General features: G+C 30.4%; 62 protein-coding genes, 3 pseudogenes and 2 riboswitches. Of the genes and pseudogenes, 54 read left to right on the forward strand and 11 right to left on the reverse strand.

All coding sequences use genetic code 11. The features are described from left to right. The 5 genes from BM077_RS10275 to BM077_RS10295 form a co-directional block, all read left to right on the forward strand. On the forward strand, positions 1-635 hold a 635-nt coding region (locus tag BM077_RS10275), incomplete at its 5' end, for a formate--tetrahydrofolate ligase (protein WP_143079001.1). A gap of 310 nt (positions 636-945) precedes the next feature. Then, positions 946-1,761, forward strand: a complete 816-nt coding sequence (locus tag BM077_RS10280; protein ID WP_089750026.1) for a sigma-70 family RNA polymerase sigma factor — start codon at positions 946-948, stop codon at positions 1,759-1,761. Further along, on the forward strand, positions 1,761-2,156 hold the full coding sequence (locus tag BM077_RS10285; RefSeq protein WP_089750028.1) for a DUF2721 domain-containing protein: 396 nt from the start codon (positions 1,761-1,763) through the stop codon (positions 2,154-2,156). Before BM077_RS10280 ends, BM077_RS10285 begins: the two co-directional genes overlap by 1 nt. Positions 2,157-2,166: 10 nt before the next feature. After that, positions 2,167-2,610 carry a DUF2721 domain-containing protein gene (locus BM077_RS10290; protein ID WP_089750143.1) on the forward strand — a complete coding sequence of 148 codons (444 nt, stop codon included), beginning with the start codon at positions 2,167-2,169 and terminating at the stop codon, positions 2,608-2,610. A 29-nt stretch (positions 2,611-2,639) separates the two neighbouring features. Continuing rightward, positions 2,640-3,437 (forward strand): hypothetical protein, encoded by a 798-nt coding sequence (locus tag BM077_RS10295; protein ID WP_089750031.1) that lies wholly within the window; start codon positions 2,640-2,642, stop codon positions 3,435-3,437. 78 nt (positions 3,438-3,515) lie between these two features. Here BM077_RS10295 and BM077_RS10300 read toward each other — a convergent pair whose 3' ends face one another. Then, positions 3,516-4,532, reverse strand: coding sequence for an HD domain-containing phosphohydrolase (locus BM077_RS10300; RefSeq protein WP_218124682.1), 1,017 nt, complete (start codon positions 4,530-4,532; stop codon positions 3,516-3,518). Positions 4,533-4,804: 272 nt separating this feature from the next. Between BM077_RS10300 and BM077_RS10305 the strand changes: the two genes are divergently transcribed. The 10 genes from BM077_RS10305 to BM077_RS10355 all read left to right on the forward strand — a co-directional run bounded on the left by BM077_RS10305 (position 4,805) and on the right by BM077_RS10355 (position 15,277). Next, a complete protein-coding gene (locus BM077_RS10305; RefSeq protein ID WP_176941699.1) occupies positions 4,805-6,022 on the forward strand; it encodes a CdaR family transcriptional regulator in 1,218 nt (405 codons plus the stop codon). A 179-nt stretch (positions 6,023-6,201) separates the two neighbouring features. Continuing rightward, on the forward strand, positions 6,202-7,335 hold the full coding sequence (locus tag BM077_RS10310) for a glycerate kinase family protein (RefSeq protein ID WP_089750035.1): 1,134 nt from the start codon (positions 6,202-6,204) through the stop codon (positions 7,333-7,335). Between the two features lie 73 nt (positions 7,336-7,408). Further along, entirely contained in the window at positions 7,409-8,743 is a 1,335-nt protein-coding gene (locus BM077_RS10315; RefSeq protein ID WP_089750037.1) for a GntP family permease, read from the forward strand. Positions 8,744-8,906: 163 nt separating this feature from the next. Further along, entirely contained in the window at positions 8,907-9,647 is a 741-nt protein-coding gene (locus BM077_RS10320; RefSeq protein WP_255361620.1) for an HAD family hydrolase, read from the forward strand. Between the two features lie 242 nt (positions 9,648-9,889). After that, complete coding sequence (locus BM077_RS10325; protein ID WP_089750039.1) at positions 9,890-11,473, forward strand: DEAD/DEAH box helicase; 1,584 nt, start codon at positions 9,890-9,892, stop codon at positions 11,471-11,473. Positions 11,474-11,652: 179 nt separating this feature from the next. Next, positions 11,653-11,856 carry a cold-shock protein gene (locus BM077_RS10330; RefSeq protein ID WP_089750041.1) on the forward strand — a complete coding sequence of 68 codons (204 nt, stop codon included), beginning with the start codon at positions 11,653-11,655 and terminating at the stop codon, positions 11,854-11,856. A gap of 443 nt (positions 11,857-12,299) precedes the next feature. Further along, a complete protein-coding gene (locus BM077_RS10340) occupies positions 12,300-13,019 on the forward strand; it encodes a DeoD-type purine-nucleoside phosphorylase (protein ID WP_089750045.1) in 720 nt (239 codons plus the stop codon). A gap of 21 nt (positions 13,020-13,040) precedes the next feature. Continuing rightward, positions 13,041-13,196, forward strand: coding sequence for a XapX domain-containing protein (locus BM077_RS10345; RefSeq protein ID WP_089750048.1), 156 nt, complete (start codon positions 13,041-13,043; stop codon positions 13,194-13,196). 266 nt (positions 13,197-13,462) lie between these two features. Continuing rightward, positions 13,463-13,909, forward strand: a complete 447-nt coding sequence (locus BM077_RS10350; RefSeq protein WP_089750050.1) for a MarR family winged helix-turn-helix transcriptional regulator — start codon at positions 13,463-13,465, stop codon at positions 13,907-13,909. 3 nt (positions 13,910-13,912) lie between these two features. Then, positions 13,913-15,277: an MATE family efflux transporter gene (locus BM077_RS10355; RefSeq protein ID WP_089750052.1), complete on the forward strand. Its 1,365-nt coding sequence runs from the start codon at positions 13,913-13,915 to the stop codon at positions 15,275-15,277. Positions 15,278-15,279: 2 nt separating this feature from the next. Here BM077_RS10355 and BM077_RS10360 read toward each other — a convergent pair whose 3' ends face one another. Genes BM077_RS10360 through BM077_RS10370 form a run of 3 tightly spaced genes read right to left on the reverse strand, consistent with a single transcriptional unit; the run spans position 15,280 to position 19,043 of the window. After that, on the reverse strand, positions 15,280-16,377 hold the full coding sequence (locus BM077_RS10360) for a Ger(x)C family spore germination protein (RefSeq protein WP_089750054.1): 1,098 nt from the start codon (positions 16,375-16,377) through the stop codon (positions 15,280-15,282). Position 16,378: 1 nt separating this feature from the next. Next, entirely contained in the window at positions 16,379-17,473 is a 1,095-nt protein-coding gene (locus tag BM077_RS10365; protein WP_089750057.1) for a GerAB/ArcD/ProY family transporter, read from the reverse strand. Beyond that, the gene (locus tag BM077_RS10370; RefSeq protein ID WP_089750060.1) at positions 17,463-19,043 is read right to left on the reverse strand and encodes a spore germination protein; all 1,581 of its coding nucleotides are present in this window, start codon (positions 19,041-19,043) and stop codon (positions 17,463-17,465) included. Before BM077_RS10370 ends, BM077_RS10365 begins: the two co-directional genes overlap by 11 nt. Positions 19,044-19,303: 260 nt before the next feature. On the opposite strand from BM077_RS10370, the gene BM077_RS10375 reads away from it, so the two are divergent. The 13 genes from BM077_RS10375 (at position 19,304) to BM077_RS10430 (ending at position 30,651) form a co-directional block, all read left to right on the forward strand. Continuing rightward, the gene (locus BM077_RS10375) at positions 19,304-20,227 is read left to right on the forward strand and encodes a tyrosine-type recombinase/integrase (RefSeq protein ID WP_089750062.1); all 924 of its coding nucleotides are present in this window, start codon (positions 19,304-19,306) and stop codon (positions 20,225-20,227) included. Between the two features lie 250 nt (positions 20,228-20,477). Continuing rightward, positions 20,478-20,562, forward strand: a riboswitch (cyclic di-GMP riboswitch). A 118-nt stretch (positions 20,563-20,680) separates the two neighbouring features. Then, positions 20,681-20,839: an aspartyl-phosphate phosphatase Spo0E family protein gene (locus tag BM077_RS10380; RefSeq protein ID WP_089750063.1), complete on the forward strand. Its 159-nt coding sequence runs from the start codon at positions 20,681-20,683 to the stop codon at positions 20,837-20,839. 163 nt (positions 20,840-21,002) lie between these two features. Next, a complete protein-coding gene (locus BM077_RS10385) occupies positions 21,003-23,063 on the forward strand; it encodes a SpoIIE family protein phosphatase (protein ID WP_089750065.1) in 2,061 nt (686 codons plus the stop codon). Between the two features lie 12 nt (positions 23,064-23,075). Beyond that, a complete protein-coding gene (locus BM077_RS10390) occupies positions 23,076-24,311 on the forward strand; it encodes an ATP-binding protein (RefSeq protein ID WP_089750067.1) in 1,236 nt (411 codons plus the stop codon). A 17-nt stretch (positions 24,312-24,328) separates the two neighbouring features. Continuing rightward, the gene (locus BM077_RS10395; RefSeq protein ID WP_089750069.1) at positions 24,329-26,359 is read left to right on the forward strand and encodes a FapA family protein; all 2,031 of its coding nucleotides are present in this window, start codon (positions 24,329-24,331) and stop codon (positions 26,357-26,359) included. A gap of 16 nt (positions 26,360-26,375) precedes the next feature. Next, on the forward strand, positions 26,376-26,714 hold the full coding sequence (locus tag BM077_RS10400) for an STAS domain-containing protein (protein ID WP_176941700.1): 339 nt from the start codon (positions 26,376-26,378) through the stop codon (positions 26,712-26,714). A 234-nt stretch (positions 26,715-26,948) separates the two neighbouring features. Then, a complete protein-coding gene (locus BM077_RS10405; RefSeq protein WP_176941701.1) occupies positions 26,949-27,515 on the forward strand; it encodes an HD-GYP domain-containing protein in 567 nt (188 codons plus the stop codon). Positions 27,516-27,578: 63 nt separating this feature from the next. Further along, positions 27,579-27,752, forward strand: a complete 174-nt coding sequence (locus tag BM077_RS13765) for a hypothetical protein (RefSeq protein WP_176941702.1) — start codon at positions 27,579-27,581, stop codon at positions 27,750-27,752. A gap of 124 nt (positions 27,753-27,876) precedes the next feature. Then, positions 27,877-28,473: an accessory gene regulator ArgB-like protein gene (locus BM077_RS10410; RefSeq protein WP_090095246.1), complete on the forward strand. Its 597-nt coding sequence runs from the start codon at positions 27,877-27,879 to the stop codon at positions 28,471-28,473. Between the two features lie 19 nt (positions 28,474-28,492). Continuing rightward, positions 28,493-28,609, forward strand: a complete 117-nt coding sequence (locus BM077_RS10415; RefSeq protein ID WP_089750076.1) for a cyclic lactone autoinducer peptide — start codon at positions 28,493-28,495, stop codon at positions 28,607-28,609. A 218-nt stretch (positions 28,610-28,827) separates the two neighbouring features. Continuing rightward, on the forward strand, positions 28,828-29,298 hold the full coding sequence (locus BM077_RS10420; protein WP_089750078.1) for a hypothetical protein: 471 nt from the start codon (positions 28,828-28,830) through the stop codon (positions 29,296-29,298). Further along, positions 29,276-30,151 carry a sensor histidine kinase gene (locus BM077_RS10425; RefSeq protein ID WP_089750080.1) on the forward strand — a complete coding sequence of 292 codons (876 nt, stop codon included), beginning with the start codon at positions 29,276-29,278 and terminating at the stop codon, positions 30,149-30,151. Before BM077_RS10420 ends, BM077_RS10425 begins: the two co-directional genes overlap by 23 nt. Next, positions 30,151-30,651 carry a hypothetical protein gene (locus BM077_RS10430; RefSeq protein ID WP_089750082.1) on the forward strand — a complete coding sequence of 167 codons (501 nt, stop codon included), beginning with the start codon at positions 30,151-30,153 and terminating at the stop codon, positions 30,649-30,651. The genes BM077_RS10425 and BM077_RS10430 overlap by 1 nt, the downstream gene beginning before the upstream one ends. A 25-nt stretch (positions 30,652-30,676) precedes the next feature. Here BM077_RS10430 and BM077_RS10435 read toward each other — a convergent pair whose 3' ends face one another. After that, on the reverse strand, positions 30,677-30,985 hold the full coding sequence (locus BM077_RS10435) for an HD-GYP domain-containing protein (protein ID WP_089750084.1): 309 nt from the start codon (positions 30,983-30,985) through the stop codon (positions 30,677-30,679). Between the two features lie 199 nt (positions 30,986-31,184). On the opposite strand from BM077_RS10435, the gene BM077_RS10440 reads away from it, so the two are divergent. Further along, positions 31,185-31,784 carry a CBO0543 family protein gene (locus BM077_RS10440; protein WP_089750086.1) on the forward strand — a complete coding sequence of 200 codons (600 nt, stop codon included), beginning with the start codon at positions 31,185-31,187 and terminating at the stop codon, positions 31,782-31,784. A gap of 116 nt (positions 31,785-31,900) precedes the next feature. Further along, positions 31,901-32,068 (forward strand): aspartyl-phosphate phosphatase Spo0E family protein, encoded by a 168-nt coding sequence (locus BM077_RS10445; protein ID WP_089750088.1) that lies wholly within the window; start codon positions 31,901-31,903, stop codon positions 32,066-32,068. A 123-nt stretch (positions 32,069-32,191) separates the two neighbouring features. On the opposite strand, the gene BM077_RS10450 is transcribed toward BM077_RS10445, so the two are convergent. Continuing rightward, positions 32,192-32,638: a ferritin-like domain-containing protein gene (locus BM077_RS10450; RefSeq protein ID WP_089750090.1), complete on the reverse strand. Its 447-nt coding sequence runs from the start codon at positions 32,636-32,638 to the stop codon at positions 32,192-32,194. Between the two features lie 279 nt (positions 32,639-32,917). Further along, entirely contained in the window at positions 32,918-33,049 is a 132-nt protein-coding gene (locus BM077_RS14045; protein WP_255361623.1) for a hypothetical protein, read from the reverse strand. A gap of 289 nt (positions 33,050-33,338) precedes the next feature. Here BM077_RS14045 and BM077_RS10455 point away from each other — a divergent pair, with 289 nt between their 5' ends. The 9 genes and pseudogenes from BM077_RS10455 (at position 33,339) to BM077_RS10490 (ending at position 42,281) form a co-directional block, all read left to right on the forward strand. Beyond that, positions 33,339-33,806 carry a hypothetical protein gene (locus BM077_RS10455; protein WP_089750092.1) on the forward strand — a complete coding sequence of 156 codons (468 nt, stop codon included), beginning with the start codon at positions 33,339-33,341 and terminating at the stop codon, positions 33,804-33,806. A 47-nt stretch (positions 33,807-33,853) separates the two neighbouring features. Continuing rightward, positions 33,854-34,555, forward strand: coding sequence for a DNA alkylation repair protein (locus BM077_RS10460; RefSeq protein WP_089750094.1), 702 nt, complete (start codon positions 33,854-33,856; stop codon positions 34,553-34,555). A 467-nt stretch (positions 34,556-35,022) separates the two neighbouring features. Continuing rightward, positions 35,023-35,862, forward strand: coding sequence for a DUF6544 family protein (locus BM077_RS10465; RefSeq protein ID WP_089750096.1), 840 nt, complete (start codon positions 35,023-35,025; stop codon positions 35,860-35,862). Positions 35,863-36,006: 144 nt separating this feature from the next. Next, a pseudogene (locus tag BM077_RS14050) lies at positions 36,007-36,231 on the forward strand (AIM24 family protein); the annotation flags it as partial. Then, positions 36,211-36,573, forward strand: a complete 363-nt coding sequence (locus tag BM077_RS14055; RefSeq protein ID WP_255361624.1) for a protease complex subunit PrcB family protein — start codon at positions 36,211-36,213, stop codon at positions 36,571-36,573. The pseudogene BM077_RS14050 and the gene BM077_RS14055, both read left to right, overlap by 21 nt. Before the next feature lie 101 nt (positions 36,574-36,674). Continuing rightward, the gene (locus BM077_RS10475; protein WP_089750098.1) at positions 36,675-37,121 is read left to right on the forward strand and encodes a LysM peptidoglycan-binding domain-containing protein; all 447 of its coding nucleotides are present in this window, start codon (positions 36,675-36,677) and stop codon (positions 37,119-37,121) included. Between the two features lie 461 nt (positions 37,122-37,582). After that, complete coding sequence (locus BM077_RS10480) at positions 37,583-38,062, forward strand: chemotaxis protein CheW (protein ID WP_089750100.1); 480 nt, start codon at positions 37,583-37,585, stop codon at positions 38,060-38,062. Between the two features lie 40 nt (positions 38,063-38,102). After that, positions 38,103-39,941 (forward strand): methyl-accepting chemotaxis protein, encoded by a 1,839-nt coding sequence (locus BM077_RS10485; RefSeq protein WP_089750102.1) that lies wholly within the window; start codon positions 38,103-38,105, stop codon positions 39,939-39,941. Between the two features lie 390 nt (positions 39,942-40,331). Continuing rightward, on the forward strand, positions 40,332-42,281 hold the full coding sequence (locus tag BM077_RS10490) for a methyl-accepting chemotaxis protein (RefSeq protein WP_089750104.1): 1,950 nt from the start codon (positions 40,332-40,334) through the stop codon (positions 42,279-42,281). Between the two features lie 325 nt (positions 42,282-42,606). Here BM077_RS10490 and BM077_RS10495 read toward each other — a convergent pair whose 3' ends face one another. Continuing rightward, complete coding sequence (locus BM077_RS10495; RefSeq protein WP_089750106.1) at positions 42,607-42,987, reverse strand: helix-turn-helix domain-containing protein; 381 nt, start codon at positions 42,985-42,987, stop codon at positions 42,607-42,609. A 272-nt stretch (positions 42,988-43,259) separates the two neighbouring features. After that, positions 43,260-43,342, forward strand: a riboswitch (cyclic di-GMP riboswitch). A 105-nt stretch (positions 43,343-43,447) separates the two neighbouring features. On the opposite strand from BM077_RS10495, the gene BM077_RS10500 reads away from it, so the two are divergent. Further along, positions 43,448-43,612 carry an aspartyl-phosphate phosphatase Spo0E family protein gene (locus tag BM077_RS10500; RefSeq protein WP_176941703.1) on the forward strand — a complete coding sequence of 55 codons (165 nt, stop codon included), beginning with the start codon at positions 43,448-43,450 and terminating at the stop codon, positions 43,610-43,612. Positions 43,613-43,902: 290 nt separating this feature from the next. After that, the gene (locus BM077_RS10505; RefSeq protein ID WP_089750110.1) at positions 43,903-44,472 is read left to right on the forward strand and encodes an HD-GYP domain-containing protein; all 570 of its coding nucleotides are present in this window, start codon (positions 43,903-43,905) and stop codon (positions 44,470-44,472) included. 94 nt (positions 44,473-44,566) lie between these two features. On the opposite strand, the pseudogene BM077_RS10510 reads toward BM077_RS10505, so the two are convergent. Together BM077_RS10510 and BM077_RS10515 are read right to left on the reverse strand one after the other, a co-directional pair. Beyond that, positions 44,567-45,031 (reverse strand): annotated as a pseudogene (locus BM077_RS10510) (transposase); the annotation flags it as partial. Positions 45,032-45,075: 44 nt separating this feature from the next. Next, positions 45,076-45,345 carry a transposase gene (locus BM077_RS10515; protein WP_089750114.1) on the reverse strand — a complete coding sequence of 90 codons (270 nt, stop codon included), beginning with the start codon at positions 45,343-45,345 and terminating at the stop codon, positions 45,076-45,078. Between the two features lie 291 nt (positions 45,346-45,636). Between BM077_RS10515 and BM077_RS10520 the strand changes: the two genes are divergently transcribed. The 11 genes and pseudogenes from BM077_RS10520 to BM077_RS10565 all read left to right on the forward strand — a co-directional run bounded on the left by BM077_RS10520 (position 45,637) and on the right by BM077_RS10565 (position 51,411). After that, entirely contained in the window at positions 45,637-46,155 is a 519-nt protein-coding gene (locus BM077_RS10520; RefSeq protein WP_089750115.1) for a nitroreductase family protein, read from the forward strand. A 242-nt stretch (positions 46,156-46,397) separates the two neighbouring features. Further along, the gene (locus tag BM077_RS10525; RefSeq protein ID WP_089750117.1) at positions 46,398-46,880 is read left to right on the forward strand and encodes a glycine/sarcosine/betaine reductase selenoprotein B family protein; all 483 of its coding nucleotides are present in this window, start codon (positions 46,398-46,400) and stop codon (positions 46,878-46,880) included. 24 nt (positions 46,881-46,904) lie between these two features. Then, complete coding sequence (locus BM077_RS10530; protein WP_090003527.1) at positions 46,905-47,162, forward strand: hypothetical protein; 258 nt, start codon at positions 46,905-46,907, stop codon at positions 47,160-47,162. Positions 47,163-47,300: 138 nt separating this feature from the next. Next, positions 47,301-47,609 (forward strand): pyridoxamine 5'-phosphate oxidase family protein, encoded by a 309-nt coding sequence (locus BM077_RS10535; protein WP_089750121.1) that lies wholly within the window; start codon positions 47,301-47,303, stop codon positions 47,607-47,609. A gap of 199 nt (positions 47,610-47,808) precedes the next feature. After that, a complete protein-coding gene (locus tag BM077_RS10540; RefSeq protein ID WP_089750123.1) occupies positions 47,809-48,006 on the forward strand; it encodes a hypothetical protein in 198 nt (65 codons plus the stop codon). A gap of 21 nt (positions 48,007-48,027) precedes the next feature. Then, positions 48,028-48,276 (forward strand): annotated as a pseudogene (locus tag BM077_RS10545) (OsmC family protein); the annotation flags it as partial. Between the two features lie 110 nt (positions 48,277-48,386). After that, positions 48,387-48,941, forward strand: a complete 555-nt coding sequence (locus tag BM077_RS10550; protein ID WP_089750130.1) for a DsbA family oxidoreductase — start codon at positions 48,387-48,389, stop codon at positions 48,939-48,941. A 93-nt stretch (positions 48,942-49,034) separates the two neighbouring features. Then, positions 49,035-49,415 carry a VOC family protein gene (locus tag BM077_RS10555; protein WP_089750132.1) on the forward strand — a complete coding sequence of 127 codons (381 nt, stop codon included), beginning with the start codon at positions 49,035-49,037 and terminating at the stop codon, positions 49,413-49,415. 122 nt (positions 49,416-49,537) lie between these two features. Continuing rightward, positions 49,538-49,825, forward strand: coding sequence for an EamA family transporter (locus BM077_RS14220; protein ID WP_218124683.1), 288 nt, complete (start codon positions 49,538-49,540; stop codon positions 49,823-49,825). 38 nt (positions 49,826-49,863) lie between these two features. Then, positions 49,864-50,469 (forward strand): EamA family transporter RarD, encoded by a 606-nt coding sequence (gene rarD, locus BM077_RS10560; protein ID WP_445082266.1) that lies wholly within the window; start codon positions 49,864-49,866, stop codon positions 50,467-50,469. A 351-nt stretch (positions 50,470-50,820) separates the two neighbouring features. Continuing rightward, entirely contained in the window at positions 50,821-51,411 is a 591-nt protein-coding gene (locus BM077_RS10565; protein ID WP_089750134.1) for an omptin family outer membrane protease, read from the forward strand. Between the two features lie 211 nt (positions 51,412-51,622). Here the strand turns inward: BM077_RS10565 and BM077_RS10570 are convergent, their stop codons facing one another. Beyond that, entirely contained in the window at positions 51,623-52,774 is a 1,152-nt protein-coding gene (locus tag BM077_RS10570; protein ID WP_090003573.1) for a tyrosine-type recombinase/integrase, read from the reverse strand. Positions 52,775-53,177: 403 nt separating this feature from the next. Between BM077_RS10570 and BM077_RS10575 the strand changes: the two genes are divergently transcribed. Further along, positions 53,178-53,729 (forward strand): CBO0543 family protein, encoded by a 552-nt coding sequence (locus tag BM077_RS10575; RefSeq protein WP_089750139.1) that lies wholly within the window; start codon positions 53,178-53,180, stop codon positions 53,727-53,729. A gap of 821 nt (positions 53,730-54,550) precedes the next feature. Continuing rightward, positions 54,551-55,657, forward strand: a 1,107-nt coding sequence (gene ltrA / locus BM077_RS10580; RefSeq protein ID WP_090095251.1) for a group II intron reverse transcriptase/maturase, incomplete at its 3' end; no start/stop codon positions are given.

Below are 55,657 nucleotides of genomic sequence, written 5' to 3' on the forward strand. Positions count from 1 at the left end.
AAGAGAATGTAGAAGCAATAGAAGCAGGGTTTGAAAACTTAGCAAAGCATATCGAAAACATTACTGAGAACTTCAACTTACCTGCAGTAGTAGCTATTAATAGATTCCCTACTGATACAGAAGCAGAGCTTGACAAGATTAGAGAGCTTTGCGAAGCAAAAGGTGTTAACGTAGCATTATCTGAAATCTGGGCAAAAGGTGGCGAAGGTGGTCAAGAATTAGCTGAGAAAGTACTAGCAGCTATGGAAGAAGGAAACGATGACTTCGATCAGTTATATCCACTAGATATGCCTATCGATGAAAAGATCGAAACTATCGCTACAAAGATCTATGGTGCTGACGGCGTAGTATTCACTGACGAAGCTAAGAAGGATATCGAGAAGTTAACTGCACAAGGCTTCGATAATATGCCAATTTGTATGGCTAAGACTCAGTCTTCTATCTCTGACGATCCAACTAAGAAAGGTCGACCAACTGACTTTGAAGTTACAGTTAGAGAGATTAATGTTTCAGCGGGAGCAGGTTTCTTAGTAGCATTAACAGGTGCAGTAATGACAATGCCTGGTTTACCTAAGGTTCCATCAGCTGAAGAGATCGATGTTGATGCAGATGGTAATATCAGCGGCTTATTCTAAATTATAAGCTAAAGTAAAAAACTTAGTTTAATTATAAAGCACCTAGAGTTTAGATATATAAGCTCTAGGTGCTTTTTTTATCTAAAACACATCAAGAAAACTCCATCTGAATTGAGGTGTTTTTGTTCTTTGTCTCTTTGATATGAGCATAATTACATAAATTTACAAAAGGACTTTGGGTTAAAATCTAGAATTAAGTAATGTTAGACAACAGAAAGAATATAGTAATATTCTTGACGATTGAATTTTAGGTAGGCTTCAGAAGGAATTAATGACTTAATAATTTATGGATGATAAAGGAGGCCTAATGATGGGAATTAAGCAGTATTACCAAGAGATAGGACATGATATTCTTTCAAGAGAAGAAGAGGTTAAGCTGGCTCGAAGAGCTCAAAATGGAGATGAAGAGGCAAAGACACAACTTATCGAGCATAACTTACGATTAGTAGTTGATATAGCTAAGAAGTATCGAGGTAAAGGGATGGAATTACAGGATTTGATTCAAGAAGGTAATTTAGGACTTATGAAAGCAATTGATAAGTTCGATCCTGAGAAAGGTTATAAGTTTAGCACTTATGCCACTTGGTGGATAAGGCAGCGGATCACTAGGTCCTTACCAGAAGCGAAGACTATTAGAGTACCGGTGCATATTTGGGAGAAGACAACTAAAGTCTTTAAGGTAAAAGAACGGCTTTATAATGAATTAAATAGAGAACCTACTATTGAAGAGATTGCAGAAGAATTAAGAATTGATGCAGAAAAAGTTGAAGAGATTATTAAGATATCATCAGAACAGAATTTGGCTTCACTAAATAATTTAGTAGGAGAAGACAAGAATACGGAATTAGGTGAGTTAATAGTTGATGATAATGTTGAAGATCCAGTAAAAGGAGTTAGTAACCAGTTTTTAAAAGAAGATTTAGAGGAAGTTTTGGCTGAATTAACAGAAAGAGAAGCAGAAATAATTAGATTACGGTTCGGATTAAAAGATAACTGGTCAAGAACATTACAAGAAGTTGCGGATAGATTTAAATTAAGTAGAGAACGAATTAGACAGATTCAGCAGAAAGCATTAAAGAGATTACAACATCCTTCTCGTAGTAAAGTATTAAGAGGATATATATAATGCATATTGTTTCCAAAATAACAACTCCTGCGTTTCTTTTTTCTACTATTTCACTATTAATGTCTGCTTATGGTGCAAGATTTACAAAGATTTGTCAAGTAGCTAGGAATTTATCTTCAGAAATAAGAGATACTGATCTTCCTAAAAAGAAAAACTTTAAAAAGCAACTATTAATTTTTACCAAAAGACTAGGATATATTAGATATTTACAGTTGTTTGCAGTTGTTTCATTATTCTTTTCAACATTATCAATGTTTTTCTTATTATTTGGCAAAATTGATTTTGGTAATATTACTTTTATATTGGCAGTTCTTTTTTTCTTAGTTTCACTTGTAACATCATTAATTGAAATTTACTATTCTATGAAAGCTCTAGATATAAACTTGGAGATATGAGGTGATTCTAATGGAGTTAAATCTTACTACCCCCGCTCTTATTTTTTCTACCATTTCATTATTACTATTAGCATATACTAATAGATTTTTAGGCTTGGCTGACCTGATAAGGACTCTTCATGATAAAGCAAAAGAAAAAGGAGAGAAGGATAGTATTATATCTCCACAGTTAGCTTCATTGAAAAAAAGAGTCAAGCTTATTAGAAATATGCAGTTTCTAGCTATTTTAGCATTGTTCTTTTGTGTTTTTTCGATGTTTCTGTTATTCTTTAATAAAAGTACAGCAGGAGAAGTTGTTTTTGCTATCGGGCTTGGACTTTTAATGCTTTCGTTAATTCTTTCAGCTATTGAAATAAATATATCGGTTCATGCCTTAAATATTCAGCTTAGTGAAAGTGTTGATGGTGAGCCTTTAATTGATGATAATATAAAAGAAAAAGAAGTAGTAAGTTAATCTTTATTAAATTTAGAAGGGAGACGATTATGGGCTTGTTTGATTTTGTAAAGGGTTTAATTAAGAAACAAGAAGGGAATAGCTATAACGATGAAAGCAAAGATAATAAATATGAAGGATTAAATATAAAAGAATTATATTTAAAAGGGAAAGGCCATTGGCTAGATGGTGAATTTGAAGAGGCTTTAGAGTATTTTAAATGGGGAATTAATGAGCAAGACCAACAGGACCCTTATAGTTATGCTTGTTTAGCTATGTATTATTATCAAATAGCTTCTGCAGGTAGTGAACGTGGAGAAGCAGAGGAGTATAATAAAGTAGTTAGTTGGGCTGGATCTCATGTTAGAGAGAGTTCAAAATCTGATATGTTAGCATTATACTGTTTAGGAGATGTAGCGGCCAAACTCGGTACAGCAGAAGAGTCAATTTCAGAAATTAATCCTCTTTATAAATCCTTGTATCGGTATTTAGGTTTACTACTTTATAATTATATTAGTAGTTCTCAAAAAGAATTAACTGAAAAGATAGATGAATTTGAAGAGGTACCTATCTTTGAAAAGCAAATGTCTTTAATGAATAGTGAACAGCGTATGGCTAAAAGTTTATCAGAATCGCAAAAAGAAGAGCTTATTCAGATTAAAAAAGGCAACTTAACAGAGGGTGGTTTAATCGAACATCTTGTATTAGATATTCATAATTATCCTAAGAGTGAATTTAAACAATTACAAAAGAGTATTATGAATCAAAATAATGTTTTACTACCGATGGTTCTCTTCTGTAGTCTAGTTTCAGAGGCTAGATTAAAAGGAAGCAAAGGTCTGCAGTAAACAGCTAATATAAATTTGATTTATAAGAACCCAGAGTGTTTTTACTCTGGGTTTTAACTATTGGTAGTGATAAAAATATTAATTTATAACTCCTTTGTCATGAAGCATCAAAAATATTTCTCCTAATTCCGGGTCAAACTGAGTTCCTAAATTAGAATTAATCTCTTTAAGTGCAGTCCTAGGAGTTAATGCGTTACGATAAGGACGGTCAGTAGTCATAGCATCATAACTGTCAGCAATGGCTAATATTCTAGCTCCTATAGGAATTTCATCTTCTTTTAGACCATCCGGATAACCTCGTCCATCGTACCTTTCGTGATGATGTCTTATTACTTTCTTCATAGGTTTAGGTTTTATAGATTTAGGTTTTAAGATAGGTGCTAATATATCTTCTCCTAGAATAGGGTGTTCTTTTATGTAATTAAACTCTTCTTCGTTTAACTTACCTGGTTTATTAAGAATAGATTCAGGAATGCCAACCTTTCCAATATCGTGAAATTGACTTGCTAATTCAATAGTATCTATTTGAGGTGATACATCACAACTGTATTGAGCAATCTTTCGACTGATATCTGCTACTCGGGTAGAATGGCCTTCGGTATATTTATCTTTTGCTTCTAGAGTCTTGATTAGACTATCTAATGAAGAAAAGAATAATTCTTGTAATTCAGCTCTTAATCGGTCAGCCTCTTCTTCAAAATGTTTTAAGTGTGATAATCTTTTTTCTTCAAGCTTCCTCTGTTCTGTAATATCTTTCGAGATTAGCATGGAACCTAAATAGGAGTCATTATTATTTTTGATAGGAATATAATTAGTTTCGTAGTATTTGTCATTTCGTTTATCGATTGTCATTCGGTTAGAATTCTTTGGGTCTTCTTCTCTTAAGGCTTTTAAAGAACGGGCTACGACTTCTTTAATTTTTTGAGGATGACAGGAAAGCACATTATTACCTTGAATTATTTGAGCTGATCTTCCTCTAATCCCTTCTGCCATCTGATTCATAAATATGATTTCATTTCTTTGATTAAGTATAATTATTCCATAGGGCATCTGTTGATAAGCTAATTTTAGCATCCTAGTATCTTCATTTGGCATGGATTTAACACCTCAAGTTTTGATTTTCTATAAAAATCATACTGTACCAATTATACGTTATGATTCAATAAAATGATATGATAGATATCATATTTAAAAGGCGGAGTTATTGATGAGAATTAATTAATATATTAATGGGAAATTATTATTAGTGGTTAGTAGACAATTACTTAGTGAACACTTTATAATATTTATAGAGAAAGGTAAGGTTGAGGTCAAGGCTAAGGCTAAGTGAAGTACTTATTAATAATTTTACATAGGAGATGATCATAATGAAAATTAAAGATAATTCTACAGAGATTAATTTAACGCCACATCTTGCTCAGACTATTGTGGATAGAACTATGCAAATTCTAGAGAGAAATATAAACATTATGGATGAGGAAGGGGTTATTATTGGTAGTGGTAATGAAGATAGAATTAATACTCTCCATGAGGGTGCTAGACAAGTAATAGTCGAAGGGCAGAAGTTAAATATTTCTAAACTGGAAGCAGAGGAGTTGAAAGGGGTTAAGCCAGGTATTAATCTACCTATTCATTTTAATGGTAATGTCATAGGAGTAGTGGGTATTACAGGGGTTCCGGCTGAGGTAGAGAAGTATGGTGGGTTAGTTAAGATGACAGCTGAATTAATGTTACAACAAGCTTTTTACTTACAAAGGTTACAATTAGCGGAACAAGCTGAAGAGCATTTTATTAAGGAACTTCTGAATAGAGATTTAGATTCTAAAGATAACGTAATGTATTCTAGAGCAGAGGCATTAGGATATAATATTAATCAACAATTTTGGGTTTCGATTTTAGAAGTAACTAATCTATGGGATGAATTATTAAGAAGGTCTAATGGAAAAAATGAAACCGAGTTACACCAGTATATAAAGAGGATCAAGGAAGAGATTGAAACTTTCTTCATTGCTAAGTTAACTAAAAGAGTCTTTCACTTAAGTGGAGAAAGATTTGTGATTATCAATTATGAGCAAGAGCAAATGGAGAGAGGGATAGAAGAGATATTAAAAAACAAAGTAGAATTGGTAGCTAGATTAAAGAATAAATTTAATTTTAATTGTAAGATTGGTGTTGGTGGGGTAAGAAAAGGATTGATTGGAATTAAAGAATCATTTGCAGAAGGTGTAGAAGCAGTGAATTTGGGTAAAAGATTCTATCCTTCTAAAGATATCTACCATATTGAAGATTTAAAGTTAGAAAGAATGGTTAAAGAGTTACCTAACCAGATAAGAGAATATTTTGCTAATATCCTGCCATTAGATAATCAGTTTCGAGATAGTTTAGAAGCTTATTTTTCTAATAATCTCAATATAAGTGAGACTGCTAGAACTCTTCATTTGCATCGCAATTCAGTAATATATAGATTAGAGAAAATAAAAGAAAGTACTGGTTTAGATCCTAAAAAATTTGATGACGCTGTTTCCCTTAAATTGATGCTGTTATGTCAAATATTTAGAGGAAAAAAGAAAGATGAGTTTAATTAATGACTGTTTACACAAAATTTGTGCAAAGTGTTCAAATTATAATAAAGATATAACTAAAAAGCTGTATAGTTTGCTAATTGAACTTGTTGATAATAAGAGTTACAATAATATTAAGAAAATAAAAACTATTGATAAGAAATAAATAATAGAAGATACTTATTCTAGAGGAGATGAAAAGGATGAGGCTATTAATTGCACCAGATTCTTTTAAGGGAAGTTTAACAGCTTTAGAAGTGGCTGAAAGCTTAGGAAGAGGCTTACAACGGGCCGACACGGAGTTTGAAATAGAGAAATTACCAATGGCTGATGGCGGTGAAGGGACAGTTAGGTCTTTGGTAGATGCCACTGATGGGGAGTTGATTAGTAAGGAAGTAACCGGACCATTAGGAGATGGAGTTGAAGCTTTCTTTGGCATATTAGGAGATGGCAATACTGCAGTAATTGAGATGGCAGCAGCTTCTGGTCTACCTTTGGTGCCAGAGGGGAAGAGAAACCCAGCTAAAACTACTACCTATGGGACAGGCGAGTTGATTAAGGCTGCTTTAGATGAAGGGTGTACGAAGCTAATTATTGGAATTGGTGGTAGTGCTACTAACGATTGCGGGGTAGGCATGGCCCAAGCTTTGGGCGGCAAGTTTTTAGATAAGAATGGTAAAGATGTTGGTTTTGGCGGTGGTGAGCTAGAGGCTATTCAAAAGATTGATTTGAATGGACTAGATTCTCGGATTGAAGAAGTAGAGATTCAGGTGGCTTGTGATGTAGATAACCCTCTTTATGGTAAAAACGGTGCCGCCTATATTTATGGTCCTCAAAAAGGAGCGACACCTGAAGTAGTAAAAGAGTTGGATGAAGGTCTAAGAAGTATTGCTCAAGTAATTAAAGATGATTTAAGTAAAGATGTAAATAGTATACCTGGGGCTGGTGCTGCCGGAGGATTAGGAGCAGGCTTAACTGCTTTTTTAGGAGCAGATTTGAAACCTGGGATTGATATTGTGATTGAGACTAGTAAGATTGAAGATAAGATTCGAGAAGTTGATATTGTTATTACTGGCGAAGGCATGATAGACTCGCAAACTATATTTGGCAAGACACCAATAGGTGTTGCTCGCGTGGCTAAGAAGTATGATTTACCAGTAATCGGAGTGGCTGGTAGTCTAGGAGATGGTGCTAATAAAGTTTATGAAGAGGGAATAGATACTTTATTCTCTATAGTTGATAAACCAATGGATTTAGAAGTAGCTATGGAACAAGCACAAAGGTTGTTAGAAAGACTAGGTGAAAATTTAGGGAGATTTTTGAATTTGTCCTATTAATCAAGGAGGTGACTTAGCGAAAGAAAATGGGGTTTAATTAATTGAAAGATAATAAAAAAAGGAGGAGTTAATTATGGTACAAGGACCATTATTATTAGTAATTTTGGCTGCAGCAATTGCATTTATAGTTCTTATGACTGCTAGGGTAAAGATGCATGCATTCTTAGTATTACTTTTATCAGCTTTTGGTGTAGGAATATTATCAGGAATGGATTCTTTAAAAGTAATTAAGACAGTGACCGATGGTTTTGGAGGAATATTAAGTTATATAGGAATAGTAATTATTGCTGGAACTATTATAGGAACTTTATTGGAAAAATCACGTGGGACTTTAACTATGGCTAATACTGTTTTGAAAATAGTAGGTAAGACAAAATCTGCTTTAGCTATGTCGATAACTGGAGCTATTGTCTCTATTCCGGTCTTTTGTGATAGTGGATTTGTAATTCTATCATCTTTGAATAAATCATTAGCTAAGAAGACTAAAGTTTCGATGGCGACTATGGCTGTGGCTTTATCGGCTGGTTTATATGCAACTCATACTTTAATTCCACCAACGCCTGGTCCAATTGCAGCTGCTGGGACTTTAGGTGCTGACTTAGGATATGTAATCTTATTTGGATTAATTGTTGCTATACCAACAATTGGAGCTGGCTACTTATGGGCTACAAAGTTTGCTTCTAACTACTATATAGAAGCAGATATTGAGGTAGAAGAAGCTGGAGATGAAGGTGATTTACCAAGTACATTCGATGCATTTGCTCCAATTATGGTGCCTATTATTTTAATTACTTTGAAATCGATTGCTGACTTCCCGACTCATCCTTTTGGAACAGGTGGAGTTAAGACATTCTTCGATTTCTTTGGTGATCCAACAGTTGCCTTAATACTTGGTATCTTCTTAGGATTCCGATTATTACCTAATTTAAGTGAAGAATACATTAATGGTTGGGTTGGCGAAGGATTAAAGAATGCAGCTTCTATCATTATGATTACAGGAGCTGGAGGAGCTTTTGGTGCAATCTTAAAGGCTACTCCAATCGGTGACTATTTAGGGACGACTCTATCTGGATATCATTTAGGAATCTTCTTGCCGTTTATTATTGCAGCAGCTTTAAAGACAGCGCAAGGTTCTTCTACTGTAGCTTTAATTACTACTGCTTCTTTAGTAAGTCCTATCTTGGCACAGTTAGGATTGGATAGTGAGTTAGCTAAAGCATTAGTAGTATTAGCAACAGGGGCTGGAGCAATGACTATCTCTCACGCTAATGATAGTTATTTCTGGGTGGTAAGTCAGTTCTCTGATCTTGACACCTCTACTGCCTATAAGACTCATTCGATGGGAACTCTTGTCCAAGGAATAACTGCGATTGTTACTGTATTTGTTCTGTCACTCATATTTATTTAAAGTTGAATAGAGGAGTAAGGGCCCAGGAAATCTGGGTCCTTTTTATTTAAGCTTGGATGGAGGAAATTTTAATTTTATGTAGAACGGAGTTAAGTAAGGCTAAAATAGATTAGTAAACATAAAATTATTTAACAAGCAAAATTAAGAGAGGAAGGTGTAAAGATTGGGTTTGCACGATAAAAAAACTATTCTATTTGACTTAGATGGGACTTTGTTACCGGTCGATTTTGATAAGCTTTTAGAAGACTACTTTAAGGCTTTAACAAAGGAGTTTATTGATTTGGCTACTCCGAATAGATTTATTGATATATTGATGAAAGCTACTGATGACATGATTAATAATGATGGTAAACAGACGAATCAAAAAATATTTATGGACTCTTTTTTTTCATTAATGGAAATAGAAGGTGAAAAAAGGGAAGAAATAATGAAGAGGTTTGATCTGTTCTATGAAGAGAAATTTCCTCTTCTAAGTAGGGGTTTATGTATAGATAAGACTTCGATTCGAATAGTTAAGTTACTAAAAGACGCAGAATATCAGTTAGTTATAGCTACTAATCCTCTGTTTCCTCGCGCTGCTATCTTAGAAAGGATGGAGTGGGCAGGATTAGATCCTAATAATTTTGATCTAATAACTAGTTATGAGAATATGCATTACTGTAAACCTAACGTGAAATATTATCAAGAGATACTAGATAAGTTAGACATTACTCCTGATGACTGTATAATGCTCGGTAATAATATGCAAGAAGATATGGTAGCTAGTGAATTAGGAATAGAAACTTTTTTAATAGAGGACTTTTTAATTGATGAAGAGAATAACAAGAGATTTGAGCCTAACTGGCGGGGAAGTCTAAATGAATTTGTCCTATATTTAGAAGAGAAATTAAAAAATATCTCTTAATTTAAAGTATGGATTAGTAAGAATAAGATATATTTTTAATCATTATTAAAGACCTGTGTAGAAGCAGGTCTTTAAAATTATGTAGCTTGATTTAAGTTTAATTTAATATTAATATACATATTATAAATATAAGCAATTCACACTAAGTTATATAGTAAAGATATGAATTTATATTGGTAATTTTAAGCAAACTATGTTATAGTAAAGAAGGTTATTAATTAAAAAGGAAGTGGAAATTATATATGCAAAAGAAGAAATTTGAAGATTTAAATCTATCTAAAGAAATTAATAAAGCAGTCGAAGATATGGGATTTGAAGAAGCAACTCCCATTCAAGCACAAGCAATTCCTCACATATTAAAAGGGGAAGATGTAATAGGACAAGCACAGACCGGGACAGGAAAAACAGCTGCTTTTGGAATTCCAATTTTAGAGAAGGTAGATAGTGATAATAAAAGCGTACAGGCTTTAGTTTTATGTCCTACTAGAGAATTGGCTATTCAAGTATCTGAAGAGATAGGAAGGTTGGCAAAATATAAGAGAAAGATTAAAACTTTACCAGTCTATGGTGGCCAATCAATTAGGCGTCAAATTAAGGCATTAAAAAAGGGAGTTCAGATTGTAATTGGGACTCCAGGCCGAACAATGGATCATATGAGGAGAGGAACTTTAAAGATTGATAATTTAAAGATGGCTATTTTGGATGAAGCCGATGAAATGTTAAATATGGGTTTTAGAGATGATATAGAGACAATTTTAAGAGGAATTAAAGGCAAGAGACAGACTATTTTCTTCTCTGCTACTATGCCGCAGTCTATTTTAAAATTAAGAAAGAAGTATCAGAATAATCCAGAGATAGTTAAGGTAGTACATAAAAAACTGACAGTACCAAATATTGAACAGGCATACTTTGAGGTTAAAAGAAGAAACAAATTAGAAGTTCTATCGAGACTAATTGATATCTATAACCCTAAATTATCAATTATCTTTTGTAATACAAGAAAACAAGTAGATGAACTTACTATTCAACTGCAAGCAAGAGGTTACTTCGTAGATGGGATTCACGGTGGATTGAATCAGTCGCAGCGGGATAGAGTTATGAACAAATTTAAGAATGGTACTATTGAGACTCTAGTAGCAACTGATGTAGCAGCCAGAGGGATCGATGTTGATGATGTAGAAGCTGTCTTTAATTATGATATTCCTCAGGATTTAGAGTATTATGTACATAGAATTGGAAGAACAGGTCGTGTCGGAAGACAAGGCTATGCTTTTACTTTCGTAGTAGGCAAAGAGATCTATCAATTAAAGAAGATAGAAAAGTATGCTAAGACTAAAATAAAACGACGACAGGTACCTTCAGCTAGTGATGTAGAAGAGAGTAAGATGGAACTACTTTTAGATGAAGTGTCTGAAATTATAGAAAGTGATAATTTATCTAAGGAGAATAAGTTAATTGAAGGACTGATAGAAGAGGATTATGTCTCTGTTGATATTGCTGCAGCATTATTGAAATTAGTAATGGAAAGAGAGAATAGAGAAGGTTCGGAAGAAATAGAGAACTTTGGAGATACAGGAGCAGAACCAGGAATGGTTAGATTATTTATAAATATAGGAAAGAAACAGAAAATCAGTCCAGGAGATGTTGTAGGAGCAATTGCTGGAGAAACTAGTATTCCTGGTGACCTAGTTGGTCTTATTGATATTTATAATAAATTTACTTTTGTAGAAGTTCCTCGAGAGTATGCTAAAGAAGTACTACAGATTATGAAGGATAATAGAATTAAAGGGAAAAATATTGATATTGAATTAGCTAATCCCAAATAGATAGGAGACAATACTACCTGTTTAGAGTTTAATATTAAGTAAAATTCAAGTAAAAAAGCAAATAATTTAGATAAAAAGGATAAAACCATTGACAAATATAAGTTTATGTGTTATTCTTTAGAAGGCTGATAAAAAATTAGTTGTCAGTTGATTTTTAAATTATTAGGAGGAATTATTTAATGAAAAAACAAGGTAATGTTAAGTGGTTTGACGGACAAAAAGGCTATGGATTTATTGAGCAAGCAGAAGGAGACGACGTATTTGTACACTTCTCTGCAATTCAAGAAGAAGGATTTAAGAATTTAGAAGAGGGTGAAGCGGTAGAATTTGAAGTTGTTGAAGGAGACCGTGGACCTCAAGCTGAAAATGTCGTTAAACTATAATTAACATAGATTTCGATATTTTAGCCTCGGATTTTTCCGAGGCTTTTTATTTTTTTATTGTAAAAAAGATTGATATTACTAAAGATGAAACCTTTGTAGTTTATTGTAAAACTGTGGGCGTGCTTCTTTTTTGAGGGCATGCTCATTTGTTTTTTGGTATTAAAATGTTTAAAAAAAGGTAATAGATTAAAAAATAATAATAACATTATAGATAGAATGGAGATAAAGTTTACAAATGCAGTTGTTGAAGGTAATGGGGCTAGAGTAGGCATTCTTCAAAATGCATTTAAAATTATTAGTGGTGCACTATTTGACAATAATAAAGAAATATATTAAAATTAAGTTAAATGTCAGACGACTAACGAATTATGTAGATTAATATGATGTTTTATAATATTATTCAAAAAATTAGGAAGGATAAAAAGTAAAAGGAGGAATTGATAATGCCGATTCATATTGAAGCAGAAGCAGATCAAGTAGCAGATATTGTATTGTTACCTGGAAATCCAGAAAGAGCTACATATATGGCTGAAAAGTTTTTAGATGAGCCTAAGGTATATACAGATTATCGAAAGATGTATGGCTATACAGGAACTTTTAATGGAGTAGAAGTATCAATTCAGACTACTGGTATGGGGGTTCCATCCACGGCGATTATTTTAGAGGAATTACACATGTTAGGGGCTAAAACATTAATCCGAGTAGGAACTTGTGGTGCTTTAAATGAAGGTTTAGAAGCAGCAGATCTATTAATTGGTCAATCAGCTGCTAGTGTGGGTACTACAATTAATAACTTAGCTGATGATATTACTTTATCGCCACCAGCTGATTTTGAATTAATTAATAACTTATACCAAAGTGCGGTTGAATTAGAGATGCCGGTCCATGTAGGCCAGATTGTAACTTCTGATTATTTTTATGGTAAGGATGATACCTATACGGAAGGATTAAAGAAATTAGCTGAATATGGTGTCTTAGGAGTGGAGATGGAGACAGCAGCTTTATATAATATTGCTGCTAAATATGGCTTGAGAGCTGCAACAGTACTCACTGTTTCGGATCATGTTTTTAGTCAAGTACGAGCTGATAAAGATAAGATTAAGCAAGGTGTAGACAGAATGACTGAGATGGTATTAGATACAGTAACTAAGTTATATAGTTAGAATACAAAGGAGGCTTGAATAGTGCGTTTAGTACTCTTATCAGGATTATCAGGATTTATTTTGGGAAGTATCTTTTCTTTTCTTAATTTGCCAATCCCAGCCCCACCAAATTTAGCGGGGATTATAGGGATTGTAGGTATTTATTTAGGTTATCTAGCTGTTAATAGTTTTATGTAAGTTATATGTGCTATGAATAAAGAATCCTCATGGAGCGTCAATATACTATTGAGATTTAAATTAATGATGAAAAATATATGTATCCTTAATAGGAGACCAGAGAGTTCATAGCTCTGGTCTTTTTTGTATTGATATAAGAGTTTGTTAGTATAGACTAATTCATTAAAATAATAGTTGATATATCAACTATTTTATATTATAATTATAATCGACTTCAAACTAAAGGAAGTTGTATTAGTTAAAATTCAAATTAAAGGAGTTAATTTATGGATGGATTAGATACTATAGCAAAATATTTATCTATTGCTTATAGAGCACAGGCATCATTACTAAATAAAAAGTTAGCCGATTATGATATTGGCAGAGGTCAATATCCTTTCTTAATTGCTCTTTATCATCAAGATGGTATTTGTCAGCAAGATTTGTGTAAAATTTATGATATTGACAAGGCTGCTGCTGGTAGAGCGGTGAAGAAACTAGAAGAGAAGGGATTTATTAAACGTGAAAGAGACCCCAAGGATAAGCGGTGTTATCTTTTGTATTTAACAGAGAAAAGCAGGAACTTCAAACCGGTATTTTTAAATATCTTACAGTCAATTGAAGAAGAAATTAAGAGTGATTTAACGCAAGAGGAAGTTGAAATTTTTATGAAGATAATCAAAAAAATATGTAAAAATCTAGGTTTTAAATCTGGTCTTGATGGGGAGGAGTAAGATATGGCATTAACTAAAAAATCTGATAGATTAGGGACTGAACCTATCATTCCATTATTAATTAAGCTTTCAGTTCCTGGAATTATAGGGATGCTTATTCAGTCTTTTTATAACATAATTGATAGTATTTATATTGGACGACTTAGTAAGGAAGCATTATCAGCGGTTTCACTATCATTTCCTATTCAATTACTCTTAATTGCATTGGCAGTAGGTACTGGGGTAGGGACAACTTCTTTAATCTCTAGGTTATTAGGTAAAGGAGAAAATCATCGAGCTAATAACGCAGCAGAACATGCATTTGTTATTGGAATTTTTTATGCAATATTAGTAGCTATAAGTGGTATTTACTTTACAGAAGATTTAATTAGTTTATTTACGGATAATCTGTTATTAATTAAGTTAGCAACTCGATATACTAAGATTATTTTAGTAGGTTCTATTGCGCTATTTATTCCGATGATTGCCAATAATGTTTTGCGTGGTGAAGGGAATACTTTTGTTCCAATGTTGACGATGCTGATTGGTGCTGTTTTAAATATTATTTTGGACCCGTTTATGATATTTGGTCTTTGGGTTTTTCCTGAATTAGGTATTGAAGGGGCAGCTTATGCAACTATTATTTCTAGATTTATCAGCGGAATATTTATTGCATTTGTGTTATTTAGTGATAAGAATCAGCTTAAATTAAATTTAAAAGACTTTAAATTCGAACCTCAGATTATAATTGACATATATAAGGTAGGATTACCAGCCATGGCTTTACAACTGTCTGCTAGTGCTATGGTTGCTGGAGTTAATAAGATTGTAGAGCCATATAGTCCTTTAGCTATTGCTGTATTTGGAATCTATTTTAGATTACAGTCCTTTATTTTTCTTCCGATCATTGGTTTAAGTCAGGGTTACATGCCGATAGTTGGGTATAATTATGGGCATGGTAAACCGGATAGAATGAAGAAGACTATTAAAGCAGGTTTAATCTTTAGTAGTATTGTTACTATTATAGGATTTGTTATCTTTCAAGTCTTTCCTAGAGAATTAATTATTCTGTTTAATGATGATCCTAAATTAATTAAAATAGGAGTAACAGCTTTAAAAAGAATTACCCTTGCTTATCCTATAATGGGAGCGGCTCTTATAGCATCAACTACTTTTCAAGCAATTGGAAAAGGAATACCAAGCTTAATACATTCTACATTTAGGCAGGTAGTACTACTATTTCCAATCATGTATTTAATAGGAGAATATTATGGGTTAGCAACTTTATGGTTTGCAATTCCTATTGCGGAGCTGTTAGCAGCTATTATAGTAATAACATGGTTAGTATTAGAGTTGCGTAGAGTTTTCAATAGAATGAAGGAAAAGTAAGTTCACACTGCAATTCCCAATCGTACAATATTTACTTTAACCTTAATTTTGGTACTAGCTTTTCTAAAATCCTGGTTCCATTCATTTGGATTAAATAAGTTAGGGTGTTTTGCTTTAACTATTCTACCAATACCGATTATGTCGCTTCTAGATTTTTGTAATTTATTCATTAAGATTCTAATCTCTTTTTCTATGGCAGTTGCTAAGTGGCGTTGCATATTTTTTAAGGTTGTCTTATTGCCAATAATTCGTTTAGGTGAAGTATTTTCAATGACATCTACAGTTAAATTTATACTAATATCGAATAGAAATTCGCCATCTTTATAGATTGGTTTGATATTTGATCTTACTTGTCTTACAAAATAAGACACAATATAATTATCGACTTTAAAAGAAATCTTGCCTTGGGTGAACTTTTCTCTAAGTAATAATAGAGCTCTTAATTCTTCTTTTTCAATCTTACCTATCATTTTATCTTCATTAAAGATTGCAGCTCCTATAATCTTTATATCATTAGCACCATATTTAATTATGGGAAGAAAAGGTTCGACGCCTTTAGTTTTTAAGTTTACAAAAAAATTATTTAAGCTTTTTATAGGTAAGAGTGCGTTATTAGAAGTTGTTTGAAATAAAGAATCTAAATATTGCCCAGAAATTTCAGTTGATGATATATCGATATTGTAAAGTTTGTTTGCTTTGCTAGAAGTAATAGCCAAAGTGATTGAACCAGCAACAAGGGGGTTTCGCCATAAAGCATCAATATGAGGGCTAAGTCCACTTTTAGCTATTTTTTCATTAAATACTACTGTTCTTAGCATACCTAATGATATGGTCCCGCGTGTACGTGAATTTAATTCATTTATGGCGTTTTCTAGTGAATAAGCTACAGTCGAAAGATTATTCGTTTTTTTAGGAGCATTAGGATCTAAAATAGGAAATTGCAATGAATAAATAAAGGTCGAAGAATCTGATGACTTTTGATTTGGATCAATAGTAATACTTATAGGAAATTGAGTTTTGTCAATTTCACTAACGTCCCAGCAGCCCTGTAGTAGAGTCATGGTTAGAATTAAAATAGTAATTAGTATATACTTTTTCAATTTATCTCTCTCCTTTAATTCCTCTTAATTTAGCAATAATTAGTAATAATAGGGGAGTGGTGAAGAAAAGTAATACCCCTATAGTAGCAATTAAACTTGTATAATCAAAGACTTGTAAAATATTTTTGGGAATTATGGCTACCTCAGCAATAAATGGTAGTAGGATGAAAGCAGCATACCTTTGGTCTTCCCAATGCAATAGCTGGGTCAATCCATAACTACTCATAAAAAAATAACTAGAAATGGTTGTAAAAGCGATAGCAATCCAGATAAACATAAACACAAATTCTAATCGACCAAAAAATGGAATTCTTACTGCTTTAAGAAGATTTATTGTAGGCCAGGATATAAATTGTAAGGTTTCAACTCCATAAAAACCAATAGAAGCAGTTACGATAAAGAGATAAGTTAAAGTTACAACTCCTAAACCAAGAGTAGATGATTTTAAAGCTTTGTTCTTTTCCTTAATAAAAGGAAAGATTAATAGTATAATTTCAGGGCCTATATAACTAAACATAGTAATATAACTACCTTCAATAATATTCATAAAACCTGTTCCTAAAAAGGGTTGAAAGTTAAGTAGCTCAGCACGAGTAAAGATTGGTAATATAAGGAGAAAGGCAGGGCTTAATATAAAGAAAAGGAATTCATAGAGACGAGCTAATGTCTTTAAACCATGGCTAACTAAATTATAGGATGTTAAAAGAAGTATAGCTGTTGTTATCCAGATAGGAGTCTTAGGTAGAACAAAGGTAGTCAATACTGTAATGAAAAGCCTTGTAATGATAGCAGTTGTTAAAACGCCATATATTATAAATATTAAACTAAGAATTTTTCCTAAATAAGAGCCTAAGATTTTATCATTATATTGGATTATAGTATCGTTAGGAAAACGTTTAGCTAATTTGTACATAATAAAGATCGCAATCATCCATAGAAAGCCACCTATAATAATGGATAACCAGCTATCTTGTCTACTTACTTTAGAAATAGTTCGAGGTAAAGATAGAATTCCAGTACCTACACAGATATTAATAATGATGAAGAATAGTTGTCTATTAGAAATTTGATACTTTTTGATTTCATCAATTCTCATTTGGATCTTCCCCTCTATCTTGGCGGTCTTCTTGTTGATTAAGAATTGAAGTAGGTCGTTTTCCCATCAGTCGAAGTGGAATTCTTATAAAGCTATCTTTTAAATCTGTTACTTTTATTGGTGCAAAAGGTGCAAAATAAGGTTGACCAAAGCTTTCTAGACTACAAAGATGAATTAAGATTAACAGCCAGCCAACCATCAGACCATAAACACTAAACATAGAGGCTAAAAGCATCATAGGGAATCTAAGTAATCTTAAAGGGATTGCAGCTTCAAAACTAGGAATTATAAAAGAAGAAATCGCTGTTAAAGAGACTACAATTACCATTGGTGGACTTACTAAACCAGCATCAACAGCTGCTTGTCCGAGAATTAGCCCTCCAACAATACCTACCGTCTGTCCAATTGCTCCTGGCAGCCTAATACCTGATTCTCTTAGTAACTCTAAGCTTATTTCCATGATAAGAGCTTCTAGATAAGAAGGAAAAGGAACACCTTGTCTAGTTTTGCTAATCGTAGCTGCTAGTTCCCAGGGTATAAGTTCATGATGAAAAGAGACTAATGAAATATAAATACTTGGAAGACTAATAGTAAGGAAAGCTGCAACCAAACGTAACGTTCTTAGAGCCGAGCCAATATAAAATTGGTCATAATAATCTTCAGGTGCTTGGAAAAATTGAATAAATGTTATTGGTGCGATACCTACGAAGGGAGTACCATCTAAAACTAATACAGCTTTTCCTTCTAATAAGTTAGCTACTGTTCTATCTGGTCTTTCTGTAGTGCGTAATTGAGGAAAAGGGGATAACCAGTTATCTGCTAACAATTGATTAATATATCCGATATCGAATACACCATCAATTTCTATTTTGTTTAACCTTTGTTTAATTCTTTTTATAACTTCCTTATCTGCTATATCGTTAATATAAATTAAGGATAAATCTGTATTAGTTCGTTCACCAATCTTTAGTGTTTCTACTTTTAAATTATTATCTTTTAGTCTTCTTCTAATCATAGTAATAGTAGTCTGCATAGATTCGTTAAAGGCAACTTGAGGGCCACGAGTTGACGCTTCGTTACTTGGTCTTTCGACTGAACGACCACTCCAAGCTGTAATATTTAAGATAAAAGCTTGAGGAAGTTTGTCAATTAACAAAATAGCATTACCATCTAGAATACCTTCAATACATTTTTCTGGTTTTTTTGTAGGTTGGATTTTTCCTAGTGGAATCGATAGGTTAATTAATTTATTATTTATTTGTTCTTTAATATCTGTATTTTCATCATTGAGTTCTATATCAAACATTAAGGGTTCTAATATTTTACTTTGCAAAACATCAGTTTTAATCATACCGTTAAAATAGACAACTTCAGCTTTGAATTCTTTATGGCCTCCAATATAAAATTTTCTGAAATTAAGATCAGAACTTTGTGCAAGGTTGGTTCTTAAGAAATTGATATTATTTTCAATATTGCTTTCAATTTTATCATCTTGTTTTTGACTGATATTAAATCTTTCCACAGTTTTTTTCTTCTTATTTCTAAAGAATTGTTTAATTTTATCCCACATTATTTTGCCTCCAAGTATGTAGTGTATATACTCAATAGTATGAGAATAAAAACTGTTTTTTAATCATTTAGGTTATATAGATATATTATTAAGAATGTTATATGAGAATAATTCTAATTATTTTCATAAACTGATTAAAAAATAAAAGAGTTATACTATGTAATAGCAAATGAGTTTCAAAATAAAGGTTGAATTACAATTAATGAAGAAATTAAGCAAAAATCATAATAATATATAATATTAAAGAGGGAGGATTTAAAATGAAAGTTATAAATTTAATGGAAGAGTATTTACAGTGGATTAAAGCAGAAAAGGGTTATGCACAAACAACAGTTAAAGCTTATGAATATGATATACTATTATTTTTAAAATGGTATAAGGAGCAAATTGATCAGTCAACAAATGAATTAGAACTACAAGAGGTTAAATTAGGGAAAATACAATTAGATGATTTAAGAGGATTTGTAGTTTATTTATCTCAAGAACGTAAAAATTCTAATTCAACAAGGTGCCGTAAAATTGCTTGTTTAAAATCATTTTGGAATTACTTATCAAAAGTAAGAAAGTTGACTAAAAATATAGCCTCTGATTTATCTTTACCTAAAAAAGAACAGACAACTCAAATCTATTTAAAGCAAAGAGAAATCAATAAATTATTTAAAACCATTGAGCTAGACTCAAGAAACATTATTAGGGATAAGTGTATTTTAGCTACTTTATTATATACAGGAATAAGAGTTAGTGAATGTGTTGGGCTAGACTTATCAGATGTTGATTTGGAGAATAAAACATTAAGAATTATGAATGGAAAAGGGGGAAATGCACGTATGATCGGGATGAATGAAGAGTTAGTACCTTTTCTAACCTCTTATTTAAAGAATAGAACGAAAAATTCAATTAATAATAATCCATTATTTATAAGTGAAAGAAAAAAGAGGATTAGTAAAAGAACATTGCAGTATCATTTTAAACAGTGGGTTGAATCAGCAGGATTGTCTGATGAAGTAACAATCCATAAATGCAGGCATACTTTTTTAAGCCACTTATGTCAAAATGGTGCTTCTTTATCTGAAATAAAACAAATTTCAGGACATAAACATTTAGCTAGTTTACAAAGATATTTACATAATGATCAAAAACGATTAAACGAAATAGTAAATAAAGTTTCTTATAATGGAAAATAATATAACATTGCGTAGAAATTAAATTTAACGTTAATAAAATCAATTTTTGTTAGAATAAATTAATTATTAATCATATAATTTACATAAATGTAATAAAAAATAGTAACTTTAGTATAATTATTTAGATACTAAAACATAAATTCCTCTTTTTTTATATAAAAAATTACAATTTAGCAGAAAATCAACAAATAAATATCACTAAATTTAATTTTCATGCAATGTTTTTAAAATATAATATTTTTGAGATTTCTCTTGATAAAGGCACTCTTTCTGAAAAGTAAGTTCGCAAAGCTTTGAGTCTAAGGTATTATACTAAGGTTGTCAAAGCTGCCAAAGGGAACATGTAAGGTTATTTTATGATAAAGCCTTATTCCTTTTTGGTTTGATATAAATAGGAATAAGGCTTTATTAATTGTTATCAACTTTAATATATTATAAATTGGAGATGTTAGTATGTTAAAAGAAAAGGATCTAAATAAAAAAATTGAAAGGTTAAAACGAGAACTTTTAATGATTGCTAGCACAGAAAATAAAAGAACTAATGAGAATGTTATTAAAAAAAGTAAACAACTAGATAATTTAATAGTTAATTTTATGAAGTCAAAAGAATGAATTTGCTTTATAACTTTAGAAAAACAGAGTTAAATTATTATTTTATATTATGTGGGTCGTGGCAAGCATCACAAGTGATTATATATTTTAAAAATAATTTTTAAAGCTCTGTTTTTCTTATTTTAATTTTATAGATATTTTGTTTAGCTGAAGGGGTGAGCGAATGCTAACATTTTTAAAAGATAAAACGTTTGAGGACTTAGAAGAATTTAAAGAATATATTTTTACAAAAGCAGAACAATTTCGATTGATTTTAGAAAGTATAAAAGCAGGAATAGTTGTTATAGATGAAAATGAAGAATATGTTTACTTTAACAATGAAGCTAAGAAACAAATGAGAATAGATGGTTTTATGGAAGGGAAATACTTAGAAAGCTGTCATTCTTCATCAAAATATCAAAAAGCCAAAAAAATAATTAATAGTTTTAAAAATGGAAGACGAACTAGTTTTACAAGAGAAGCCAATTTTTTTGGTAAGAAATATGCAATATATGTTAATCCCTTAATAAATGGAATAGGAGACTATTTAGGAGCAGTACGTTTGAGTGTAGATATTTCTAAAAGAAAAGAATTTGAAGAAAAATTATTAAATGCAAAACAGAAATATGAACAGTTATTTGAAAACTCAGGAGAAGCTATTTTAGTAGTTAATACAGACTCAAAAAGAATAGTAGATCTTAATCAAAGAGCCATAGAGTTATATAAATATAATTTAAAAGTAGAATTATTAGGAAAAGATGTTAGAGAATTGGTTGCTAGAGACTTAAAAGAAGTTGATGATGATATGGGGAAAGTAATAGACAATAAAGTTTATACTTTTGCAAGTAAACACAAATGCAAAACAGGAGATATCTTAGATGTAGAATTAAATGCTCGATTAATAGATTACGATGGGGAAGAATGTTTTTTATATAATATTAGAGATATAACAGAAAAAGTTAAGATTCAAAGACAAAAATATAAGGCACAAAGATTAAAACATAGGAACCAATTATTTAAAAAAATTAATAACCTATATAAGCAATTTACAAAAATAGAAGATAAGGTTCAGTTTAATAAATTTTTAGAAAGAGTGTTAAATGAATTAATAAAGTTCTCTCATTCTAAAGAAGGAATTATTTTAGTAAAAGATATTTTTCAAGGAGAAGGATACTTAGTAAAGTCAACTATAAACACAGCTAATCAACATATTGTATCTTTATTTAATGATATTAAAAACAATTATACAATTGATGAAATAGATACAAGAATTTTGATTAAAAATGAAATTAATGAAAATAACATTTTAAATGAAAAACTGAGTACAAATTCTTTCCGGAGTTTGATCAGCAAATTAATAACATATGATGAAGAATTAGTCGGTGGAATAGCTTTACTCAATAAAGAAAAAGATTATATAGATGGAGATAAAGAAGTTATTAGGACATTTGTTAGTTATTTAAAAAATGGGATAGAAAAGATAGAAAATTTACAAAGACAAATTAAGGAAGAAAAAATAAAAAAAGAAATTGATATAGCTGCACAAATCCAAGCTTCATTTTTGCCTGAGAAGAATCCACAACGAGAAGAGTTAGAATTAGCAACTTACTCTAAAGCAGCGCAAGAAGTCGGTGGGGATTACTTTGGGTTTAATGAAAATGAGAACCAAATAGGAATATTAATATCAGATGTAATGGGGAAGGGGATTCCATCAGCGATTATGGTTGCTACTATACATAGTGCTTTTAATATTCTAAGTAAGTTTAATCAAAAGCCTTCTGAAATATTAACTAATTTAAATAATAATTTATATAATGATTTGAAAGATTCACCAATCTTTGTTTCAGCATTTTATGGGGCTTTTAACTTTGAAACTAAAATATTGAAATACAGCAATGCTGGACATAACCCCCCCATTGTATGGTCAGCTAAGGAACGTAAAATCCAATTGTTAAGGAACACAGGAATTTTATGTGGTATTGAACCACATTACAGTTATTCATGCAATAAAATCAAGTTGAATAAAGGAGATATCATTATTTTTTATACTGATGGTTTAACAGATGTACGTAATTGTGATAAAAAAAGATTTAAACTTGATGGTATTAAAAATTTACTTATAAAGAATAATCATTTACCAGCTCATAGATTAAAAATAAAATTAGTTAAAAAGATTAAAGAGTTTTCATTAAAACAAACACAGCCAGATGATATTAGTTTTATAATTTGTAAATTCAAAGGTTAGGGGGGGGAGACAATGGATTGTATAGAATGTAGAAAAGCAAAAATAAAAAAAGACTGTATTGAATGTAAACAATTAATTGATGGAAACTATTTGGCAGAGAAGCCTAGAAAAAAGCTTGAGATTAGATTAGAAGAAATTAATGGAGAAGATTTTTTTAAAGGCCAAATAGAATTAATAAGTCCAATTGGTTTAGCTTTAAAAAGTAATGTTGACCCTGGAGAATATAAAGTGAAGTTATTGGATGATTTAGAATTAGTAATTTCATTGGTTAAATCAAATGGTAAACCCCCATACCAAGGCTTTGATATAATTTCAGTTTTTAGAGGCGGAAAAGAAAGTAATAGACTAAATAAAGAAGATTTTGAGATATTAAGTCAATCATCAGAAGATATAATAGATCAGTTAACCGAAGATTTGCCATCAACAACTAAAAATATTATTCGAGAAAGACTAAAAGAAGAGGTGGAAAAGTCTAAATTACTTGACGCATTTGAAGTAGGTGATGTTTTAAAATATGAAAGAGGAAGGTTAAAAAGTTTATCAAAAAATGAGATATCGTTGCCTGAAGAATATTTAGTAGAGTTTATGGATAATGCATTTAGAGATAATCAATATAAAAGAGATACTATTGTAGATGAAAAAGGGGAAAAAGCATATGATTTACATGCTTTGCCTTTGGGCTATAAATCAGGTGGAATGATTGCTGTAGATGTGACTGATGTTATTAAAGCTGAAAAAGAAAACCGAGAACGAGAGTTACAAATATATCGAGATGTTATTGAGGCAGTTACTGGTGGAAAGTTAATCTTAATTAATGAAAAAGAATTAGAGGAAGAGTTAGAAAGAGAAGGTAATATAATCAGAAGAACTGTGGAAGAACCTAAAGACATAGGAAAATTTAGAGAAGTAATTAGAGCTGTATTAAAGAAGTTAAATTTTAATAACCAAGAAGAGAGTCATATTGTTCTCTGTGTTTCTGAAGCTATAACTAATGCTTTAAAACATGCTGGAGGGGGAGAAGTTTTAATTAAAATAGTAGAAAATGAATTAAACATAATAGTTAAAGATTATGGTAATGGGATTGATTTTAGTGATTTGCCCAAAGCCACTTTAATGAAAGATTATTCAGGTTCTTCTTCTTTTTCACTGGGAAATGGTTTTACATTAATGTTACGTTTTATTGATCGCTTACTATTGAAGACAGACCATAAAGGGACTACTTTAATTTTAGAAAAAGAAATTAGTTAGGAAAGGGGTGAAGAACTTTGGGGCAAACACAAGAAGTTATTATTAAAGATGTTAATATAGAATCAGCAATTAATGAAGGGTTACAAATATTAGATGTCAATAGAGATCAAGTTAGTATAGAGGTTATAGAGAAGAGTAAGAAAGGCTTTTTAGGATTTGGCAAAAAACTAGCTAAAGTGAAATTAACTGTAGCGGAAGATAAAGATACTCCTGATCAAAACCAAACTAACGACCAACCATTATTAAATAACAATTATAAAGATGAGAATTTAAATTCTAAAGAAAGATTTGAGGAATTAGTTTTTATTGAAGAAGATAAAATTAGATTAAAAAAGACAAATGAAAATAGTTATCCTGTAATTCAAAGTGGTACGAATATTAACTTATATGTAAATAATAATTTAGTTAAAGATTCTATTCTAGTATCAGGAAATGACGATATAAGAGTTGAAACTGAAGATAAAGAACCTAATAATGAGATAAATATTGATAATACTCAAGATAAAATGATGGCCTTTTTAAAAATTACACAACAAAAAGGAATAAAATATAAAGCTGAAATTATTCAAAATACAGATAATGATGAAATACTAATTATTGCAAAAGAAATTAGAGAAATTGAGCCACCAAAAGTTGACCTTGAAGAAGTATATAAAAAACTTAAAGAATTAAATATTACTTATGGGATTAAAGAAGGCTTTATTAAAAAAGCAATAGAAAGTCCAGGAGAAGAGTTTTTAATAGCTGAAGGAAGACCAGCGACTGGAAGTGTTGATGAAAAAATAGAGTATTTATTTAATAAAGAAGATTCTAATAAGAATATTTCACAGCAACCTGCTCAAAAAATAGATTATTTTTCAATAAATAGCATTAACTCTGTAAAAAAAGGAGAAGTCCTTGCTATTAAATATGCTTCAAAGTATGGAAAAGTAGGATACAATATATTTGGTGAAAAGCTTGGTGTGAAACCACCACAGAATATTGATTGGCAAATAGGAGATGGTGTTGAAATAATAGGTGATAAAGCAGTGGCTACTAAAGATGGAAGGCCGGCAATTCAAAATGGTGAATTAACTATTTTTGAAATTTATGTTGTTAAAGGTGACGTGAACTTATCAGAGGGAAATATTGATTTTAACGGGGATGTTATTGTTATGGGTGATGTATGTGAGAACTTTCAAGTAAAGGCTACTGGAATGATAAAAGTTAACGGGAATGTAGCTCAAGCCTTCTTAGAGGCTGGTGGTGATATTTTAGTAAAGAATAATATTATAGGTAGTGAAGTAGTTGCTGGAGGATTAGCAACTTACTATCAAAAATGTTATTTTTATTTAAATAAATTAGTTGAATTGTTTGAAGAATTAGAAAAGGCAATTCTTCAATTAAAGTCTCATAAGTCATTTAAAACAAAGGATTTAGAAAAAAATGGTGAGAAGCAAATTATACAACTGTTATTGGATACAAAATATACTGAAATTAGCAAAATATTAAAGGAGTTTTATACATTAATAGATGATTTAGAACAAAAAACAATAATGAAAGATTTAAATTACGTAGTAAAAAATTTAAAGGGTAAAATTAGTGAAAATGGTTTTTGTAAAATACAAGAATTAACTGAGTTAATCATTTTAAGACGCCGTATTAATGATGTCTGTCAAGTTTTAAAGAAATTTGATTTTAATGTATCTAAGGTTCAAGCGGGATATCTTCAAAATAGTTATGTAAATGCTAGTGGTGATATTATAATAAATAGAAATGGAGCATATAATTCGAATTTAAATGCAGGAGGAAAAATTGAATTTAAAGGAATAAAAGGGGTATTTAGGGGAGGTAATATAAATTCACAAGGAGATATAATGATCAAAGAATTAGGGAGTCCAGGAGGTAGTAAAGTTCAAGTACAAGTTCCAGAAGGAAAAAAGGTATATGCTAAAAAAGCATATATTAATGTGGTAGTTAAAATTGGAAATCAGACCTATAAATTTGATTATGAACAGAATAATATAACAGTTACACTTGATGATGATGGTTATATTAGAGTTGTTTAATGAAAGGGTGATTACATTGGAAATAAAATGTAAATATAAAAATGAGATTGCGATTTTAAGATTAACTGGAGAATTGGATATGGCAACAGTAGATTCTTTAGTGGAGAAGGTTTTAGATATAAAAGAAAATTATTTAAAAATCATATTTGATTTTAGTGGAATTAAATTTGTTGATTCAACTGGAGTAGGAAAGATGATTAAGCTTTTTCAAGACCATGATGAAATAAATTATGTGATAAGCAACTTGCAACCAGATGTTAAAGATATATTTGATATTTTAAATTTAAAAGAGATTTTAGGAGAAAGTATGTTTAAAGAATGTAACGAAGACGCTTTAAGCTATTTATTAAGCTAAAATTATAGGAATCAAATTCTTAATAATTGAAAGTTATACTATTAAAGAGAGTTTTCAGTTTTTAAAATCATGACAAGACCTGATGAAGTGAAGGTTATGGAAACAAGTGGTCTGCTAAGACAGAATATTAGATGCGTAATGATTAAATAATATTTATAAAATAAATTCGCTTTTCCTTTTTATAAATTTTATTAATGATAGATTAATTATTGTAATTTAAAAGGAGGGGACGAAGTGGATAACAGACTGGCTAAAGCATTTGTAGGAATTATTGAATTGAGAGATGAATATACTTCTACCCATAGTAAAAATGTTGCTAAATACTCATTACAATTAGGTAAAAAGCTTTATTTAAATGAGACAACTTTAAACAATTTGAGGTTTGCTGCTTTATTACATGATATTGGAAAAGTTGCTGTTCCTGATGCAATATTACATAAAAAAACAAATTTAACAGAAGATGAATTTATAAAGATAAAGAATCATTCAATAATTGGTGCTAACATTGTAAAAGAAGCAAATTTTAATAGAACAATAATAGTAGGTATTCGTCATCATCATGAGTTTTTTAATGGAGAGGGTTATCCTGATGGCCTAAGAGGGAAATGTATTCCTTTGATTTCCAGAATAATTGCTGCGGCAGATGCTTTTGATGCTATGATCTCAAAAAGACCTTATAGAGAGGCTTTTTCATCTAAAAGAGCCATTAAAGAATTAAAAAACTGTGCAGGGAGTCAGTTTGATCCTAAAATTATAGATGCCTTCATTAAGTTATTTAAAGATAATAAATTAGAAATATGAAGATAATTAAAAAATGAGATATTAATAATAGGGAATAAAATACATATTAAAAGGGTGTTTAAAATGACTGGTAAAGAATATAACGTTATTTTTGCAAAGGCAATAAGTGTTGAAGCTGATAGTGAACAGGAGGCTAAGATAAAAGCACTTTCTGAACTAATGGATCAAGGGAATATTGGTATTAGTGATATAATAAGAATTGATAAAAATTTCAAGTGTGATAATCAAGATAATTGATATTGAAGAACACATTATAACGGAATTGTTTATTTTAGTCATTGACTTACTTAGCGTAAAAAGGTTGTTATGCAATTTAGTGAAGCGGCCTTAAAATTATAGGGGGAGGAGGGGTTGAAGAAATATGCAAGGGATTAAATCAGTAAGTGATAAAATAATCGAATATTTATTTGAAAGCCATTCTCAAGAAGAGAAAGAAACATTTAAATATGGATTAACTATTTTATTATCTACTTTAGGTGGCTATTTATTAATAATGATTTTTTATTCACTATTTAATGTTACTTGGTTAGCATTAACAGCCGCAGTTAGTGCTTCTTTAATTAGAATTTTTTCAGGAGGAGTTCATGCATCTTGTTTTAGAAATTGTGCATTGACATGGACAGCTGTTTTTACAATGCTAGCTTTGATTGCTCATAATTTTGCTAATCAAATAGAATATATGTATATATTAATTTGGACAATTTTGTTAATTGGTTGTGTAATTATTTATTTTTATTCCCCAGCGGATATTGAGGAGAAACCAATTACTTCTATAGAAAAACGTTTTAAGTTAAAAAAATTGTCTTTTATTATCTTTTTCATATTAATTTTGTTTTATTATATTTTAAACTTAATAGGAAGTAGGAAACAATTCATCTTAGCAGGTTCATTAGGAATGTTATGGCAGTTGTTTACAATTACACCTTTGGCTTACAAGTTGTTCAATAGAAAATATTAGAAAGGAGGTGTCAATAAGAATGAAAAAATTAATTGTTAGGGCCTTAAAGAAAGTAGCTAAAAGTAATGTATCATCTGCAAGTGGTGCACTTGGTTGTCAACCAAAAGTTCCAAAGGTTTTAAAGAAAAATCAATAAAGTATGTTCTATTAGCTGACCGGGCAAATTAATTTTTGTCCGGTTAGTTTTATTTGAAACATTATATATAAGTAATAATTTGTCCTTAATAGTAATTTTAAATAATAATTTACATAAATGGTAAAGGGAAAATGGAACAAGTATCTAAATATAACTATATAGGATATAATCATTAAAGATAGAATTAATTAGAATAATAAATGTAGGAGGAGTTAATATTGTCACTATCAATTTTGCAGGTTTTTCTAGGGACTTTTCCAGAAAGTATTTTAATGACTTATGTAGGTTTAGGTATTCTTGGTATTAAAAGCACATTAAAGAACTATTTGAAAATTGGTATTTGCTATAATATTATTTTAGTACTTGCTAGAAATCTATATGGGTTGCATTCGATAATATTATGTATGGTTTTGAGTATACTGATTAAAATTATTATTAATATAGATTGGAAACTATCTATAATGTCAGCTATAATAGGTTTTATTATAATGTTTATGGGTGAAGCCTTAGTTTTGCCAGTAGCTTTTCAGTATCTTAATGTTAATATTCAAGAAGTACATAAAAGTCTAAGTTTATATTTTGGATTATTTTATTTAAGTAAGGTTCCCTTATTAATTAGTGCTTTAAGTATTTATTTTTTAGAATTTAATATAAAGGGAATGTTAAATGATGAAGAGATCAACATCTAAATTAAAATATGTGGTATTTCTTTTACTTATTCAATCATTTTGGTTGTTAATGACTGGTGTATGGAGAGGTTTAGATATAATAAATTTAGGTCCTAAGTTTTTATTAGATATTATTTTATTTATAGCTGTTGGGTTATCTGTTTTTTCAATTATTATGATTAAGGAGATATTTAAAGTAATTAACAAAGAAATGCAGTTTAAAATACAAAAAATTGAGTTAAAAGAGAAAGAGAAATTGAATAAGAATTTAAGAATTCAAAAACATGACTTTGCAAATCATTTGCAAACAATTTATGGAATGATTCAACTTGAAAAAGAGGATGAGGTTAAAGCATATATTCAAGATTTAAATCATGAATTAGCTAATACTAAGTTATATCAAAATGAATTATCAAATTCAGTATTAGATTCTATCTTAATCCCTAAGAAATTAAAGGCTATGCAAGCAGGAATTCAATTTAATTGTCAAATTGAAGATGAAATCACAGGAGTTCAAATGTCATTAAAAAAGATTTTCCGAATTGTTTCTAATTTAATAGATAATGCTATTGATGCAACAAAAGATTTTAATAGTAAAGATAAGCTTATAAAGGTTTTAGGTAAATATAAAGGGAATGAATATGTGCTATCTGTATATAATAGTGGGCCTATTATTGAGAAAAATTTATTAACTGAAATTTTAAAACCAGGTTTTTCAACTAAGGGGGAAGATAGAGGTTTTGGATTATATATTATTAAGTCATTAATTGAAGAGAATGATGGAAGATTAGAAATAAAAAGTGAAAAAAGGTATGGAACAGAATTCATCTGTTATTTGCCTAGGGAAAGAAAGTCAGAAAGGAAGGCAAATTAATGCAAATATCTATTATGAAAAGTTTATTTTTTATTTATGTTAAAGATTTATTATTAGTTTATGTAGGGCTAGGAATCAATAGTATCAAGTTATCAAAAATGAACTATTTCAAAATTTTATTATATTTTACTGCTGGTGAAATTATTGTAACCATTCTGTTGGGGAAGTATATTACAAATATTCATGTTTTAAAGAGTTATATTTTATGTTTATTATTAATTTTATTGTATAAAAGATTTGCTAATATAGACTGGTTATCAGCTGTTATTTCATCATTATCAGGGTATGTCATATATCTTTTAGGGGGATTTATAAATTTACAAATATTAAGTTATTTTTTCAGTCTCAAAACTGATGTTATTTTAAAAAGTGATTATATATATAGTATCATTTTTTACTTATTTAACTTCCCTTTATTAATTAGTGCTTGGTTAATTTACCGTTTCAATTTTATTCTCTTTGATTTAGATGATGAAGAATTTAAGTTTGGTCATAAGTAAATAAAATAAAGTGCATAATTTAAATTTAATCTATAATTCCATTATTACAAAGCTTTAAAAATATTTCTTCTAATTCTGGATCAAATTGAGATCCTAAATTAGAATTAATATCTTTAAGCGCAGTCCTAGGAGTTAATGCATTACGATAAGGACGGTCAGTGGTCATAGCGTCATAGCTGTCTGCAATTGCTATTATTCTAGCTTCTAGAGGAATTTGATTTGCTTTTAGACCATCTGGATAACCTTTTCCATCATATCTTTCATTAAGAATAATTATTCCGTAGGGCATCTGTTGGCAGGTAGATTTAAAAATGATGTTATTTGTATTTGACATAAATCAACACCTCGAATTATAATTTGCTATAAAAAATTATGTTATTCCAATTATAAGATATAATTCAATAAAATAATATGATACATATCATATTTATTGATTATTCACCAATTTCTTCTATAATAATAAGATTTATTATCTTTAGTTGATTATAAGAAACATAAATTAAGGAAAAGTTATAATATAGAAGGTGATAATCATGAACTTAAACTTTAATATTGAAACGTACGTATCAGTTGCAGGAATAATTATAACAGCATTAGGTTCCATTTATGTCATTTGGCTTAATAAGAAGACATATGGTTCATTATTTTTAATAAGCGCAATAGTAGGAGAAATATTATGTTATATTTTTATTAGTATTGGTTTTTATTCATTTCCTTATAGACTATTTCCAAGTATTTCATCGATGCCTTTCTTTATTATTTTAACTGTTTTTCCATTTTTAGTTTTATTAGGTGTAAGATATAGCCCGACTTCATGGGCATATAAGATTCCTTTTTATTGGGTGATAGTTCATTTAGGAATGTTTGCTGAAACTTGGGCGCAGACTAATACTAAACTTATTGAATACGAATTATTTTGGGATGTATGGGACTCATATACCTGGTGGTGGATATATCTATTAATATTTGAATGGGTTGGAGGGTTAATTGTGTCAAAAAAGGATAGAAACCCAGTTGATGAAAAACTATTAGAATATGGTAAAATAGGATGGTTCATTATTCATTTTATTCTAATAACTACAATATTCTTAGCAGGTTTTTATATGGGGAAAATAATAAGTTTATATAATTGAACTATTAAATCAATTGTTAAATTAATGTAAACTTATTCATTTTAACTTGAAATGAATTGTATAATTCTGTATAATTAGTGATGTTATGAAATTGGAAGAAGGGCAGGTATTTTCATATGTGTAGTATTATACATTTAGAAGATAGAATAATTAAATTAAAATTAGAGTTGATAAAATTAGCTGAAGAAAAAAATAAAATTAATAATGCAAAAGTGCTCAAAAAAAGTCAAGAATTAGATGAACTAATCGTCTTATATATGGAGAAGAAAAAGTTAATAGGTTGATAATATAAAGACTGTTTTTGAGTACTTAAGTGGTTATATTATTAATTTAATTAATATTTCTTGTAAATTAGTATTTAAAGTATTTTAGTTATTAGTCTTCAAGAATCAGTTTGCTAATTAGTTTCAATTCTTTTTTAAGTCATCAATTTTACTATAAAACCATGCTTTATGTAAATCTTCATCTATTAAATTAGACCATAAAAGTTCAGATAAATCTTCATTCTTTTCTACACTCGAGATAAATTGTTTATAATCTTGCATAGCTTTTTCTTCTAGCTTTATATTTAATTTTAACAAGTTAGTCATATCTGTTTTGCCAGTAAGTTTACCAGTTATTCTTCCACTTAATGATCCAATTACATTTCCTAACAATGTAGGTGTTCCACCAAGTTCTTTTATTTTGTCAGCAATCATATTGACATGTTTTTGTTCAATAAGAGATATTCTAGCAAAAGTTTTTTTGATATATAAATTATCGGTATTTTTACTTTGGGTTGTATAAAGGTCGACTTGGTTATGCTCTAAAGAATAGAACCAATTTAATCTTTTGATAATTTCTTCTTTTTGCACTTTAATTCCCTCCAGATGATTATTATTAAATTTACAATAACTCATGAAATAACTTCCATTTCCTAACATCTATCTTCAAATATTGATTTGAAATGTTCAATGATTAGAATACATCTAATATAGTTTATGGATAGGCCAAAGAAATATACGTTTTGTATCATTATATATTTTTGAAATTTAAGTATTATAATAAAAAGAAAGAGTATATAATACTAGATTTCTGTAGCTCATTTTAGAAAAATTATTAATAACTTAATCCCTAAAGTGCAAAATGGAGGTTCATATAAGTGGCTTTTGAATGAGGATAAATACAGTTTTAGTCTTGCGCTTACGTTTACCAGTAGCAGGATTACGTCCAAGTTCAATTACTATTTTATACTTTTTTTGTCCAAGTTTCCTTAAATGAGCCATAAATGTTACCTCCTCTTCACAATAATAAATTAAATAGTGACAAATTAGCACATATGTTCGATAAGAGGCTAAAAAAATACTAAAACATACTTACTATACATGATTATTTCTAGATAAATTGTTAATAATCCTTTTAAAGTTTATATTTTTGTTCTTTGAAAGGGAATTAATGGATCGTTGGTGAATTAATATTATAGTAATGATTGTGGAGTTTATCAGGATAAGAATTATATATGAACTATACAAGAGAAAAAATATGATTAGAGGAGTAAAGAGGAGTTGAATTTTAATGAAAACAAATAAGCTTAAGAATCAAATCAGTTATTACCAAAGGAAGGCTAATTTTGAACTCAATCAGTCAAAAGAATCCAAAGCTAATTTTAATGTTGAAGAGAAACATGAAGACAATAGAATAGCTGATCCATCTGTTTGGGAAGATTTGTCTCAGGAATATGATATTACAAATGCTACTTATGATGAACTTCAAAATATTTCGAAAAAATTATATGATGCGAAGCAAATATCTTTACTTGAACATGGAATTTTAACTTTTAATCCAACTAAATCACCTCAATGGGACACAATAACTAAAGGTTTTTCTAATCCAAAATGGTTTTTAACTGATTCAGATAGTTCAGGTAAACGCAATTGGATTGAAGAGTATGGCGCAAGAATAAAAAGAGATAAGAAGATTGGTAATTTTGTAGGATTAAAACACAAACAGAAAGTTTTAAAGGTTTTAAAACGTCTTGCTTAACAATGCATATAAAGCAGTAATTAGAGTATATTTAAGAGGTGAGGATTATGCATGAAAAAAATAGTATAGATGAATATATAGAAAATATAACTAAAATTTATCTAGAAGAAGCTAATTCGGAGTATGCGCCAAAGATGGAGCAGTATATGAGAAATAAGTTTGAATTTTTCGGTATTAAGGCTCAGCCAAGAAGAAAGGCTACTCGTAAATTCATGAGAAAAAATAATCGACCAAGTTATGACGAAGTTGATATTGTTATAAAGAAATTATGGAATTTATCTGAAAGAGAGTACCAATACTTTGCTATGGAACTACTGGAGAGGTATAGAAACGAATTTACTAAAGATATTATTAAACTATTTGAATATATGATAACAGATAAATCTTGGTGGGATACAATAGATAGAATTTCTAAGAAACTTGTAGGCGAATATTTTAAGTTTTTTCCCGGTGAAAGGGATTATTACATAGAAAGTTGGGTAGACTCAGGGAACATATGGCTTCAAAGAACAACATTATTATTTCAATTAGCTTATAAAGAAGATACAGATGTTCAGTTATTATTTAATTTGATAAAGCGATTAAAAGATATAGATGAATTCTTTATCCAGAAGGCTATCGGTTGGTCATTAAGAGAATATTCTAAGATAGATCCAGAGATAGTTAAAAGATTTATTAATGAACATGAGTTATCTTCATTGAGTAGAAGAGAAGGGCTGAAAGTGATTAAAGGGACAAATAAGATATGAGGAAGATTAGACGATATAAATATTGAGTGTTTATTGATACAAATGATATAATAACTATTTTAATTTTACTTGAGCCTTCTTTCTCTAGTTTTGATTAATTTAAACTCTATTTTAACCTTTTATCAATCCCTCTAATCATAACTACTAATAATAAAAGCAAAGGAATACCAGCTTCCAAAAACAAATAATAAGGAGGCAGAACTTCAAAGAGTATTTCACCTAATTCAGCTTCATTGCTAAAAAGCATTATGGAATGTAAGAAGCAACTTGAAGGAAAGTAATATTGAACACTTTAAAGATAGATTGTGAATTTAAGAACGTTCTCTTTTATTGTTTTGAAGGGAGAAAGAAATGATTATTAATTTAGAAGAAAATAAATAGGACCTTAGTAAAGAAATTGTAGATTAATTGACTAAAAACTTTAAGTGAATAGTAATTAAATAATAAAAAAATTGAGGGTGGTTAAAATGAACAGAATTATAGTATTAACTTTTTTAGTTTTAATTGTAATGAATCTGTCGGTTGAAGCTGGAACCATAAAGCAGACTTTTATCTCAGAAGTAGAAAGCGAACTTGAAAATTATGAATATAATGAGGAAGTCTTTACAGAAGAGGAGATAGCAAAACTTCCTAAACCTGTTCAAAGATATTTTAGATATGCTGGTTATATAGGTAAGAAAAAGATGTTAAATGCTAAAATTGTATTTGAGAATGCCGAGTTTAAAAGGGGAATCGATGAAAAACCTTTAAATTTATATAGTGAACAGTATAATTTTGTTACAAAACCAACAAGGATAGTATATCTCAGGGCAAATGTTTTAGGAGTAATACCTTTCGAAGGTAGAGATAAATATCAAAATGGTAAGGGTGTTATGACTGGAAAATTACTAAAGTTTATTCCACTTTTTAATGTTGAAGGACCTGAAATGGATCAGTCTGCATTGGTGACTTTTCTTGCTGAAGTCTTAATTATGCCTAATGCTGCTTTGCAAGACTACATTAAATGGGAAGAGATTGATAAGAAGCGGGCTAAAGCAATTATTGAGTACGGAGGCATTAAAGTAGATGGGGTCTTCACCTTTAATGAAAAAGGTAAATGGGTTAAGTTTGAAACAAGAGATCGTTATATGGATAAGGGCGATGGAGTATTTGAGAAAGAGAAATGGACAATAGAAGTAAGTAATTATATTGAAGAGGATGGTATCAAAACTCCTCAAAGAATGCGAGCAATTTGGAACTTATCTAATGGTGATTTTGTATATTTTGATGGTAAAGTTGCAGAGCTTATTTATGATGTTAAAGAATAAGATTTTACAATGAAGTATGAGGTAGTGTTAGATTAAAAGATTTGCTTCATTTGTTTAGTGTTTAATTATGCTTAAAGATAGTAAGAATAATAATTGTGTATAAGAGTTAAGAATTAAATAAATTAAGAAGGTGAGGGGAATTTAATGAAAGCTCATGAAATTGATTATGAAATAATTGGAGATGATATGCAGGCTGTAGAAATTGAGTTGGACCCAAAAGAAACAGTTATAGCAGAAGCAGGAGCAATGAATTGGATGGATGATGGAATTAACTTTGAAGTTAAGATGGGTGATGGATCCAATCCTGATCAAGGTTTAATGGGTAAAATATTTAATGCAGGAAAGAGAATGATTGGCGGTGAAAGTTTAAAAGAACCTATCGGATATATTAAGAAATTAAGAGGGTTTGGCATTGTAAAAAGAACTGAAGATGAAACAATAATATATATAGGTTCTGGACAAAAGCCTACAGGAGGATATAATATAACAGTAGAGTCAGTAAGAAAGATAGAAGGAGTTACTAAAATTGAAGTTTTTGAAAAAGGCCCTGGCCCAGATGAGAGTGTTACACAAGCAATTACTTCTCCTTATGTAGTTATAAAAGTTTTCAAATCTGTTAGTAATATTGAAGCAATAAATAATCAAGGAGATAAATTTAAAGATATCAATGATGAGTCATCAGAAGCTGATTATTTTGAGAGAAAGCAGTAACCTTGATGAATAGAAAGTACTATGATGAAATAATAGTAGGTAAAATACTTCTTTAATATTTTAAGTATCATTAAAATTAATAAAGGGAGGTGTTTTTACATATGAGAAAGTTATTTGTAGCTTTGATTTTAGTACTTATGTTTACCTTTATAGTCGGTAGTGTGACTTTAGCACAAGAGAATATATCACAAGTAACAAAACCTAATAGTAATGATATGCCTACTGCACCATTAGGTACTTTCAGTTACATGGTAAAGCCAGGAGATACTTTATCTGAGATTGCACAAAGATATAATACAACAGTGTTTAACATATTAGTTTTTAATCAGATCGCTAAGCCAAATCTTATTTATGTTAACCAAAAAATTATTATTCCTCAATCTCCTCCAGAAGCTATTATTTATACAGTGCATTTTGGTGATACTCTTTATTCTATAGCCCAAAAGCATGGGACCCAAATAGATACCATTGTAGATTTTAACTATCTTTCTAATCCTAATTTAATTAATTCTGGTCAAAAGTTAGTGGTTCCGGTCTCTTTACGTTAAATAGTCTATGGTTACTGTTAAACTAAAAATTTAGTATGAATTCCTATATAAAATCTAACTAATCTAGGGGGGATGAGGGTTATATGGTTTTTTTCTTATAATATATAGTTTAAAATATGTAATAATATTTTTTCTTAGTAGAAGGCTGAGGTTAATTACCTTAGTCTTTTTTTTATTTTAAAGAAATTTAAATCCCTTTATATATTGTCACGAGAATGATTTGACTAAAGCTAATATAATTTGGAGAAAATTGAAGGAATATAAAGAAATATAATGAAATATTTATAATAAAAGTGTGATTGAAATTAAAGGTAAATATGATTTTTCTTCTATGTCAGGAGGTGAGTTTATTAAAAATAAAATCATAGGCTTGTTGTTTAAGATAAAACATTGAAGAATAATTAGAAAAATTATTTAGTAGCTAACCATTCGAATCTTAATTGTAATGAAAGGGGAGAATTATGAATAATCAAATATATCAATTAGTAATTTTTCAATTATCTAAAGAGGAATTTGGAATTGAAATTACTAAAATAAAAGAAATTATTCGTATGAAAGAAATTACTAAATTACCCAATAGTTCTGAAACTTTTTTAGGAATTATTAATTTGCGAGGCAATATTGTTCCTATTGTTGATTTAAGAAAGAAGTTTAACTTAGAAGAAAAATTAACAAATAAATCTAGAATTATCATTATTGAAGTGGATGGTCAGAATATAGGAATAATTGTAGATTCAGTTTCCGAAGTTTTAAGAATTAAGTCTGATGAAATTGAGGATGCTCCAGATAAAATTGTTGGGATTAGGAATGAGTATTTAAAAGGATTAGCTAAAGTAAAGGATAGAATTATTATCTTATGTGATTTAGAAAAATTATTAACTGTAGAAGAAAAGATAAATTTGAAAGAGATTAGTGAGAATGTAAAAGAAGATACTGCTTAAAACGCATGTATTAAATAAAGATTATAAGGAGAGGAATAAGATGAATTTTAGAAATAGTCTTAAAGGAAAATTAGTTGTAATTTTCATATTAGTTTTGTTGGTACCTGTATTAACAGTTACTTATACTTTTATTAAGACGAATACATCATATATTAGAGAGGTAGTATATGACCAAAATATGAATTTAGCTAAAAGCTTACATAAACAAATTAAACTTGCAGTTGATGATACTGAATCAGTAATGGACATGTTATCTACTTTAGAAGAAGTTGAAAGTATGAACCCTAGTAAGATGGATGGTATATTAAAAGGAATAGTTGCAGACTATGATGCGATTACTCAGATCTATATTATGGACCCTAGTGGAATGCAGATTTATAAAACATCTGGTAGTTTAGGTGATAGATCAGATAGGGGTTATTTCCAAGCAGCAATTAAAGGTGAAACTCATTATTCAAAAGTGATTATTTCAAGAAGCCAGAAGAAACCAATTGTAGTTTTAGCAAAACCTATTAAAAGAGATGGAAATATAGTAGGTGTGATTGGGGCTAGTATTGAATTATCGTTTATAAGTGAGTTAGCTTCACAAGTTGATCCAGGAAAATCAGGATACGGATATGTAGTGGGACGAACTGGTAAGGTAATTGGTCATCCAGACGATAAATTAGTTAAAGAAATGATTGATGTATCAAATCTTGATCCGGTTAAAAAGGTGATAAATGGGAAGCATGGAACAGAAGAATACACCTATAAAGGAGTGAATAAGTTAGCAGCTTATATGCCCTTTGAAAAGACAGGGTGGGGAATTGTAGTTCAATTGCCTGCTAAAGAGGCGTTTAAAGAAATAAGCAAGCAGAAAAGATTATCTATTATTATTATAGTTGTCGCTGTTTTACTAGCAATTGGAATATCTTTAGGAGTTTCTAATTATATAACTAAACCAATAGTAGCAGCTATGGAGTTTGCTGATAAGATTGCTAATGGAAATTTAAATATAGACTCTTTACAAGTAAAAACCCAAGATGAAATTGGAGATTTAACTCATGCTTTAAATGAAATGCGTATCAATTTGAAGGATATAGTCGTTAATTTATTGGATGCTGTTGAAGACTTATCTGCTTACAGTGAGGAACTATCAGCTTCTGCTGAGGAAGGAAATGCAACTATAGAGACAACTAGTCAGCTTATAGACGATATGTCGTCTAGTATTCAACAAATATCAGCTAGTAGTCAGGAAGTAACTGGTTTAGCTCAAGAAGCTAATTCCCAGACCCAAATTGGTGGTCAAAAGATTGAAAGCACTGTTGAGAGTATAGAAGAGATTAATCAAGCGGTTGGCAGTACAGTAGATACTATTGAAGAGTTAGATAATAATTCACAGGAAATAGGTCAAATTGTAGAACTAATTACTGATATAGCAGACCAGACTAATCTATTAGCTTTAAATGCAGCTATTGAGGCAGCTAGAGCTGGAGAACATGGTCAAGGATTTGCAGTAGTAGCTGAAGAAATTAGGGAATTAGCAGAAGAAACGGCTAAGGCAACTAATGAGATTAGTGGTTTAATTAAAGATACTCAGAAAAAATCAAAAGCAGGTTTAGGAGCTGTGCAGCAAGTAGAAAATAAAGCACAAAGAGGTAAAACTATTGTGCAGGAGACAGGTGAAGTATTCTCAAAAATCAAACATGCTATTGAAGAGACTTCAGCTCATATTCAACAGACAGCAGCTTCTACTCAGAATCTAGCTGAAAATAGTGATCAAGTAGCTGAAGCATCCGATGGAGTTAGAAATATGTCTGACGAAGTAACTAAGTCCTCTCAAGAATTAGCTAGTATGGCTCAGCAATTACAAGAATTAGTTGATACTTTTGATGTTTAAATAAAATGAAATAAACTAGGAGAATTAAAGAGTTAATTAAAAAATATAAGGTTATTAGTAATTAGAAGAAGATTAAAAGTATAAAATTTAAAATTAATCTCTATAAGAGGTCAGGGCAATTTAAAGCCCTGACCTTAAATTATTTATAGTTAAATTTATGTTGGTATATGTAATATTTTTATAAATCTTAAGGAAATTTATGATTATTTAAATAAAATACGGAAAAAATGAAGGAGTTTGATATAATTTATTTAATTAATAAACATAGTTATTTTATAATCATGTTTATCAAAATATAGAAGGGGGTTTAGATTTGAATTGAAAGGTAACTAATTATAATGTCTATGTAAAAATATAATTACGTATTTTAAAGGAAAGGGGAAATGATTTATGAATAAATTAAGTAACTTATTCAATAATAACCTTCGAAGTAAATTAATTATATTATTTTTATTAATAGCATTAGTTCCTATGTTGATTTTGGGCTATTTAGGAGTAGAAAAAGTAAAGGGAGTATTAAAACAAAATTTTATTCAATCTACCACTAAAGAGGTTAAACAAGTGGATAATGCTATTAATCTATACTTTGAGACTATTAAGAAAAATACTAAGATGTTAGCGACTAATCCTACTGTTAAGAAGGCTGATCAAACTATTACTACTTATATGAATAAGACTGAAGAAGAGGATTTAAAGTTAACTCCATTAAAGAATGGCGGGATTGAAGCAAAAATTTATAATGTATATTCACATTTTGCTGAAACACATCCTGACTCTGCATATGTTTATATGGCAACTAAAGAAGGTGGATATATTCAATGGCCGGCTAATTCTGTTCCAAAAAATTATACTCCAACTCAAAGACCTTACTATAAGACTGCTATGAAGAATAGAGGTAAAGTAGTTAGGACAAGTCCTTATTATTGGGCAGCTGATGATAAAGTAATTGTAAGTACAGTTACAACAATTGAAAATAATAAAGGAGAATTCATAGGAGTACAGGGTCTTGATGTTAGCTTAGATGGATTGACGCAGATGGTAAAAGATATAAGTATTGGAGATACAGGTTATGTAATCATGACTACTAATGATGGAACTATTTTAGCCCATCCTAGAAAACCTGAGTTCAATTTTCAAAATATTAAGAAGCTTGAAGTTGCTAAATTAAATAAGATATCTAAAATAAAGAATGATAGCTTTGAGGCAATGATGAATGGCAATAATTATTTGATGAATGTATATACCTCTCCTAGTACAGGTTGGAAGTTTATAGCTGTAATTAAAAAATCAGAGTTGACAAAGCAGTTAGGTTATATATATAAATTAGTGTTAGGAGTAATAATTGTAGCTGCAATATTAATTACAATTTTAGCAATATTCTTTTCTAATAAAGTTTCAGAGCCGATAATTAATGCTACTAATTTTGCTCAAAAGATAGCTGAAGGAGATTTAAGTACTAATTTATTAAAGGTTAAGAATAAGGATGAAATTGGTGACTTAAGTCAAGCACTTAATAAGATGCATAATAGTTTAAAGAGAATGATTACTGATTTAATAAGTACTATTGAGGACTTATCAGCCTATAGTGAAGAGCTTTCAGCTTCTGCTGAGGAAGGCAATGCAGTAATAGAGACTAGTAATCAAGGTATTGAAGAGATAACTGCAAGTATAGAAGAAATATCAGCTAGTAACCAAGAAGTAACTAGTTTTGCTCAGGAAGCTAATTCACAAACACAGTTAGGTAGTCAAAAGATTGATAAAACAATAAACAGCATAGAAGAAATTAATCAAACAGTACAAGAGACAGTAGATACTATTAAAGAATTAGATACTAATTCACAAGAGATAGGTCAGATTGTAGAGTTAATTACTGATATAGCAGACCAGACAAACTTGTTAGCTTTAAATGCTGCAATTGAAGCAGCAAGAGCTGGAGAACATGGACGAGGATTTGCAGTAGTAGCTGAAGAAATTAGAGAGCTAGCTGAAGAAACAGCCAAAGCAACTAGAGAGATAGATGATTTGATTAAAGAGACACAAGGTATATCTGAGGCTGGTTTGAAATCTATAGAAGAGGTTCAAATTAAAGCCCAAGAAGGAAAAGAGGTTGTAAAAGAAACGGATGAAGTCTTTTCGGGAATTGAGACGGCTATAGAAGAAACTTCTTCTTATATGCAACAGACTGCTGCTTCTACAGAGGCTTTAGTTGAAAGTAGTGATGAAGTTAGTAATGCCTCTCAAGAGATGACTAATATGTCTGAAGAAGTAACCAATTCTTCACAAGAGTTAGCAACTATGGCTCAAAAGTTACGGGAAATGGTTGAGAAATTTAATGTTTAAAGAATAAGCTGAAAAATGATGATACTAATTTTAGCAAACACAAATTGTGTTTATAGTAAAAATTACTTGACAATATGTGATTAGGTTGATATAATTTCAAATGTGAATCTTGTTCTACAAATTTAGACTAAAAACAGCATAATTTTATTTAGTTTTAAAAAGATAGTCATTAAGAGCAAGATAGCTTTATAGAGTTATCATAAGAGAGAACGGTTAAGGATTTTAAAGCCCTATTTCATTTATAATATTCATAGGGAATAGGGCTTAATTATTCTTGTAAGAATAAAGGGTTCAAAATTATATTTACTACATATAGTTGCAAAAGCTAAGGTATTGCATTAATAATTGTATTAATAATCTTTGATAAATCTTCAACTTTGATTTGCTTATTTTTAGCCAAATAAATATTTTCAAGCAATTGATTTAGAACTTTAGGTTCACTACTTAATTCATCAATTAATGAATCAGGTAGTTGCTTTAGATAGTTAACAGTTTCATAGTTATGAATATGAATTCTTCCAAATAAATAATCTAGACTTACATCAAAGTAGTCGGCGATTTTAATTAATGTTTTATAGTCTGGTGTTCTTTCGCCAACTTCATAGAAAGATATTGTGGAAGGAGCTAAATTCAAATGTTGGGCTAATTCTTTTTGAGTTAAATTATTTCGTTTTCTTAGTTTCTTAAAGCGTTTTTTAAATAACATATTTAATCACCTCGCATTTTATTGTTATAGTATTTACTGTGTAACTTAGTTAAATTACTATTCTTCTTTCTATTATAATAATATATTGTGAAAATATAATGAATTTATTAAGGTGGAATAGTTAACAAAGGCTAATTAAGGGATTGTGACTAATTAACATATATTATATAATGTGCATGTGAATTGTTTATATTTACAAGATAATGATAAATTGATATAATTTTAATTGTGATATTATAACAAAATACTTTAAATGATATTTTCTATTAATTCCTCGATAAAGGCAAACTTATCGAAAGATAAGGACGCAAAGCTCGGAGCCTAAAGCTTATGCTATGGTCGTCAAGCTACCGAAAGGGAAGATAGGCTTTATGTTGTATTTAAAAAATAAAGTCCTATTCCTCTTTTATATTTTATTGAGGAATAGGACTTATTTAATTTTATAATAAATTTAGAAAGAGTGATTACAATTAATATTCAAAGCAGAAGTGAAATTAAAAAGTTAAAGGTGGAGCTTGCTAAGATAGTTAAGGATAAAGAGAATTTGAATCATAAGAAGGTAATTAATAAAAGCCAGGAATTAGATAAGAAGATTGTTTCTTTCATGAAATGGATAGCAAAATAAAAAGTATATTTAATGTTAATGATAATTAGGATTTTTAATTGAATTTTTGATATTAATACATTTGTTTTAGCTAAATCTTTATGAGTTAAGGATAGCTTTAAATTATAGATAGTGATCATATGTTGATAGGGGAAAAAGGTTAAGAGATTATATTAATTTTATTATGTGGGTCGTGGCAAGAATCACAGGTATATAATATAGTTAATTTATAAAATTAATCTCCTTTTTCCTTCTTTATAAATTTATATTATTGGAAAATTCATTATCGAAATTAAAGAGGAGGGACTTAAGTGGATAACAGATTGGCTAAAGCATTTGTAGGAATTATTGAATTGAGAGATGAATATACTTCTACCCATAGTAAGAATGTTGCTAAATATTCATTACAATTAGGTAAAGGACTTCAATTAGATAAAACGACTTTAAATAATCTAAGGTTTGCTGCTTTATTACATGATATTGGGAAAATTGCTGTTCCAGATGCTATATTACATAAAACAACTACTTTAACAGAGGACGAATTTATAGAAGTAAAACGTCATTCAATAGTTGGTGCTAGAGCTGTAAAACAAGCAAATTTTAATGATGCAATAATACTAGGTATTCGTTATCACCATGAGTTTTTTAATGGCAATGGTTATCCTGAGGGATTAAAAGGTGAAGGGATTCCTTTAATTTCTAGGATAATTGCTGTGGCAGATGCCTTTGATGCTATGACCTCAAAAAGACCTTATCGAGAAGCGTTTTCTCATAAGAAAGCAATTAAAGAATTAGAGAACTGTGCAGGAAGTCAGTTTGATCCAAAGATTGTTGATGTTTTTGTTGAATTGTTTGTAGACAGTCAGATGAGTTTGAATTAGTAGTAGATAGAATCTAGTATTAAACGGCGTTTGTCAAGTAAGTTGTCGCATTTAATTAAAAATTTCTTTGAATACTCTTCATTTAGAGTTCCAATTAGGAACTCTGCTGGTTGAGATATTTTTCTACTTCGTCTTCTTCCATTGGATTTAATGTTACATAGTCAGGAAGTGACCAGTCTCTAATTTCCCCTGACCATCTCTCTGGATGAGTTTCCTTAGCCTTTTTATATGTTGCAATACGCTTTTGTATTATATCTATATCAAGCCCGTAATGTCTTTGATAGGGCGTTATAAAATTAATTCCACTATGTAAATGTTCATGATTGTACCAGTGAACAAACTTAGAAACCCATTCTCTGGCTTCTGTCAGGTTCTTAAAGCCTTTGTTAGGATAAACAGGTCTATACTTCATTGTTTTAAATAGTGATTCAGAATAGGGATTATCGTTACTTACTCTTGGTCTTGAAAATGAACTTTGAACTCCTAGTTTTTCGAGTGTTGCCATAAATGTTGCTGCTTTCATAGGGCTACCATTATCAGAATGTAATACTAATGGTTTATCTTTTTTAGTTGCTATACCTTGGGAAAGAGTAGCTTTTTTAATCAACCTCTTTCTCGGCAGTATTTAGAAGTTTCCAATTCAGAAAGACTGGCAGTTTCTAAGACAGCTTGAAACTTATCTTTAGAAGTCCATTTGCTCGCTCTTTTACTAGTAGCAGGACTTTCTTTAAGAGCTTTACTTCGCCAAGAATAAAGAGTATTTCTAGGTATGTCTAATTCTTTTGCTAAATCAGGTACTTTTTCAGCATTTGGTGGAGCAAGTCTTTTAAAAACAGATTCTTTTAATTCTTTGGGATAAACTTTTTTTGGCATATTAATTCTCCTTAGGATTTATTGTCGTTACTTTATTATACACAAATTTTACTCCTTACGACAACTATCCTAACACATAGGGCTATTAAATCAATTGTTAAATGAATGTAAATATATTTGTTTTGACTTGAAAAGAGTTTCCTTAACATATAAATCATTATTGTTTTTACCTTGGGTTGTATAAAGGTCAACTTGGTTATGTTCTAAAGTATAGAACCTATTTAATTTTTTGATATTTTCTATACAGATGATATAATGAAAGACAAATAACTGATAAAAAGGAGGCAAATTATGGATTTTTTACAATTAGCTAAAGAGAGGTATTCAGTTAGAGAATATGAATCAAAAAAAGTTGAAGAAGAAAAATTACTTAAAATATTAGAAGCAGGGAGAGTTGCGCCTACAGCTACAAATAGTCAACCCCAGCGTCTTATTGTAGTACAAAAGGAAGAAGGATTAAATAAGATCAAGAAAGGAGCCAAAATATATGATGCTCCATTAGCAATTATAGTATGTTCTGATCATGGTCATACTTGGAAAAGGCCTTTTGATGGTATGAACACGGCACATATTGATGCTAGTATAGTTACTGATCATATGATGCTTCAAGCTACACAACTTGGATTGGGGACAGTATGGATTTGTTATTTTGAGCCAGAGGTTATAAAAGAAGAATTTAATATTCCAGAGAATATTGAGCCGGTCAATATTCTAGCTATAGGATATGCAGCAGGAGAAGCAGCATCACCGGATAGACATAATACGGATAGAAAACCTTTAGAAGAGACAGTATATTATGAGTCATTTTAAATAAAGTGTTATTTAAATATTGAAAATTGACGACTGTCGGCACGTCGCTGGCAGTCGTCAGCTATTTAACAGTAAAATCTAATATACGAAACTAGAATTATACTCTAAAATGGAGTATAATTTTTAATTAATCATTGTTATTTAAATTTTAGTAAAATCAATTAAATATGGTAATTAAAATTAGTTTGACTCTAACGTTAGAGTTATGATATAATTTTAAAAAATAAAGAAGGGAGATAGAAATGGATATCAAAAGTATTGAAGAAATGCTTCAAAGTAATGTTGATCCTAATTTTAAATTTATTGACAATCGAGAAAAAGAGGTGCCATTTGTTAAGCTAGGGAAACCGATTTCTGAAGCAAAAGTTGCTTTAATTTCTTCAGGTGGACTTCATTTAAAAGATGATCCAAAGTTTGATACTGAAGATTCAATGGGAGATGCTAGTTATCGAGAAATTCCGAGTAGAGTGAAATTTAAAGATTTAGAAATTAGTCATGGTCATTATGATTATAAGTATATAAAAGAAGATATAAATACAGTATTTCCTGTTGAATTGTTGCAAAGACTTGAAGAGAGAGGAGTAATTGGTGCTTTGGCTAGGAGAAATTATAGTTTTATGGGGTATTGTTTAAAGGTTGATGAACTTATTAATCAAACCGGGATGAAAATTGCTAATTCCTTAAAGGAAGACCAAGTAGATATAGCTATTTTGGCACCTGCTTGACCAATATGCAATCAATCCGTGGGATTGTTAGCAAGAAAATTAGAAGAAAACGATATAATTACTGTAACATTAAATATGTTTTTAGAAGTTGCTAATTTAGTACAAGCACCACGAACACTCAGCACTAATTTTGTCTTTGGTGCTCCGTTTGGAGATCCAGGAAATACAGAGTTGCAACTAAAAGTGATTAAAGAATGTTTAATGTCAATAAAAGAAATTGATGGTCCAGGTACTATAATAGAGTTACCTTATAAATGGCGACAAAAATTGAAATCAGACTAGATATAAAAAATTAAATTAAAAAGTCCATATATTTAGAAAAATAATAGGAAAAGAGCCTACTATTAACTTGACGTTTACGTTAAGGTGATGATATAATCATTTATAGTTAAGCTAAAATCTTAAATAGGAGGTATAAAAATGGTTTTAAATGATGAAATTAAGAATTTGGCTGAAGAGGCTCCATTTGTGCCGATTAGTACAGTGTCTTCTCGAGGAGAACAACATTTAATTGTTGTTGGTGAGGTAAAGGAGATAAATGATGATGTACTTACTTTTGGAATTTACAAGATGGAGAATACCCAAGAGAACTTGAATGATAATGGTGATATGCAGGTGGTTTTAGCATCTACTAAAGATGAGCCTAAGGGATATCGTTTGATAGGAACAGCACATGCTGAAGATGATAAAGTCTTATTTAAAGCTGAACAAGCAGAATCATTATTATAATTTTTACTTATATGCTAATTTAAAGCCCTTCGCATTAGAAGGGCTTTAAATTGTTAATGATTAATTAAAGGTTCAAGTGTTTTAAGTTAATATATTAGTGAATTTGAATCATAATAATATTGGAAATGTAAATACTAAAAATTATATATAGATAGATTAAAATATTGAACTAATAATTCTTTGGAAGGAGGATTAAATTATGACGGTTGATCCAATTGAAACTACTAAAATCACGATCATACAAGATGAGAGACCTAATCGACGGGCTTATATCGAGGGTTTTGAAGAGCCATTGTATTTTGGAGTGCATGGTGGGGTAAAGGAATTTTATGGGGTTGAACCAGAGATAGAGTATCCATTAACACTTGATCATATTGTTTCTGCTGCAGGTGGATGACTAACTGGTACTCTTGCAGGTGCGCTGGAAGCGCGCGAAATTTCTACTTTTCCTGATAAGTTGAAAGGACATTTTGAAGGGATAATTGAAGAAGAGAAGGGAATATTAAAGATTAATCGAATTCGTTGCCACTATGAGCTAAAGATACCAATTGATAAAATTAAGGAAGCCAAACGGGCATTAGATGTATTTGAACAAGGATGTCCAGTTGCTCAGACACTTAAAGGCTGTATAGAATTTGAACATAGTTGGGAGATTGAAAAAACATAATCATATTATTGATATTCACATAAAATTACAGGTGTAATTGAGATATTTAGGAGGTGGGTAATATGATTAAGATGAAAATTTATTCTGATTATATCTGACCTTTTTGTTATATCGGCAAGGCTATTGTCGATCGGTTAAAGCAAGAATTTGATATCGAAGAAGAGTGGTATGGGTTAGAAATTCATCCAGAAACACCGCTAGGAGGTGAAGATATAACTAAGAAATTTGATTCTAAATCGATAGAGAGGTTATATGATCGGTTGAATCAACGGGGAAAAGAATATGGAATCAAATTTAATCAATCTAAGAAATTATCTAATACTCACTTGGCATTGATATTAAGTGAATATGCCAAAGAAACTGGTTGCTTTGAGGCCTTCCATCATAGGTTATTTGAAGCTTACTTTGAGGATGAAAAGGACATTGGAGATAAAGAGGTGCTTCTTCAGATTGCTAATGAGGTTGGCTTATCTAAAGATGAAGTAAAAGAAGCTTGGCAGGATTCTAAGTGGGAAGAGAAGTTAAAGGCAATTACTCAAAAGTCAGTTGTGCATGGAGCTACAGGTGTTCCTACTTTTATTATTAATGATGAATATCGTATTGTAGGAGCTCAACCTTATGAAAAGTTTGAAGAAATATTAAAAAAAATTAAAAGATCAGATTGATCTTATCTTATAAATTTTTAATGAATTAATAAAGAATATAATATAGATAAGTAATCAAAGAGTAATATTAAATTATGAAGTAGGAGGTTTAAAATGTTTAAAAGAATTGATCATGTTGAAATCATACCGTCAGATATCGAAGTATCAATTACATTTTATACTGAAATATTGGGATTTAAGATTAAACAAAGAGAAGAAGTTGATGCACCATCAATAAAGGAAGTTGTCTTTTTAGAATTAAATGATTCAATGCTTGAACTGTTATCTATGAAAGAACCTCAACCTATTAACAAACAGGACCGTCAAGTAGGTTATAGGATGTTAGCTTTAGAAGTAGAAGATATGGATGAAGTAATAACATATTTAGAAGATAAAGGAGTAGAAGTCAGTTGGGGTCCAGTAGATTTAGGGCCTTCTAAAAGAGCTGAAATAAGGGATCCCGATGGATTACCAATTGAATTGCGGCAATGGTAAAATAGTTTTCTCGTCGCAAGAGGAAATGTAGAAAAACTATCAATTTTGCCTTTTATCTGCTTGGATTAGATGATATAATCATTGTCATAACTAATTTAAATATAATATATGGAGTGAGGAAAGTGGATAACAATGAATCTAAATTGATAGGTCTTTTTTATGGTATAACTGCTTATATTCTGTGGGGTATTTTGCCTCTTTATTGGAAGGCATTAGATAAAATTACCCCTATGGAAATACTTGCCCATCGTATTCTTTGGTCTCTGGTTTTTGTCCTGGTAATTTTATGTTTTCAGAAAAAACTACATCAGTTTAAGGAAATCTTTAAATCCAAATCTGATTTAATTCGTCTCATCTTTGCAACTATATTCATCTCTATCAATTGGGGAGTATATATATATGGGCGGTAAATACTAGCCATATTGTCGAAACAAGCATGGGCTATTATATGAATCCTTTAATTGTTATTTTGTTAGGTGTAGTAGTTTTAAAAGAGAAGTTAAATTCTTGGCAGATAGTATCTATAATTATGGCTACAATTGGTGTTGGTATTATGACTTTTAAATATGGAGAAGTACCCTGGATTTCTTTGACTTTGGCCTTATCTTTTGCATTATATGGACTTATGAAAAAGACCGTTTCAGTTGGTTCAACGGTAGGGTTAGCTATGGAGACCGCTATTTTAACACCAATTGCGTTGGGTTATATTATCTTTAGACAGGTTAACGGTGTGGGTGCTTTAGGTCATGTTTCTAGTATTACAACTATAATTCTTATATGTTCTGGAATAGTAACAGCTCTACCCTTATTATTCTTTACTAGAGGAACTCAGAGATTACCTCTGTCCAGTATGGGTTATTTACAGTATATTGCCCCGACCATAAGTCTTATATTAGGGATATTTGTGTTTAAAGAAGAATTTACAACTACTCATTTTATAAGTTTTGGTTTTATTTGGATTGGTTTAGCTATTTTTACTACTTTTCAGATAAGAGATGTACAGATAAAGAGGCAAAGGCAAGAGATAGAGACATCAAAGAGTATATTGAGATAGCTAGAAATTACTCCATACTTGCTGACTTATCGGTATAATAAAGATAAAATAACATATGAATCTTTTTAAACTGTCCTACGGATTTTTGAATGAATTTGTAATAGTCCAATGGACAGTTTTTATTATTCTAGGAAGAATTAAATTGAAACTTAAAATGAATAGAAGATGGATTAATTGTGTACTAAATATTGAGGGTGGTTAGATGATTTGAAGCAAAATTTTATTTGTAGAATTAATTTATGGTGGATTGTCAACCTTTTTAAGGATTTTTATTTGTACATTACCTAAAAATCAGGTTGGGCTATCTGTTCCAATTGTAGAACTTATTTTGGAGACTGGGGGTCTAGCGTATTGACTTTCCCATTAGTCAACAAGGCAGTAACTTTGGAGTATGGTCAAGATGTTTTTGGGATTAGAACAAACTTCAAAGGAAGCAAAATTTTAAATGAAAAAGCAACAGATGATAGAATGACGGACTTAGACTATAACTCAGATGGGACAATTGACACTATTGGGGATGCCACGAATGAAGCCAAAGGGCAAAGTTTTGATTTAAATATGCAAAGCGAATGGTATAAAGCTGGAGCAACAAAAGTATCTTTCCTTGGAGGATACAGATACGATGAATACGATTTCGTTGCCTATGACCCACGAACTTTATTCTGGGATGAAGCTATAGATACTAGTCAATATCCACTATTGTACGACGGGGTAGGTATAACTTACAACACAAAATACTCTATGCCGTACATAGGCGGAGTTATGAAGTATGAGAAAGGGAAATTTGAGTTAGGATTAACTGCTAAATATTCCCCAATCGCAAGCGTGGAAGATGAAGACGACCACAAAATGCGTTATAAGTTAAATACTTCGGAAGCAGACGGGAGCATGGTGATTGCTAGTTTAAAAGCTAATACAAATAAAAAAATCAACCTTCCATAACCCCTGTCATACCGGTGATTATAAGGAAAAGTTGATAAATTCTAATATCATATAAAAAGTAATGGTGCCGAAGGTGGGATTCTGTGCTATATTTAAAATGTTAAAAATAACAACCTGCTGTAATCACTGTCATATCAAGGCTTAAAGCAGGTTGGATAATAACAAGTAAATCTGATAACTGTTTCAAAAGTGCCATTTAAGTGCCATAGGTTTAATTTTCTTCGATTAACCCCTCTAATTTATCAGCTGCTTCCTGTTGTAAGCTGGGAATAACATGTGAATAAGTGTCTAAAGTTTGAGTTATGCTTGAGTGGCCAAGACGTTCTTGAACTACCTTTGGATGTACTCCTTCTTGTAATAGAAGAGTAGCGTGTGTATGGCGTAAGTCATGCAGTCTTATATCTTTGAATCCAGCTCTTTTAGCAACTCGTTTAAACCGTCTAGTAACTCCTTGAGGATTTGCAGGTGATCCGTCTTCATTACAGAAGACAAGGTTTTGTTTAGTATAATAATTAGGTCCTAGGAGTAGTTTATTTTCAGATTGCTCTCTTTTTATTTTTTTGATAGCTTTAACAACATTATTTGAAATGCTTATTAATCTCTCGCTAGATTTAGTTTTAGGTTTTTTAAATATAATACCTTCATTTCTAATTCTTTGCGATATTTGTCTGACTTGAATAGTCTTTTTATTTAAGTCTATATCTTTCCATCTTAAACCTAACATTTCTCCTCTTCGCATACCCGTATTAACACTTATGTAAATGAAATTATAAATCCATTTATCTTTTGTTTCTTTTAAAACCTTATTGACTTGTTCTTTATTCAAATATTTAATTTCAGGCTCTTCTGGTGAAGGAGCTTTGATTGGGTCAGCTGGATTGCTTTTAATTATCTGTAACTTAACAGCATATTTTAAAGCTTGACTTAATATCCGATTATGCTTTTCTACGGTAGTCTTAGATAAACCGCCAGGTTTACCATCCTGTCTACCGGTCGTTAATTTTTTGCTTTGGTAAGACTGAATATGCATTGGTTTTAAATTTTTCAACTGTATGCTGCCAAGTTCAGGGATAAAATGTCTTTCAATTATTTCTCGGTAATTAGCATAGCTACTAGGAGCTAGGTTAGGTTTACAATATTCTTTAAGCCATTTTTGCAATAGTTCTGCTGTGGTCATTTTTGAAGGCTCTACATAAGTACCAGTTTCCATTTCATGAATTAGCTTAGCCATAATTTTTTGGGCTTCTTTTTTAGTACCATTTACAGTTTTAGTCTTGCGCTTACGTTTACCAGTAGCAGGGTTACGTCCAAGTTCAATTATTATTTTATACTTTTTTTGTCCAAGTTTTCTTAAATGAGCCATAAATGTTACCTCCTCTTCACAATAATAAATTAAATAGTGACAAATTAGCACATATGTTCGATAAGGGGCTAAAAAAATACTAAAACACACTTACTATATATGATTATTTCTAGATAAATTGTTAATAATCCTTTTAAAGTTTATATTTTTGTTCTTTGAAAGGGAATTAATGGATTGTTGGTGAATTAATATTATAGTAATGATTGTGGAGTTTAGCAGGATAAGAATTATATATGAACTATACAAGAGAAAAAATATGATTAAAAGAGTAAAGAGGAGTTGAATTTTAATGAGAACAAGTAGGATTAAGAATCAAATCAGTTATTACCAGTGGTATGAAAATATAGAATATTAGATACTTGATTATTAAATACTATCCATAAAGACTGGGTGTGAGAAAACAATGGATAGTATGTTAAAAGAAAAATTATTAAAAATCCAAAATCAAGTTAATATCATGCAAACAAAATATTATGATTTATGGTATGATGAGATTCTGTTTTCATGGAGGTGGTGGTTAACATTAATATTAGCCACCATCCCTTGGATAATTTGGATTAAGTTTAGGAAAAAGGAGAGTACTGATAGGTTATTATATGTTGCTTTATTTGTCATTGGTATTTCTTCTTGGCTTGACTTTTTAGGGTTGCAGTTAGGGCTTTGGTTTTATCCAGTAGATTTAGTTCCATCTATTCCTGCATATATCTCTTATGATTTTTGTATTTTACCAGTTACCTATATGGGTTTTATTCAAATAAGGCCTAAAGTCTCACCTTTACTTAAAGGGATTACTATCGGGGTCATAAATGCATTTATTGCCGAACCTATATTAATAGCACTAGATATGTATGTAGAGTCTAATAATTGGAGTAAAGGGTATTCATTTATTATATATGTGTTAATTTATTTAGTAGCACATAAAATTAGCAGAAGGTCTAAGTTTAAAAGTATTTAAGTAGGTTGTGGGAATAGTTAATATAAAATATTTAGTAGATAAGACTCATTCTAATATGGAAGCTTTAAATAAATTTAAGAATTATTTAAAAAATTAAATCAGTCTATGTCCTAAAAAGCAGTATTACCGACGTTAGTGTCGGTAATAATTAAAGTTAGTACGCCAAGCAAGTTTGATATTTCTGGCAAGGTGAAGCCGTCTACTAGAGTAGACTTAGGATAATATCGATTATGAGAGATTACAACAGAACCAACGTAAATAGCTCAATGGTAAGAGCTTAAAAGATCGCCGACAGAAGGTCCACCTTTCACTACCTCACTGTCTTTGGTAAAGTGAAGGTCGTTCAATGGTTTGAGTAATATTTTAATTAGTCAATATATCTGATAACAGTCTTTGCTAGGTAAGGACTAACCATCCACCTATATCGAGTGTTGCGCTTTGAATTGGTAACAATTCAGGTGAAGTGTACACAGAGAACTTTTTAGGCCAGAGGGAAGACCGTAATTCCTGAAGCATATTGAGCCCCGTTAGTATCGGGTCCTGGAAACAGGAGAAGAGCAGATGACGACGTAGTTAACGTTGCGGAAGTCAATACGAAGGAATTGTAAAAGGTGAGATTCCGGAGGGTCTGTCGGGGTCAGAGAACCTGGCATGAAGAGAAAGAAATATCAGGAATTTGGGAGGTCCTACAGGTTCCAATGATTATTGGAAGGTCTATCCAATCGAAAAAGAGGACGACCTGCGACTTGTAGGAAGTCGGATTAACTCATAGTACTCTGAGACCAGGAGAGCTGGTTACATGGGGAAGGGGTGACAGAAATATGTACTCATCAAAGGAAACACTAACCGGACGCGCAAGGCCGGAGCAATTAGTGCAAACCTCACTGAAGGGAATAGCAAAGAAAGCAAAACGACTCAAAAAGTATAGATTTCGTGACCTATATAGGCAGATAAACCATAGTGCTTTAAGTAAAGCTTGGGATAACATAAATAAGAAAGCAGCCGCAGGAGTAGATAAAATAACTGCCAAAGAATTTGCTAAAAACTTAAAAGATAATATTGAAAGTATATTAGATAGCTTAATAGGTAAGCGATATCATGCAAAGATGGTACGTAGAGTGAATATAGAAAAGGACAATGGGAAACTTCGTCCACTGGGGATTCCAGTAGTTGCCGATAAAATAGTACAAAGAGCAACAGCCGATATATTAGAAGCAATTTATGAACAAGATTTTATAGATAATAGCTATGGATATAGACCAAACCGTGATTCAAAAGTAGCAATAAAATCTTTAACAAAAGAATTACAGTTTGGCAAATACAGTTACATAGTTGAAGCAGATATCAAAGGATTTTTCGATAACATAGACCATGATTGGTTAATAGAAATGTTAAAACAAAGAGTTAATGATAAAGAATTTATAAGGCTAATCAAGAAATGGTTAAAAGCTGGGATATTAAAAGAAGATGGACAAGTCATTCATCCAGTTACAGGAACTCCTCAAGGTGGCATAATAAGTCCCATTCTAGCAAATATCTATCTACACTACGTATTAGATATCTGGTTTATAGGAAAAGTTAAGAAAGAATGTGCAGGTGAAGCCCATCTATGTCGTTACGCTGATGACTTTGTTTGTGCTTTTAGGTACAAAAGAGATGCAGAACGATTTTATCACATGTTACAAAAGAGACTAAATAAATTTGGTCTAGCACTTTCATTGGAAAAGACAAATATAATCAGTTTCTCTAGATTCCGTAAATATGAAAATAATAGCTTTGAATTTCTAGGGTTCGAGATGCGTTGGGGAACTTCAAGGAAAGGTAAGGACATAATTAAAAGGAGAACTTCACGCAAGAAACTAAGAAAATCACTTAAGAATTTTACTAAGTGGTGCAAAGAAAATAGGAATAAGCGACTCAGAAGTTTG

The organism is Candidatus Frackibacter sp. WG13 (assembly GCF_900114655.1).
GTDB lineage: Bacteria > Bacillota > Halanaerobiia > Halobacteroidales > Acetohalobiaceae > Frackibacter.

What these genes read in the sequence shown, in the direction of transcription:
- BM077_RS10280 (WP_089750026.1), top strand. Translation starts at nt 946, where the DNA reads ATGGGAATTAAGCAGTATTACCAAGAGATAGGACATGATATTCTTTCA.
- BM077_RS10285 (WP_089750028.1), top strand. Translation starts at nt 1,761, where the DNA reads ATGCATATTGTTTCCAAAATAACAACTCCTGCGTTTCTTTTTTCTACT.
- BM077_RS10290 (WP_089750143.1), top strand. Translation starts at nt 2,167, where the DNA reads ATGGAGTTAAATCTTACTACCCCCGCTCTTATTTTTTCTACCATTTCA.
- BM077_RS10295 (WP_089750031.1), top strand. Translation starts at nt 2,640, where the DNA reads ATGGGCTTGTTTGATTTTGTAAAGGGTTTAATTAAGAAACAAGAAGGG.
- BM077_RS10300 (WP_218124682.1), bottom strand. Translation starts at nt 4,532, where the DNA reads ATGCCAAATGAAGATACTAGGATGCTAAAATTAGCTTATCAACAGATG.
- BM077_RS10305 (WP_176941699.1), top strand. Translation starts at nt 4,805, where the DNA reads ATGAAAATTAAAGATAATTCTACAGAGATTAATTTAACGCCACATCTT.
- BM077_RS10310 (WP_089750035.1), top strand. Translation starts at nt 6,202, where the DNA reads ATGAGGCTATTAATTGCACCAGATTCTTTTAAGGGAAGTTTAACAGCT.
- BM077_RS10315 (WP_089750037.1), top strand. Translation starts at nt 7,409, where the DNA reads ATGGTACAAGGACCATTATTATTAGTAATTTTGGCTGCAGCAATTGCA.
- BM077_RS10325 (WP_089750039.1), top strand. Translation starts at nt 9,890, where the DNA reads ATGCAAAAGAAGAAATTTGAAGATTTAAATCTATCTAAAGAAATTAAT.
- BM077_RS10330 (WP_089750041.1), top strand. Translation starts at nt 11,653, where the DNA reads ATGAAAAAACAAGGTAATGTTAAGTGGTTTGACGGACAAAAAGGCTAT.
- BM077_RS10340 (WP_089750045.1), top strand. Translation starts at nt 12,300, where the DNA reads ATGCCGATTCATATTGAAGCAGAAGCAGATCAAGTAGCAGATATTGTA.
- BM077_RS10350 (WP_089750050.1), top strand. Translation starts at nt 13,463, where the DNA reads ATGGATGGATTAGATACTATAGCAAAATATTTATCTATTGCTTATAGA.
- BM077_RS10355 (WP_089750052.1), top strand. Translation starts at nt 13,913, where the DNA reads ATGGCATTAACTAAAAAATCTGATAGATTAGGGACTGAACCTATCATT.
- BM077_RS10365 (WP_089750057.1), bottom strand. Translation starts at nt 17,473, where the DNA reads ATGAGAATTGATGAAATCAAAAAGTATCAAATTTCTAATAGACAACTA.
- BM077_RS10370 (WP_089750060.1), bottom strand. Translation starts at nt 19,043, where the DNA reads ATGTGGGATAAAATTAAACAATTCTTTAGAAATAAGAAGAAAAAAACT.
- BM077_RS10375 (WP_089750062.1), top strand. Translation starts at nt 19,304, where the DNA reads ATGAAAGTTATAAATTTAATGGAAGAGTATTTACAGTGGATTAAAGCA.
- BM077_RS10380 (WP_089750063.1), top strand. Translation starts at nt 20,681, where the DNA reads ATGTTAAAAGAAAAGGATCTAAATAAAAAAATTGAAAGGTTAAAACGA.
- BM077_RS10385 (WP_089750065.1), top strand. Translation starts at nt 21,003, where the DNA reads ATGCTAACATTTTTAAAAGATAAAACGTTTGAGGACTTAGAAGAATTT.
- BM077_RS10390 (WP_089750067.1), top strand. Translation starts at nt 23,076, where the DNA reads ATGGATTGTATAGAATGTAGAAAAGCAAAAATAAAAAAAGACTGTATT.
- BM077_RS13765 (WP_176941702.1), top strand. Translation starts at nt 27,579, where the DNA reads ATGACTGGTAAAGAATATAACGTTATTTTTGCAAAGGCAATAAGTGTT.
- BM077_RS10410 (WP_090095246.1), top strand. Translation starts at nt 27,877, where the DNA reads ATGCAAGGGATTAAATCAGTAAGTGATAAAATAATCGAATATTTATTT.
- BM077_RS10415 (WP_089750076.1), top strand. Translation starts at nt 28,493, where the DNA reads ATGAAAAAATTAATTGTTAGGGCCTTAAAGAAAGTAGCTAAAAGTAAT.
- BM077_RS10425 (WP_089750080.1), top strand. Translation starts at nt 29,276, where the DNA reads ATGATGAAGAGATCAACATCTAAATTAAAATATGTGGTATTTCTTTTA.
- BM077_RS10430 (WP_089750082.1), top strand. Translation starts at nt 30,151, where the DNA reads ATGCAAATATCTATTATGAAAAGTTTATTTTTTATTTATGTTAAAGAT.
- BM077_RS10435 (WP_089750084.1), bottom strand. Translation starts at nt 30,985, where the DNA reads ATGTCAAATACAAATAACATCATTTTTAAATCTACCTGCCAACAGATG.
- BM077_RS10440 (WP_089750086.1), top strand. Translation starts at nt 31,185, where the DNA reads ATGAACTTAAACTTTAATATTGAAACGTACGTATCAGTTGCAGGAATA.
- BM077_RS10445 (WP_089750088.1), top strand. Translation starts at nt 31,901, where the DNA reads ATGTGTAGTATTATACATTTAGAAGATAGAATAATTAAATTAAAATTA.
- BM077_RS14045 (WP_255361623.1), bottom strand. Translation starts at nt 33,049, where the DNA reads ATGGCTCATTTAAGGAAACTTGGACAAAAAAAGTATAAAATAGTAATT.
- BM077_RS10455 (WP_089750092.1), top strand. Translation starts at nt 33,339, where the DNA reads ATGAAAACAAATAAGCTTAAGAATCAAATCAGTTATTACCAAAGGAAG.
- BM077_RS10460 (WP_089750094.1), top strand. Translation starts at nt 33,854, where the DNA reads ATGCATGAAAAAAATAGTATAGATGAATATATAGAAAATATAACTAAA.
- BM077_RS10465 (WP_089750096.1), top strand. Translation starts at nt 35,023, where the DNA reads ATGAACAGAATTATAGTATTAACTTTTTTAGTTTTAATTGTAATGAAT.
- BM077_RS14055 (WP_255361624.1), top strand. Translation starts at nt 36,211, where the DNA reads ATGATTGGCGGTGAAAGTTTAAAAGAACCTATCGGATATATTAAGAAA.
- BM077_RS10475 (WP_089750098.1), top strand. Translation starts at nt 36,675, where the DNA reads ATGAGAAAGTTATTTGTAGCTTTGATTTTAGTACTTATGTTTACCTTT.
- BM077_RS10480 (WP_089750100.1), top strand. Translation starts at nt 37,583, where the DNA reads ATGAATAATCAAATATATCAATTAGTAATTTTTCAATTATCTAAAGAG.
- BM077_RS10485 (WP_089750102.1), top strand. Translation starts at nt 38,103, where the DNA reads ATGAATTTTAGAAATAGTCTTAAAGGAAAATTAGTTGTAATTTTCATA.
- BM077_RS10490 (WP_089750104.1), top strand. Translation starts at nt 40,332, where the DNA reads ATGAATAAATTAAGTAACTTATTCAATAATAACCTTCGAAGTAAATTA.
- BM077_RS10495 (WP_089750106.1), bottom strand. Translation starts at nt 42,987, where the DNA reads ATGTTATTTAAAAAACGCTTTAAGAAACTAAGAAAACGAAATAATTTA.
- BM077_RS10515 (WP_089750114.1), bottom strand. Translation starts at nt 45,345, where the DNA reads ATGCCAAAAAAAGTTTATCCCAAAGAATTAAAAGAATCTGTTTTTAAA.
- BM077_RS10520 (WP_089750115.1), top strand. Translation starts at nt 45,637, where the DNA reads ATGGATTTTTTACAATTAGCTAAAGAGAGGTATTCAGTTAGAGAATAT.
- BM077_RS10525 (WP_089750117.1), top strand. Translation starts at nt 46,398, where the DNA reads ATGGATATCAAAAGTATTGAAGAAATGCTTCAAAGTAATGTTGATCCT.
- BM077_RS10535 (WP_089750121.1), top strand. Translation starts at nt 47,301, where the DNA reads ATGGTTTTAAATGATGAAATTAAGAATTTGGCTGAAGAGGCTCCATTT.
- BM077_RS10540 (WP_089750123.1), top strand. Translation starts at nt 47,809, where the DNA reads ATGACGGTTGATCCAATTGAAACTACTAAAATCACGATCATACAAGAT.
- BM077_RS10555 (WP_089750132.1), top strand. Translation starts at nt 49,035, where the DNA reads ATGTTTAAAAGAATTGATCATGTTGAAATCATACCGTCAGATATCGAA.
- rarD (WP_445082266.1), top strand. Translation starts at nt 49,864, where the DNA reads ATGAATCCTTTAATTGTTATTTTGTTAGGTGTAGTAGTTTTAAAAGAG.
- BM077_RS10570 (WP_090003573.1), bottom strand. Translation starts at nt 52,774, where the DNA reads ATGGCTCATTTAAGAAAACTTGGACAAAAAAAGTATAAAATAATAATT.
- BM077_RS10575 (WP_089750139.1), top strand. Translation starts at nt 53,178, where the DNA reads ATGGATAGTATGTTAAAAGAAAAATTATTAAAAATCCAAAATCAAGTT.